53 protein-coding genes and 1 pseudogene (1 of these 54 cut by a window edge) are annotated in these 56,137 nt (G+C 62.3%); 15 read left to right on the top strand and 39 right to left on the bottom strand.

All coding sequences use genetic code 11. The annotated features are described in order from the left end of the window. On the bottom strand, positions 1–786 hold the 5' portion of the coding sequence (locus tag J1D76_RS08695; protein WP_421137905.1) for a muconate cycloisomerase family protein. Its footprint begins 363 nt before the window's first position; the window shows 786 of its 1,149 coding nt (coding positions 1–786); the start codon lies at positions 784–786; its stop codon lies beyond the left edge, outside the window. A 127-nt stretch (positions 787–913) separates the two neighbouring features. Between J1D76_RS08695 and J1D76_RS08690 the strand changes: the two genes are divergently transcribed. After that, on the top strand, positions 914–1,801 hold the full coding sequence (locus J1D76_RS08690) for a LysR family transcriptional regulator (RefSeq protein WP_421137904.1): 888 nt from the start codon (positions 914–916) through the stop codon (positions 1,799–1,801). A 60-nt stretch (positions 1,802–1,861) separates the two neighbouring features. On the opposite strand, the gene J1D76_RS08685 is transcribed toward J1D76_RS08690, so the two are convergent. Beyond that, entirely contained in the window at positions 1,862–2,101 is a 240-nt protein-coding gene (locus tag J1D76_RS08685; RefSeq protein WP_421137903.1) for a DUF1652 domain-containing protein, read from the bottom strand. Positions 2,102–2,220: 119 nt separating this feature from the next. Further along, the gene (locus tag J1D76_RS08680) at positions 2,221–3,120 is read right to left on the bottom strand and encodes a polysaccharide deacetylase family protein (RefSeq protein WP_421137902.1); all 900 of its coding nucleotides are present in this window, start codon (positions 3,118–3,120) and stop codon (positions 2,221–2,223) included. 197 nt (positions 3,121–3,317) lie between these two features. Between J1D76_RS08680 and J1D76_RS08675 the strand changes: the two genes are divergently transcribed. Together J1D76_RS08675 and J1D76_RS08670 are read left to right on the top strand one after the other, a co-directional pair. After that, positions 3,318–3,998 (top strand): SOS response-associated peptidase family protein, encoded by a 681-nt coding sequence (locus J1D76_RS08675; protein WP_421137901.1) that lies wholly within the window; start codon positions 3,318–3,320, stop codon positions 3,996–3,998. 260 nt (positions 3,999–4,258) lie between these two features. After that, positions 4,259–4,534 (top strand): hypothetical protein, encoded by a 276-nt coding sequence (locus tag J1D76_RS08670; protein WP_421137900.1) that lies wholly within the window; start codon positions 4,259–4,261, stop codon positions 4,532–4,534. 47 nt (positions 4,535–4,581) lie between these two features. Here J1D76_RS08670 and J1D76_RS08665 read toward each other — a convergent pair whose 3' ends face one another. The 3 genes from J1D76_RS08665 to J1D76_RS08655 all read right to left on the bottom strand — a co-directional run bounded on the left by J1D76_RS08665 (position 4,582) and on the right by J1D76_RS08655 (position 5,804). Then, positions 4,582–4,728, bottom strand: a complete 147-nt coding sequence (locus J1D76_RS08665; protein ID WP_421137899.1) for a hypothetical protein — start codon at positions 4,726–4,728, stop codon at positions 4,582–4,584. A gap of 66 nt (positions 4,729–4,794) precedes the next feature. Further along, positions 4,795–5,106: an AzlD domain-containing protein gene (locus J1D76_RS08660; RefSeq protein WP_421138094.1), complete on the bottom strand. Its 312-nt coding sequence runs from the start codon at positions 5,104–5,106 to the stop codon at positions 4,795–4,797. Beyond that, positions 5,106–5,804 (bottom strand): AzlC family ABC transporter permease, encoded by a 699-nt coding sequence (locus tag J1D76_RS08655; RefSeq protein ID WP_421137898.1) that lies wholly within the window; start codon positions 5,802–5,804, stop codon positions 5,106–5,108. The genes J1D76_RS08660 and J1D76_RS08655 overlap by 1 nt, the downstream gene beginning before the upstream one ends. A gap of 172 nt (positions 5,805–5,976) precedes the next feature. On the opposite strand from J1D76_RS08655, the gene J1D76_RS08650 reads away from it, so the two are divergent. The 3 genes from J1D76_RS08650 (at position 5,977) to J1D76_RS08640 (ending at position 8,339) form a co-directional block, all read left to right on the top strand. Beyond that, entirely contained in the window at positions 5,977–6,912 is a 936-nt protein-coding gene (locus tag J1D76_RS08650; RefSeq protein WP_421137897.1) for a diguanylate cyclase domain-containing protein, read from the top strand. A gap of 37 nt (positions 6,913–6,949) precedes the next feature. Next, positions 6,950–7,315, top strand: coding sequence for a DUF2784 domain-containing protein (locus J1D76_RS08645; protein WP_421137896.1), 366 nt, complete (start codon positions 6,950–6,952; stop codon positions 7,313–7,315). Between the two features lie 106 nt (positions 7,316–7,421). After that, positions 7,422–8,339, top strand: a complete 918-nt coding sequence (locus J1D76_RS08640; protein WP_421137895.1) for a LysR family transcriptional regulator — start codon at positions 7,422–7,424, stop codon at positions 8,337–8,339. 10 nt (positions 8,340–8,349) lie between these two features. On the opposite strand, the gene J1D76_RS08635 is transcribed toward J1D76_RS08640, so the two are convergent. Next, positions 8,350–9,861 (bottom strand): sensor domain-containing diguanylate cyclase, encoded by a 1,512-nt coding sequence (locus tag J1D76_RS08635; protein ID WP_421137894.1) that lies wholly within the window; start codon positions 9,859–9,861, stop codon positions 8,350–8,352. A gap of 93 nt (positions 9,862–9,954) precedes the next feature. After that, positions 9,955–10,482 carry a DUF3087 domain-containing protein gene (locus J1D76_RS08630; RefSeq protein ID WP_421137893.1) on the bottom strand — a complete coding sequence of 176 codons (528 nt, stop codon included), beginning with the start codon at positions 10,480–10,482 and terminating at the stop codon, positions 9,955–9,957. A gap of 216 nt (positions 10,483–10,698) precedes the next feature. Here J1D76_RS08630 and ppnN point away from each other — a divergent pair, with 216 nt between their 5' ends. Further along, positions 10,699–12,072: a nucleotide 5'-monophosphate nucleosidase PpnN gene (ppnN, locus tag J1D76_RS08625; RefSeq protein ID WP_421137892.1), complete on the top strand. Its 1,374-nt coding sequence runs from the start codon at positions 10,699–10,701 to the stop codon at positions 12,070–12,072. Here the strand turns inward: ppnN and J1D76_RS08620 are convergent. The 21 genes and pseudogenes from J1D76_RS08620 to J1D76_RS08520 form a co-directional block, all read right to left on the bottom strand. Then, a pseudogene (locus J1D76_RS08620) lies at positions 12,062–12,163 on the bottom strand (DUF6124 family protein); the annotation flags it as partial. The gene ppnN and the pseudogene J1D76_RS08620 sit on opposite strands and share 11 nt — an antisense overlap. Before the next feature lie 465 nt (positions 12,164–12,628). Then, positions 12,629–13,492, bottom strand: coding sequence for a CsgG/HfaB family protein (locus tag J1D76_RS08615; protein ID WP_421137891.1), 864 nt, complete (start codon positions 13,490–13,492; stop codon positions 12,629–12,631). 31 nt (positions 13,493–13,523) lie between these two features. Beyond that, complete coding sequence (locus tag J1D76_RS08610; protein ID WP_421137890.1) at positions 13,524–13,949, bottom strand: curli assembly protein CsgF; 426 nt, start codon at positions 13,947–13,949, stop codon at positions 13,524–13,526. Further along, on the bottom strand, positions 13,946–14,335 hold the full coding sequence (gene csgE / locus J1D76_RS08605; protein WP_421137889.1) for a curli production assembly/transport protein CsgE: 390 nt from the start codon (positions 14,333–14,335) through the stop codon (positions 13,946–13,948). Before csgE ends, J1D76_RS08610 begins: the two co-directional genes overlap by 4 nt. Further along, complete coding sequence (locus J1D76_RS08600; protein ID WP_421137888.1) at positions 14,332–14,871, bottom strand: type II secretion system protein; 540 nt, start codon at positions 14,869–14,871, stop codon at positions 14,332–14,334. The genes csgE and J1D76_RS08600 overlap by 4 nt, the downstream gene beginning before the upstream one ends. Further along, positions 14,846–15,220 carry a type II secretion system protein gene (locus tag J1D76_RS08595; protein WP_421137887.1) on the bottom strand — a complete coding sequence of 125 codons (375 nt, stop codon included), beginning with the start codon at positions 15,218–15,220 and terminating at the stop codon, positions 14,846–14,848. Before J1D76_RS08595 ends, J1D76_RS08600 begins: the two co-directional genes overlap by 26 nt. Before the next feature lie 4 nt (positions 15,221–15,224). Continuing rightward, complete coding sequence (locus tag J1D76_RS08590) at positions 15,225–15,698, bottom strand: type II secretion system protein (RefSeq protein ID WP_421137886.1); 474 nt, start codon at positions 15,696–15,698, stop codon at positions 15,225–15,227. Positions 15,699–15,700: 2 nt separating this feature from the next. Continuing rightward, positions 15,701–17,539: a secretin N-terminal domain-containing protein gene (locus J1D76_RS08585; RefSeq protein WP_421137885.1), complete on the bottom strand. Its 1,839-nt coding sequence runs from the start codon at positions 17,537–17,539 to the stop codon at positions 15,701–15,703. Continuing rightward, positions 17,536–18,054 carry a hypothetical protein gene (locus J1D76_RS08580; protein WP_421137884.1) on the bottom strand — a complete coding sequence of 173 codons (519 nt, stop codon included), beginning with the start codon at positions 18,052–18,054 and terminating at the stop codon, positions 17,536–17,538. Before J1D76_RS08580 ends, J1D76_RS08585 begins: the two co-directional genes overlap by 4 nt. Beyond that, on the bottom strand, positions 18,054–18,602 hold the full coding sequence (locus tag J1D76_RS08575) for a pilus assembly protein PilO (RefSeq protein WP_421137883.1): 549 nt from the start codon (positions 18,600–18,602) through the stop codon (positions 18,054–18,056). The genes J1D76_RS08580 and J1D76_RS08575 overlap by 1 nt, the downstream gene beginning before the upstream one ends. After that, positions 18,589–19,134 carry a PilN domain-containing protein gene (locus tag J1D76_RS08570; RefSeq protein WP_421137882.1) on the bottom strand — a complete coding sequence of 182 codons (546 nt, stop codon included), beginning with the start codon at positions 19,132–19,134 and terminating at the stop codon, positions 18,589–18,591. The genes J1D76_RS08575 and J1D76_RS08570 overlap by 14 nt, the downstream gene beginning before the upstream one ends. A gap of 1 nt (position 19,135) precedes the next feature. Further along, the gene (locus J1D76_RS08565; protein WP_421137881.1) at positions 19,136–19,939 is read right to left on the bottom strand and encodes a hypothetical protein; all 804 of its coding nucleotides are present in this window, start codon (positions 19,937–19,939) and stop codon (positions 19,136–19,138) included. Then, positions 19,920–21,626, bottom strand: coding sequence for a GspE/PulE family protein (locus J1D76_RS08560; RefSeq protein WP_421137880.1), 1,707 nt, complete (start codon positions 21,624–21,626; stop codon positions 19,920–19,922). Before J1D76_RS08560 ends, J1D76_RS08565 begins: the two co-directional genes overlap by 20 nt. A gap of 84 nt (positions 21,627–21,710) precedes the next feature. Then, positions 21,711–22,244 (bottom strand): response regulator, encoded by a 534-nt coding sequence (locus J1D76_RS08555; RefSeq protein WP_421137879.1) that lies wholly within the window; start codon positions 22,242–22,244, stop codon positions 21,711–21,713. A gap of 223 nt (positions 22,245–22,467) precedes the next feature. Beyond that, positions 22,468–23,421 (bottom strand): peptidylprolyl isomerase, encoded by a 954-nt coding sequence (locus J1D76_RS08550; protein ID WP_421137878.1) that lies wholly within the window; start codon positions 23,419–23,421, stop codon positions 22,468–22,470. Between the two features lie 13 nt (positions 23,422–23,434). Next, a complete protein-coding gene (locus J1D76_RS08545; protein ID WP_421137877.1) occupies positions 23,435–24,985 on the bottom strand; it encodes an ABC transporter substrate-binding protein in 1,551 nt (516 codons plus the stop codon). Between the two features lie 9 nt (positions 24,986–24,994). After that, positions 24,995–25,615, bottom strand: coding sequence for an SCO family protein (locus tag J1D76_RS08540; protein ID WP_421137876.1), 621 nt, complete (start codon positions 25,613–25,615; stop codon positions 24,995–24,997). After that, positions 25,612–26,268: an SCO family protein gene (locus J1D76_RS08535; protein WP_421137875.1), complete on the bottom strand. Its 657-nt coding sequence runs from the start codon at positions 26,266–26,268 to the stop codon at positions 25,612–25,614. Before J1D76_RS08535 ends, J1D76_RS08540 begins: the two co-directional genes overlap by 4 nt. 11 nt (positions 26,269–26,279) lie before the next feature. Further along, the gene (locus tag J1D76_RS08530; protein WP_421137874.1) at positions 26,280–28,232 is read right to left on the bottom strand and encodes a cytochrome D1 domain-containing protein; all 1,953 of its coding nucleotides are present in this window, start codon (positions 28,230–28,232) and stop codon (positions 26,280–26,282) included. Between the two features lie 169 nt (positions 28,233–28,401). Then, on the bottom strand, positions 28,402–34,212 hold the full coding sequence (gene mnxG / locus J1D76_RS08525) for a manganese-oxidizing multicopper oxidase MnxG (protein WP_421137873.1): 5,811 nt from the start codon (positions 34,210–34,212) through the stop codon (positions 28,402–28,404). Between the two features lie 201 nt (positions 34,213–34,413). Then, positions 34,414–35,022, bottom strand: coding sequence for a lytic transglycosylase domain-containing protein (locus J1D76_RS08520; RefSeq protein WP_421137872.1), 609 nt, complete (start codon positions 35,020–35,022; stop codon positions 34,414–34,416). Positions 35,023–35,220: 198 nt separating this feature from the next. Between J1D76_RS08520 and gspG the strand changes: the two genes are divergently transcribed. From gspG to J1D76_RS08505, 3 genes are all read left to right on the top strand, one after another. Then, positions 35,221–35,655, top strand: a complete 435-nt coding sequence (gene gspG, locus J1D76_RS08515; RefSeq protein WP_421137871.1) for a type II secretion system major pseudopilin GspG — start codon at positions 35,221–35,223, stop codon at positions 35,653–35,655. Between the two features lie 14 nt (positions 35,656–35,669). Next, positions 35,670–36,857, top strand: coding sequence for a type II secretion system F family protein (locus tag J1D76_RS08510; protein ID WP_421138093.1), 1,188 nt, complete (start codon positions 35,670–35,672; stop codon positions 36,855–36,857). A 158-nt stretch (positions 36,858–37,015) separates the two neighbouring features. After that, on the top strand, positions 37,016–37,669 hold the full coding sequence (locus J1D76_RS08505) for a hypothetical protein (protein WP_421137870.1): 654 nt from the start codon (positions 37,016–37,018) through the stop codon (positions 37,667–37,669). Positions 37,670–37,784: 115 nt separating this feature from the next. Here J1D76_RS08505 and J1D76_RS08500 read toward each other — a convergent pair whose 3' ends face one another. Continuing rightward, positions 37,785–38,675, bottom strand: coding sequence for a LysR family transcriptional regulator (locus J1D76_RS08500; RefSeq protein ID WP_421137869.1), 891 nt, complete (start codon positions 38,673–38,675; stop codon positions 37,785–37,787). Between the two features lie 158 nt (positions 38,676–38,833). On the opposite strand from J1D76_RS08500, the gene J1D76_RS08495 reads away from it, so the two are divergent. Then, complete coding sequence (locus J1D76_RS08495) at positions 38,834–39,853, top strand: alpha/beta hydrolase (RefSeq protein ID WP_421137868.1); 1,020 nt, start codon at positions 38,834–38,836, stop codon at positions 39,851–39,853. 240 nt (positions 39,854–40,093) lie between these two features. Next, positions 40,094–41,521: a mechanosensitive ion channel domain-containing protein gene (locus J1D76_RS08490; protein ID WP_421137867.1), complete on the top strand. Its 1,428-nt coding sequence runs from the start codon at positions 40,094–40,096 to the stop codon at positions 41,519–41,521. A gap of 122 nt (positions 41,522–41,643) precedes the next feature. Here J1D76_RS08490 and ycaC read toward each other — a convergent pair whose 3' ends face one another. The 5 genes from ycaC to J1D76_RS08465 form a co-directional block, all read right to left on the bottom strand. Further along, on the bottom strand, positions 41,644–42,270 hold the full coding sequence (ycaC, locus tag J1D76_RS08485; protein ID WP_421137866.1) for an isochorismate family cysteine hydrolase YcaC: 627 nt from the start codon (positions 42,268–42,270) through the stop codon (positions 41,644–41,646). 70 nt (positions 42,271–42,340) lie between these two features. Beyond that, positions 42,341–44,179, bottom strand: a complete 1,839-nt coding sequence (locus J1D76_RS08480) for an amidohydrolase (protein WP_421137865.1) — start codon at positions 44,177–44,179, stop codon at positions 42,341–42,343. Further along, complete coding sequence (locus tag J1D76_RS08475) at positions 44,179–44,787, bottom strand: antibiotic biosynthesis monooxygenase (protein WP_421137864.1); 609 nt, start codon at positions 44,785–44,787, stop codon at positions 44,179–44,181. The genes J1D76_RS08480 and J1D76_RS08475 overlap by 1 nt, the downstream gene beginning before the upstream one ends. After that, entirely contained in the window at positions 44,780–45,196 is a 417-nt protein-coding gene (locus J1D76_RS08470; RefSeq protein ID WP_421137863.1) for a DoxX family protein, read from the bottom strand. Before J1D76_RS08470 ends, J1D76_RS08475 begins: the two co-directional genes overlap by 8 nt. 1,006 nt (positions 45,197–46,202) lie before the next feature. Then, a complete protein-coding gene (locus J1D76_RS08465; protein WP_421137862.1) occupies positions 46,203–47,120 on the bottom strand; it encodes a LysR substrate-binding domain-containing protein in 918 nt (305 codons plus the stop codon). Between the two features lie 158 nt (positions 47,121–47,278). On the opposite strand from J1D76_RS08465, the gene J1D76_RS08460 reads away from it, so the two are divergent. After that, a complete protein-coding gene (locus J1D76_RS08460) occupies positions 47,279–47,728 on the top strand; it encodes a helix-turn-helix domain-containing protein (protein WP_421137861.1) in 450 nt (149 codons plus the stop codon). Between the two features lie 8 nt (positions 47,729–47,736). On the opposite strand, the gene J1D76_RS08455 is transcribed toward J1D76_RS08460, so the two are convergent. Both J1D76_RS08455 and J1D76_RS08450 read right to left on the bottom strand, forming a co-directional pair. Further along, complete coding sequence (locus tag J1D76_RS08455; protein ID WP_421137860.1) at positions 47,737–48,561, bottom strand: alpha/beta fold hydrolase; 825 nt, start codon at positions 48,559–48,561, stop codon at positions 47,737–47,739. Positions 48,562–48,596: 35 nt separating this feature from the next. Next, positions 48,597–49,172, bottom strand: a complete 576-nt coding sequence (locus tag J1D76_RS08450; RefSeq protein WP_421137859.1) for a flavodoxin family protein — start codon at positions 49,170–49,172, stop codon at positions 48,597–48,599. 405 nt (positions 49,173–49,577) lie between these two features. On the opposite strand from J1D76_RS08450, the gene J1D76_RS08445 reads away from it, so the two are divergent. Continuing rightward, positions 49,578–52,382, top strand: a complete 2,805-nt coding sequence (locus tag J1D76_RS08445; RefSeq protein ID WP_421137858.1) for an ATP-binding protein — start codon at positions 49,578–49,580, stop codon at positions 52,380–52,382. Here J1D76_RS08445 and J1D76_RS08440 read toward each other — a convergent pair. Continuing rightward, a complete protein-coding gene (locus J1D76_RS08440) occupies positions 52,347–53,831 on the bottom strand; it encodes an ATP-binding protein (RefSeq protein WP_421137857.1) in 1,485 nt (494 codons plus the stop codon). The genes J1D76_RS08445 and J1D76_RS08440 overlap by 36 nt on opposite strands. A gap of 162 nt (positions 53,832–53,993) precedes the next feature. Next, complete coding sequence (locus J1D76_RS08435) at positions 53,994–54,944, bottom strand: GlxA family transcriptional regulator (RefSeq protein WP_421137856.1); 951 nt, start codon at positions 54,942–54,944, stop codon at positions 53,994–53,996. A gap of 258 nt (positions 54,945–55,202) precedes the next feature. Here J1D76_RS08435 and J1D76_RS08430 point away from each other — a divergent pair, with 258 nt between their 5' ends. Beyond that, a complete protein-coding gene (locus J1D76_RS08430; protein WP_421137855.1) occupies positions 55,203–55,925 on the top strand; it encodes a pirin family protein in 723 nt (240 codons plus the stop codon). The last annotated feature ends 212 nt before the right edge of the window (positions 55,926–56,137 follow it).

Below are 56,137 nucleotides of genomic sequence, written 5' to 3'. Positions count from 1 at the left end.
GGCCAGGTTGAACGCATCTTCCACGCATTCGATGGATTCGTCGGCCATGATCGGCGCCGGGCTCATGGCGTTGAGGCGGGCCATGCCGGCGCGATTGTTGCGCGAGATCGGCTGTTCGATCAGGTCGATGCCATTGGTGCCAAGAATGCGGCAGGCACGAATCGCAACCGCTTCGTCCCACGCCTGATTGACGTCCACGCGCACACTGGCGCGGTCGCCCAGGGCTTTCTTGATGGCGATGACGTGGGCCAGGTCGCGGTTGACCTCGCCTGCACCGATCTTCAGCTTGAAGATGCGATGACGGCGCAGGTCGAGCATTTTTTCTGCTTCGGCGATGTCTTTATCGGTATCACCACTGGCCAGGGTCCAGGCAACGGGCAGCGCATCGCGAACACGGCCGCCGAGCAATTCGCTGACCGGCAGGCCGAGGCGTTTGCCCAAGGCGTCGAGCAGTGCGGTTTCGATGCCGGACTTGGCGAAAGTGTTACCGCGGATGCTGCGTTCCAGACGCAATATGGCGGCGTTGACGTTGCTGCTGTCCTGGCCGATCAGTAACGGTGTGAAATGCGCATCAATGTTGGTCTTGATGCTGTCCGGGCTTTCATTGCCATAGGCCAGGCCACCAATGGTGGTGGCTTCGCCGATGCCTTCGATGCCGTCGGCGCAACGCACGCGAATGATCACCAGGGTCTGGTTCTGCATGGTGTGCATGGCCAGCTTGTGCGGGCGGATGGTCGGCAGATCGACAATGATCGTCTCGATCGACTCAATGGCAGTTGCTAGCATTTCGATACCCGTCAGGTTCTTGAAGTTCTGATCCGGATTCTCATACGGCTTTTTCCGGGCGGCCAATATAGAATTGGTCTGGCTTGATACCTATTAGGTATTCTTCTGATTGACATCCGGAGGCTTCATGGAACTGCGTCACCTGCGTTACTTTCAGGTGCTGGCTCAAACCCTCAACTTCACCCGCGCGGCCGAACGCTTGCACATTGCCCAGCCGCCGCTGAGCCGGCAGATCCAGCAACTGGAAGAGGAACTGGGGGTGATGCTGCTCGAGCGTGGCCGACCGCTGAAACTGACCGACGCCGGACGGTTTTTCCATGAGCACTCCACTGCCCTGCTCGAACAACTGAGCAAAGTCTGCGACAACACGCGGCGCATCGGCCTGGGCGAGAAGACCTGGCTGGGCATCGGCTTTGCGCCTTCGACGTTGTATGGCGTGCTACCGGAGTTGATCCGCCGCTTGCGCAGCGGCGAGCCGCTGGAACTGGAGTTGGGTTTGTCGGAAATGACTACGTTGCAGCAGGTGCAGGCACTCAAGGCCGGGCGCATCGACATCGGTTTCGGGCGCATTCGTATCGACGACCCGGCCATCGTCCAGACCGTGCTCACCGAAGATCGCCTGGTCGCCGCCCTGCCCGCCGGCCACCCGTTACTCGCCGGACCCATCAGCCTGCGCGAACTGGCCAGGGAGCCTTTTGTGCTGTACCCCGGCAATCCACGCCCCAGCTACGCCGACCATGTGATCGCCCTGTTCGAGTCCTATGGCGTGAGTATCCACGTGGCGCAGTGGACCAACGAACTGCAAACGGCGATTGGACTGGTGGGGGCAGGCATCGGGGTGACACTGGTGCCGGCCTCGGTGCAGTTGCTGCACCGTGACGACATCGGCTTTACGCCATTGCTGGAGGACAACGCGACCTCGCCGATCATTCTCAGTCGACGGGTGGGTGATGTGTCACCGGGACTCAACCATTGCTTGCGGATGATTGATGAATTGCTGCCACCGGCCACATAAAACGATCGCCCAGACGACGTTCATCTGTGGCGAGTGGGCCAACCTCGGATCAACCAGGTATCAACCGGCAAACGCCCGGCGCCCGGCCTTCATCTCGGTGCGCAATTCGCCGACGAAATCGGAAATTGCCCGCACGCTGGTCAACTCGGCGGTCGACACACCGCTGATCAGCAGTTCAACCCGGCCGGTGGCCGGCTCGTAGACCTCGATGCGCAGCAGCCCGAGGCTTTCCGTGCATTCGCAAGACAGCGGTTCAAAACCGGACTCCACAATGTTGCAAATAACTGAGATAGGAACCATTGGCCGGTGCCTCGGCGATTGAATCAGCGGATTGGATCCGTCTCAGCATAGATACACATTGCTCATTTTGCGCCAGCAAATTGCCGTCAATTTTGCTATATCGCTCGCATCTCTGCATTTCAGTCGGAGTTGCCGCCCCAGATCCAGTTCCATAACCCCGGCAACGCCACCGGTTGCGTATCGTCCTGCACCGTGCGCGCCAGTGCCGCCCGCTGCAAGGCGGCATGATCGTCGTAGAACGGCTTGTCAGCGACCTTCACGCCGGTCTCCCGGGCACTGTCGAGCAGAATCTGCAGGTATTCGCGGGTATGCCGCGCGGTATAGCGATTGAGGTCGTGGAAGGTCACCACCACCGGAATCGCCCCATCGACCACCGGCAGTTCACCGCGGGCAATGCGTTCGCGAACCTCGGACATGGAGCGCAACATGTGCGAGCGACGCCGGGGGCTGGCGTTGAAGCCCCAGATCTTGCCGTCGTTGGCGCTCAGGTCGGTGAGCAAAACGTGCAAGCCATGTTGCTGATACGCGGCGAAGGTGCGCTTGTCATAGTTCCAGAATGGCGGGCGCAGCAGGATCGGCGGGGCGCCGGTGATCGCAGCGATATCGGCGCTGCCATCGGTCAGCGATTGCTCCAATACTTGCGGCTCCAGCGAGCGATGATTGGTGTGCCAGGGTGTGGCCGTGTGGAAACCGAGGATGTGACCTTCGGCCTGCTCGCGACGCATGATGTCGCGCCCCAACGCGCTGCCTCCGGCACGCGGCGCGCGGGTCTGGACGAAGAACACGGCCTTGATGCCAGGTTGCAGCGGGTTCTGCGCCAGGCTGTCCAGCACGGTCATGCTGGGGTTCCACCATCCCGAGGCACTGGGGCCGTCGTCGAAGGTCAGCAGGAAACGGATCGGCGGCTGTGCACTGAGACGCTGTGCCGTCTGCGGGGTCAATTCAATCGGCGCCGCGATGCAACCCGCGAGCCCCAATGCCAGGGCGCACACCGTTAAATACTTGAACAACTGTTTCATCTTCTGCCTTGGGCCAGACCGTCGCGGTCGCTACTTCAATTGGCAACAATCCTTCGCCCGTTCATCCGTCGCTGGCCCGCATTGAGACCACGAGCCGAGGTTGGATAGGGTACACAGAGTTTGGTTCCAGTGCTCGACATGCCCATTGTGTCGCCACCTACTAAACTCAAGGCAATGCGCAACCGGAGTGCCAGGCCATGTGCGGACGACTGTCGCAATACCGCGGGATTCACGATTTCGTGGCGGTGCTGAGCATGCCCGACGCGCTGATCAATCACGTCGGCGATGAACCGCTGGCCCGCTATAACGCCGCGCCCACCACGCAACTCGCCTTGCTGCACCTGGAAAATCAACGGCTACACGCCGACGCCGTGCGCTGGGGCTGGCGCCCGCACTGGGCCACCGATCGCGTGGCGCCGATCAATGCCCGGGTCGAGAAAGTCGCCCATGGCCCATACTTCCGGGCCATCTGGCCGCACCGCGCGATTTGTCCGATCGATAACTGGTTCGAATGGGTCGACGAAGGCGATGCCGGCAAACAACCGTGGCTGATCCGGCGGCGGGATCACGCACCGGTGTTCTGTGCGGCCATCGGCCAGTTCCCGATTGGCGGTGCACCCTCCAGGGAGCACGACGGTTTCGTCATCATCACCGCCGACAGTGCCGGTGGCCTGCTCGACGTGCACGACCGACGCCCGGTGGTGTTCTCGCCCGAACTGGCGCGGGAATGGCTCGACCCGGCCACACCCAAGGAACGGGCCGAAGAGATGGCGCTGTCCCAAGGCGAGGCCAGTGACAAATTTGAGTGGTACAGGGTCGACAAGGCGGTGGGCAATGTCAGGAATCAGAGCGCTGCGTTAATTACCGTAGTTTCGTGAACTTATCAATAACGACAGTAACCCTTTCATTAATAACAATGGCCTCTCCCACCGAAGGCTCTATATCGTTACAACTACTGTTTCAATCAAATAACAGTAGCATTTGAACACCTCTACCGCTTGTCAGACTCCATAGTCGAAATAGATACATTTTTTGTCACTGCGGCTAGCATTCGCGCCGAATTTCCAGCAACACCGACAGCTGACCAAAGAGTCAACAAAAAAGGAAATCTCATACACAAGCCTTGCAGAGAACTAAATTGCGCGACGACTACATAAACGATCAAGTCGTGAGTCTGGCGTGCATTCATCTTACAAAGACGGAGCACTACCAACTCGCTTGCTTTATCAAGCAATACATACAAACCCGCAACTTGCGATCCGTACCCGACATTCATGAAATCCTGAGTTCAACCCTGGAAGATTACCCCGGCAAACCGCCGGTGATGGTCAACGAGCTGAACGCCTGGATCGACAAGACATTGGGATATCGCGCAGCCCACCCTGAATTTCCAGAGGTCATGGAACAAGGGTGATACGACAAAGCCCCGCTCGGAAGACGGGGCTTTGTGGTTTTCGCAGTTCAGAACTTGCGGTCAGGCTCGGACAGCTCACTGCTGTCGTCATGCTTCCAGGTCTTTTCGGCACGCTTCTGGCGCTCAATCTCTTCTTCCGTGGGTTCGTCGTCCACGTCTTCATCCGGGTCCGGACGCTTGGGGTCATTGGCCATGCTCACCTCTCTTCCTGAAGGGATCGGTCATCCGTTTTAAGCGTAGAACAGATCCCCGGGCCGTGCTCAGAGCCACCAGCGCAGCAAAAAGAAGAAGCCCATGCTGAGCAACATGCTGAGCAAGGTGTTGCGGGTGTACAGCACCAACCCGACGGCCACCAATGAGCTGATCAGGTAGGGGTTGTCCCAGTGCAGGTTCAACTGCTTTTCCGGCATGAACACGATGGGGCCGCAGATCGCGGTCAACATGCCCGGGACGGCGAACCCGAGGAATTGCCGGGCATTGCTGCTCAGGCGCACCGGCAACCGCGGCTCCAGAAAGACGTAGCGGTTGAGGAACACCAGCATGCCCATGCCGAAAATCACTGCCCAGACCATCATATGCGTCCACCGTAGAATTTATTGCAGACAAACCCGGCGGTCATGCCCGCCAGCCCCGATAACACCAGCGCCGAGCCCCATTGCCAGTAACTGAATAACACCGAACAAAACAGCGACACCGCCACGCACACCACGGTCGGCACATTGCGCACCACCGGGGTGATCAGTGCGATGAAGGTGGCGGCGATGGAAAAATCCAGGCCCAGGTGTTCAAGGCCCGGAATGCTGCTGCCGAGCACGATGCCCGCCAAGGTGAACAGGTTCCAGGCGATGTAGAACGTCAGGCCCACGCCGAGGGCGTACCAGCGGTTGAACTGCTGTTTGTCGTGCTGGCTGGTGAGGGCGAACAACTCGTCGGTCAACAAGAACCCCAGCCCCACGCGCCAGCGCCCCGGCAACGGCGAAATCACCGAACGCAGGCTCATGCCATACAGCAAATGCTGGGAGGTGAGCAGCAAGGTGGTGAGCAGGATCGAAAAAATCCCGGCGCCGCCCTTGAGCATGCCGATCGCCACCAGTTGCGCCGCACCGGCAAACACGATGCTCGACAGGCCCTGGCCTTGCAGCGGGGTGAGATTGGCTTCAATGGCCATGGAACCGGCCAGCAAGCCCCACGGCGCAGTGGCCAGGGACAACGGCATGATCGCCGCCGCGCCGCGTAGAAAGGCACTGCGCGGCATGTTTGAGTTGGACATAACGCTCTACAGACAGGGAAAGACCCGGGACTTTGCCAGCTGTTCGCGCCCAAGGCTTGAACAATCTTGCGCACTTGCGTGAACCGGCTCCATTCATCGGCTGCCGGCTTGCTTCGCTAACGTGGTAGCAACATGATGGCGCTGCATTTTTTCCTTCGAGGCCAGGCCGTTCATGAGCTCAGTCGAAACCGATAACGACGTCTATAAAACCCTGCTGGAATCGACCCGGGCGATTCCCTGGCGCATCGACTGGAAAACCATGACGTTCAGCTACATTGGGCCGCAGATCGAAGCACTGTTGGGCTGGAAGCAGGACAGTTGGGCGTCGGTCAACGACTGGGTCGAGCGCATGCACCCGGATGACCGCGACTATGTGGTGGACTTCTGCGTCTCGCAGTCACGCGCCGGCGTCGATCACGAAGCCGACTACCGCGCCCTCACCGACAGTGGCGAGTACGTGTGGATTCGCGATGTGGTGCACGTGGTGCGCAAGGACGGGGAAGTCGAGGCGCTGGTGGGTTTCATGTTCGACATCAGCGAGCGCAAGAAAACCGAGGAACACCTGATCCGCTTGCAAAAGCAACTGGAGGAATTTTCCTTCCAGGACGGCCTGACCGGCATCGCCAACCGGCGCATGTTCGACACGGTGCTGGAACGCGAGTGGGCCAACGCCCAGCGCACCGGTTTGCCCTTGTCGGTGCTGGTGCTGGATATCGATTACTTCAAGCAGTACAACGACCATTACGGCCACATCAAGGGTGACGAATGCCTGCGCCGGGTGGCGCAAACCCTGTCGCTGGCGGCCAATCGGCCCCGGGATTTCATCGCCCGGATCGGCGGTGAAGAGTTCGTCTGGCTATTGCCGGAAACGGACGCCGAATCCGCCCGGCGGGTGGCACACAAATGCCTGCACCTGATTCGCCAGCAGCAGATTGTCCATGAGTTTTCCGCGGTGTCGAACCTGCTGAGCATCAGCCTGGGGGTCGGCACCACGGCGGCGTCGGTGCATGCCACGGCGCTGGAGTTCATCGAACAGGTCGACCAGTTGCTCTACAAGGCCAAGCACAACGGCCGGATGCGCGCCGAGTTCGCGGACTTTCGTGACTGACGGGCAGCGTGCTGGCAACTGAGGCAGGGACACCGACATGCTGTACCGAATCGCAGCTGACGGCTTGGTGCTGTTTCACCTGATGTTCATTGGGTTTGTGTTGTTCGGCGGGCTGCTGGTGCTCAAGTGGCGCGGGTTGATCGTGTGGCATCTGCCCGCTGCGTTGTGGGGGATGGCGGTGGAGTTCGTCCACCTGCCCTGCCCGCTGACCGAATGGGAAAACCGGATGCGCCATGGCGCCGGGCAAAGTGGCTATGGTGGCGGTTTCATCGAGCACTACGTTTGGCCAGTGATTTATCCGGCAGGCCTGACGCCCGGCATCCAACTGGGGTTGGGCGCGATGGTGTTGGCGATCAATCTATGGGGCTATCTTCGACTACTGCATCAACGCCGCCCTCTGTAGGCGCTGACTTGCCAGCGAAGGCGTCCGCAAAAACAACGCAACAGCCAAAATCCTCTTCGCCGGCATGCCGCCTCCTACACTGTGGTTTTCGTTCGGGGATCAATCCATGTTGTCGACAGAAGACCTGGCACTGCTTGAGGCCATCCGCGAGACCGGCAGCCTGTCGCGGGCAGCGGCGCACTTGGGCAAGGCGCCGTCCACCGTGTCCTATGCGGCGCGACAGTTGGAGGAGCGCTTCGATGCATTGCTGTTCGACCGTCGCCGCTACCGCTTGCAATTGACCCCGGCGGGCGAGTTGCTGGTCAACGAGGCGGCGCGGCTGATGCAGGACGTCTCGCGCCTGACGCAACGGGTGCAGCAAGTCGCCAACGGCTGGGAAAGCCGCCTGTGGATCGTCACCGACGAACTGCTGGAGTTTGAAACCCTGGTCCCGGTGATCCACGAATTCGATGCGCTGCAATCGGGCGTGCCGCTGCGCATCACCCAGGAAGTGCTCAAAGGCGTCTGGGAAGCCCTGCGCGAAGGCCGCGCGGACCTGATCATCGGCGCCACCAACGAACCGCCCGCCATCCCAACCTTGCGCTGGATGCAACTGGGGCAAATGGAATGGGTGTTCGCGGTGTCGCCCAAACACCCGCTGGCCAAGGCCAAAGGCCCGATCACCCGGGCCATGGTCGCGCAGCACCGGGCGATCGTGGTGGCCGACTCATCCAGAGCCACCGAAGGCAGCACCTACGGCGTCACCGGCGGGCAAACCGTATTGGCCGTGCCGACCATGCGCGCGAAAATCCTCGCCCAGTGCGATGCGCTGGGGGTGGGCTGGTTGCCGCGCCATCGCGTGGGCTCGCTGTTGAAAAATGGCACGCTGGTTGAAAAAACCATGGCCGACCCGCGCGAGCCGAACATCCTCTACGCCGGCTGGCGGGGCGACCATGACGGCCGCGCCCTCGGCTGGTGGCTGCAACAACTGGAAAAACCCCAGTTGGCCAACCGACTGGTACAAGGCATGGACCGCTTTGACTGAGGCCTGACGCTCAGTTGGCAATCACGCTCATGTTCCGCCCACTGGCCTTGGCCACGTACAACGCCTTGTCTGCTGCCCCAATCAGGTCCTCGGGACGGACCGGCGACGCGGCCTGGCTGGCGCACACGCCGACGCTGACGGTTACCCGGCCTTCAGGGCTGGCATTGTGGGCAATCTCGGCCTGAAGCACTGCACGACGGATTTTCTCCGCCACCAGAAATGCACCCACGTAGTCGGTGCCGGGAAGTACCACGGCGAACTCTTCACCCCCGTAACGGGCGGCGAGATCGCCGGGGCGCTTGATGTTGTCGAGGATGATCGCGCTGACCTTGCGCAAACACTCGTCACCGGCCAGGTGACCATAGCGGTCGTTATACGGCTTGAAGTGATCGACATCGATCATTAGCAGCGCCAGTTCGCTCTGGTTGCGCCGGGCCCGGCTCAGTTCGGCATCGATGAACGCGTCGAGCTGACGCCGGTTGGCGAGCCCGGTCAGCGCATCCTTGAGGGCCAGGCTTTCGAGGTTGCGATTGACTTCCAGCAGCTTGTCCTGGGTGTCCAGCAACTCGACCTGCACCAGGTTCTGCTGCCTCATCAGCTTGATCAGGCGCCCCCCCAGAACCCCGAGAATGCTCAACAACAGCGTGACGATGCAGGCACTGAGCAGGGTTTCGCGACGCCAGCTGGCCAGCACTTCGTCCTTGTTCACCGCGGCAAAGACGATCAGCGGATAGTCCTCGACCCGGCGATACCCCGTAACCCGTTCGACACCGTCGATGACCGAGCGGATCGTCGCGGTGCCGGCATCGCCCTTGGGCAGCAGCTCGGTGAACAGCGGGCTCTTGGACAGGCTGGTACCGATCTCCGACTCCTTGAATGGCCTGCGAATGACGATGGTGGCATTGTCGGCGATCAGGTTGATCACGCCGTTACTGCCCATGTCGATGCTGTCGTAGAGTTCGAGGAAATGGCTGAGGTAGATCGTCGCCAGCGCCACCCCGGCAAAACTGCCATCGGGATGATTGACCCGGCGCGATACGGTCATGATCCATTCACCGCTCGAACGGCTCTTGATCGCCGGCCCGATGTGCGGTCCACGGCTGGGGTTGTCGCGGTGGTAGATGAAGTATTCGCGGTCGGCATTGTTGACGCCGGTTTGCCCGGCGCCATTGGAATTGGCGAGCCACTGGCCGTGTTCGTCGAACACGAACAGGCCGTGGAGCTGGGTCAACTCTTTGCGCTGGGCGTTGAGCAATGGCGGCAGGCGGGATTGATCGACACCGTCGTGTTCCAGGCGATCGACCAGGGTGAACAGCAACGTGTCGGCCTGCTTGATCGACGCCTGGGCCTGCGACGCCAGGGTCTGCGCAAGGTTGGACATCGCCACTTCCTTGTCATGCAGGTGGTACTGGCGCGAACTCCAGGCTTCCCAGACCACAATGGCCGCCATCGACAGGCACACCGCGACCAGCAGGATCACCGCCGAACGGACTTTCAGCCGGGTCACGGCGGGCCGGAGCATTTCAATGTGATCGTTGATCGATGGATCTCCCCTGCGGTTTCCTGAGCGTCGATGGCAGGGCGACCGTCCCGGGTCGCCCTTGTTGCAAGGATCCTAGCGTGACGACGGTTTTACCGCCGCCAGCCACGCCGGATCCAGGCGCGTCTGCTCGGTGTCGATATTCAGCGCTTGCATCCGTTGCTTGTGCTGCTCCATTTCATGGCTCAACTGGGTGTGGTCGCTGGAGTTGCCATCGAGCTGATGCATCTGGTTCAACCCCAAATGATAGAAACGCAGCAGCTTCATCGCCACCGGATCGCCCTGCTCCACGGCTGCTGTCACATGATGCATGACATTGGTAACGCTCATCAGGCTGCGCTTGAGTTGCCAACTATAGACTGCCGGCCGCATCCATGGCTGGGTCCAGAACACTTTGCGCATCAGCGCCACCATCAGCAGCACGGCGACGAACACGCCGCCGACGTTGAACCGCAGATTGTCGCCGCCAGGCGTTCCGAAAAACGCCACTGCCAGCGTCGACAGGGCCATCGCCAGCGCCAGGAAAATCAGGGCAATCATCACCGTACTGCGCCGTGTCTTTTGCCGATAGGTGTCGGCGTTCATCGGCTGGATTTCGAACATTGCGTCGGGTTTCCTTCAATTCTGGGCAAAAAGACCGCGGGCCATTATCGCCTCTGCGAAGGATTTAGCTATGCTGGGGCTCCTTTTCATCTTTTCATCGTCAAGCGGGGGACATGGCGAGACCGCGCAGTTCGTGCCATCTTCTTTCATGAATACACATTATTCGGATGCCGTTCGTCGTTGCTGTGTGAATGGCATCGTTTTAAGGATCATTGAATGACCCAACGCCAAGTAATCAACGCCTCCGTCAGTCCAAAAGGCAGCCTGGAAACGCTCTCGCAACGCGAAGTCCAGCAATTGAGCGAAGCCGGTTCCGGCAGCACCTACACCCTCTTCCGCCAGTGCGCCCTGGCCATCCTCAACACCGGCGCGCATGTCGACAACGCCAAGACCATCCTTGAAGCCTACAAAGACTTTGAAATCCGTATTCACCAGCAGGACCGCGGCGTTCGCCTGGAACTGTTGAACGCCCCCGCCGACGCCTTCGTCGACGGCGAAATGATCGCCAGCACCCGGGAAATGCTGTTCAGCGCCCTGCGCGACATCGTCTACACCGAAAACGAACTCGACAGCCAGCGCATCGACCTGAGCAACTCCCAGGGCATCAGCGACTACGTCTTCCACCTGCTGCGCAACGCCCGCACCCTGCGCCCCGGCGTCGAGCCCAAGATCGTGGTGTGCTGGGGCGGCCACTCGATCAACACCGAAGAATACAAATACACCAAGAAAGTCGGCCACGAACTGGGCCTGCGCAGCCTGGACATCTGCACCGGTTGTGGCCCCGGCGTGATGAAAGGCCCGATGAAAGGCGCGACCATCGCCCACGCCAAGCAACGCATCCACGGCGGCCGCTACCTGGGCTTGACTGAACCGGGGATCATCGCCGCCGAAGCGCCGAACCCGATCGTCAACGAACTGGTGATCCTGCCGGACATCGAAAAACGCCTGGAAGCCTTCGTGCGCGTCGGTCACGGGATCATCATCTTCCCGGGCGGCGCCGGCACGGCCGAAGAGTTCCTGTACCTGCTGGGCATCCTGATGCACCCGGACAACGAAGGCCTGCCCTTCCCGGTCATCCTCACCGGGCCGAATCACGCTGCGCCGTATCTGGAACAACTCGACGCGTTCGTCGGCGCCACCCTGGGCGACGCCGCCAAGCAGCACTACCAGATCATCATCGATGACCCGGCCGAAGTGGCACGCCAGATGACTCAGGGACTCAAGGCGGTCAAGCAGTTCCGCCGCGAGCGCAACGATGCGTTCCACTTCAACTGGCTGCTGAAAATCGACGAAGGCTTCCAGCGTCCGTTCGATCCAACCCACGAAAACATGGCCAACCTCAAACTGAGCCTCGACCTGCCGCCCCACGAACTGGCGGCCAACCTGCGTCGTGCGTTTTCCGGCATCGTCGCCGGCAACGTCAAGGACAAGGGCATCCGCTTGATCGAGGAGCACGGGCCGTATCAGATCCGTGGCGACGCCGCGATCATGCAACCGCTGGAACAGCTGCTCAAAGCCTTCGTCGCCCAACACCGCATGAAGCTGCCGGGCGGCGCGGCGTATGTGCCGTGTTATCGGGTCGTGGCGTAACGCTGTCCAGCGCGCGGTTGATCGCCAGATCCGCCAGCATGATCACCTGCTGGATATCCAACAACATGCTGCGCTGCGGGCCGTCCAGAAAGAAGATTTTCGTCGGCTGGCAGGTCGCCTTCGCGGGCAAGCCGGCTCCGGGGATTTGCCAGGCGTCAGATTTGGATTCACCGCGAATTTGTAGGCGCTGGCTTGCCAGCGAAGAGGCCAGCAGCTCCCACATCACCATTGCCCGACAGGCCGCCTTCGCTGGCAAGCCAGCTCCTACAGTTGATCGGCGTACACCCACGCTCTTAACCACTCATCAGGCCGAGCGTTAGCTCGCCTGCAGCCCTTGACCTTGATCCACCCGCCCCCTCGGAACGAAGGAACGCTGAGCCCCAGCGAGGGGCCGGACGCTCGGGGCGAGACCTTTTGGTTCCTTTTGGGGCGTTTGCCAAAAGGGACTCGCCGCAAGGGCGAAACCGCCAGCCGCCGTGACCGCAGAAACGGATATGCACTCAATCAACCCACAGCCTGGTCGGCCCGAAGGCCGCCAAGGCCAAAAGCACCCAACTCACTGCGAACTCTCAGGGTCCACCTTGTTCTGCGTCAAATACCGATCCAGCGTCTCATTCTGCGCAGGCTCGGAATTATCCCCCGCCACCTGCCACAGGTGCCGCTCGATCCCCTGCGCCAGCAAATGCCCCACCGCCGATTCGATCGCCGACAGCACACACAACTGCGCCGGTTCGTTGGTGGTGTAGCCGACCTCAGCCTCGAGCAGCTTCTTGAACTCGATGAACTTGAACACACCGGCGTTGCGCCCGACCGAATAGATGGTCTTGCTAGTCATCACATTGGCCAGCACCTGCCCGCTGCGCACGTCAATCGCCCGCAGGTTCACGGTGACCTGGTCCACCCGGTACTCCCGGGAAATGTCGATGCCCAGGTAACGAGCCCCTTCCCCACCGCTGCGCACGTTGGTGTCGTAGGCGATGACCCCGCCTTCGAGCATCATGTTCGCCGCTTGCAGGGGCGGCAGTTCACCCTGGATGTTCACCGGCGTGTTCGGCTTTTTCTGCGAGGCGCGGATGATCTTGCGTTCGGTCAGCAGGTTCTGCAGCCCTTCGCGCTCCAGCACCACGAACCAGCCACTGGCCTGCAAGGCATCCATCAGCATGCTCGCCGCGCCCTGGGTCACGCTGGTGGAAAACGAACTGGCCGGCGTCGGCTTGTACTGCCCGGTCTGGTCACGGAAGCCATACACCACCGCCATCAATTTGCCCTTGGGCCGTGGCATGTTCAGCAAGTCGTAATAAGTCGAGGCCCTTGGGGTCAAGGTCGGGGTTTCAGTGTCCTGCTCGGCGGGCATCGGCTCGCGCAAACCGCAGCCGGACAGCGCCGCCAACAGCATCCCTAGCACAATTATTTTTTTCATGTCCGTAACTCCCCATCCGCCCAAATCCCCGTCAAGGGGTGGTGGTGACACCGTTTACCTGGATTTCCGACACTTCACCGGTGGCCCGGTCAGTGACATTGATCGTCAATGCCCCGGAGTCGTCGACGACGTTGACGATGAACGCGTCAGTCGACAGGCTCCCGGTGTTGCCGGTAGAGATGTTGTCCAGCAATTGCCCCAGCAACCGCGATTGCAACTGCGCGGTAAAACGCTCCAGGGCCGAAGTCCCGGTCGCGGCGGTTCGGTTTTTCAAGTCCGGGTCGTCGTAGTCGTTCTGCGCCTGGGCGTTGTTGAGCAGCCAGGTGCCATTCAGCGGATTGCCGCCGAATGACGGGTTGATGGGCGTGTAGACCAACTCGGTGGCATGGACCAGGCCGCAACTCCCCAGACCGAGCAACCACAATCCCGTACGTTGCGAGAAAGTTCTTGTTTTCATAGTTCGTCCCTCTCAAGGTCGGTGGTGTCCTGCAACAAGGCTTCCAGCTTGCGCCGCACGATTTCCAAGCGGACCAGGTCGGCCGCCTCATAGGCCTCGTCTTTCAACTCCACGGTGTTGGGCGGCAGGAAGCGCCGGTACACCAGTCGCTGCTGATACTCCACGCTCACCAGGCTGCCCCAGCGCGCCGAAGGTCTTTCACGAACCACCAGGTTGAAATTCATCGGGCTGGTGGCCCGCAACCGTTCACTGAACGAGTAATAGAAGTCATGGCCGATGTGCGAAATCGTGTCGTCGATGATGAACCCGAGCATCTCGTCGTCCTCGGCCCAGGCGACGTTCGCGATCAGCATCAGCAGCAGGGCCGCCAGCCAGTGCCGGTTCATGGCTGCAACGCCTGGGGCGCGCCGGACTGTGCCTTGGGTGGTCCGTTGGTGCCGTCGAGGAAGGCTTTCTCGGCCACGAATTGCCAGTCCTTGTAGCTGGCCATGCCGGTGAAGTCGGACCACTGGCTGGGAAAGTTCACCTGCTTGAGCGGCTTCTCCGTGGACGGGCAGTACACACCGCTGATGCGCCCGTCGATGCCGCGCATCAGCGACCATTCGCCACCGCTCATGGGCTCCGGGTACAACTGGCGGAGATGGTGCTTGGCCGACGGAAAACGCTCGTCCTGCAACAGGTCCGCGAGTTCCTTGGGGTACTGCGCCAAGCCTGGCGAACTGCGGTAGTAGCTGCGCAGCGCCTGGGCATATTGCGTGCCGGCCCAGAGCAATTGTTTTTCGCGATCGCGGCGAGCAGCCGTGGCCCACAATTCGCCGGCACTGGCCAGGCCCATGCCCATCACGATGATCAGGAACAGCACACCCAGGTAGGTGAAGCCGTCCTGGCCCGAAGGCCTACCACTCGGAATAAAGGCTGCCATCACGCGCCCTCCCGGTGGCTCCACTCTTGATATCGGCGACCCCGCCCGCCACGCCTTCCGGTGGCGCGACCATGACCCAGGTGTCCTTGCGCGCGGCAATCGGGTCGGTCGGCTGGATGCGCAGGTAACGCAATTCGACCAGTTGATCGATGGAATCGGGATAACGCCCGGTGTCGCCGTAGTAGTGATCCAACGCCTCGCGCATGGCCGACAGGCTCTGGCGCAGGGTGGTCTCCTTGGACGCCTCCAGGCTGTTGAAGTAGCGTGGCAAGGCAATGGTCATCAGGGTTGCGATGATTGCCATGACCACCATCAGTTCCAGCAAGGTAAAACCCTTTTGCCGACGCATATGCTCACCACTCCCGGTAGGCGATGCCGTTGAGACCCTTGCCGCGGGCCTTGGAGTAAACGTCAAAGACGTCCTCGCCATCGCGCGGGTTCTCGGCTGAACTGTCATAGGAACGCAGGCCCCAGCCGCCCTCGTCGTCGCGCTTGGCGGTGGCCAGCGGGTCACGGGGAATGCGCCGCAGGAAGTAGAACTTGGCGCCCTTGGCACTGCGCACATCACGCACCCCATCGACCAGCACTTTCAGGTTCGGCGGATAGCCGCTGCTGTCGAGCGTCTTCTCGATATAGCCGGCATCGAAGGCGCGTTTATAGGCGTCGATGGCATCGCGGATCTGATACAGCGCGGTACGCAGGTCCTGCTCTTTGCCCCGGCGCACCACGGTCTCGGTCAGCGGTGCGGCCATGCCGGCCAGCAGGCCGACCAGGGCCAGCGTCACCACGACTTCGATCAGGGTAAAACCGCGTTGCGAGGCGTTCATGATCAAGGCTTCCCGACGGTAACGGTGGTCGCGACCGGCGCACTCATGGGGTCGCCCATGGGCGCCGCCTGAACCGTGGTGCTCATCGAACGGTCCGGCGCCTGGATGTGCATGCTGGTTTCGGTGCCGGTCGAGAATTCCATGTCCGACGGACTCTGGTACGGCAGGTTGCGCACGATCCGCGGGGTGATCGACAGCACCAGTTCGGACTTGGAGATGTCATCGTGGTTGCTGCCGAACAGGCGGCCCAGGCCAGGAATGTCGCCAAGGCCCGGGATCTTGTTACCGGCGGCGCCATGGTCGTTGCGCACCAGGCCGGCGAGGATCTGGGTTTCGCCATCGTGCAGGCGCAAGGTGGTCTGGGCGTTGCGGGTATCGACCTGGACCGGAATGGTGCCCTGGGCGGTCGGTGTCAGCGGCGTGGCGTTACTGACTTCCAGCGCGATCTTGATCGCCACTTCGTTGTTCAGGTGCACGATCGGTTGCACTTCCAGTTTAAGACCGACGTCGAGGTAGGTAACGCTTTCGGTGATCACCGGGCCCTGGGTCGAAGGCACCGAGGTGGCACTGATGATCGGCACGCGCTGACCGATGTGGATACGCGCCTGTTCGCGGTTGCTCACGCGGATCACCGGGCTGGCCAGAGTGTTGATGTCCTTGTCCTGGGCGTTGATCTTGGCCTGCGGCGATGGGTTGATGGAGATGCGGCTGGCGTCGATGCCTTTGAGCTGGTCAAGAATCGACACCGGCGAGCCATCGCCGTTGATCACGCCGAAGGTGTTCGGCCATTGCAGGCCGAGGTCGAGGATGCGCTGACGGGCGACTTCCATCACTTCCACTTCCAGCACCACTTCGGGGTTGGACTGGTCTTGCGATTGCAAGAGTTTTTCCGCCATGCGGATCGCGTCGCCGGTGTCGCGCATGGTCAGGGTGTTGAGGCGCTCATCGACGAACACGTCGCGCGTCTTGAGCATGGTCTTGATCATGTTCAGCGCGGTGTTGGCATCGATGCTGGTCAGGTAGAAAGTGCGCATCACCAGTTCCTGGTAATCCTTGAGTTTCTGCGGCGAGTCCGGGTAGATCAGCAAGGTGTTTTCGTTCACCACTTTCTGGTGCAACTGGTTCTGTTGCAGCAGCAGTTCCACGGCGTCTTCGATGCGCACGTCACGTACGAAAATCGTGGCTTTCATGTCCGGGCGCAGGTCCTTGTCGAAGATGAAGTTGAGGCCGGCCACCTGCGACAGCACTTCGAAGATGGTTTTCAGGTTGGCGTCGCGAAATTCCAGGGTCACTGGCCGGTCGAGGCGCGTACGCAGTTGGGGGTACTGCACCACGTTGCGGCTTTGCACCAGGCGGATGTTGTCTTGCAGTTCCAGGGCGCCCTCGTTCTTCGGGTCCAATTCGAGGATCTGCTTGACCTGGCGGTCGGCACCGTAGATGTCACCGCGACGCAGGTCGCCACGGGCCAGTTCGAGTTTCTCGTCCATGCTGCGCAGATAGTCGAGTTGGTGCAGGGCATCCTGGGCACGACGGTTGTTCGGCTCGATGTTCAGCACCCGGCTGTAGGTCATGCGGGCCCCGGCGAAATTGCGCTGGGCGCGGTCCATGTCGGCCTGGGTCAATAGTGCCGTCACGGCGCGGGCCCGTCCGCTGTTGAGGGCCATGTGCAGATCGGTATCGCGCGGGTTTTCTCGCAACCCTTGTTCGATACGCGCCAGACCGGCCTCGTACTGGCCTGACTCCATCAGGGCAGAGGCTTCGTCCCTGGCAACCTCTGCCGAACTGCATGCGGCCAACCCTGCACAGAGACAAAGGCTCATCAGCAACCGGGATCTGTTCATTGCGTGCTCCCCACAGACAAGGTCTGCGCTAAATGCAGAGGCAGATAGACCAGGCTCAGTTCCACATCGGAAATCCGCTCGATCTTCCATGTTTCGTCGATCACATCCCCTTTGCGTACGACGTAGATTTTTTCGCCGTTCTGCAAGAACACCTGCAGATCGGAACGGTCATCCAGCCTCCCGATGAACTGGAAAGGCAGCGGCGGTGCAGTGGGGACTTGCACCACCGGTGCGACATTGACCGCGGCTTGCTCGGTGACGGTGCCCAGGGCCGGCGCCACTTTCCAGCTGCGGGCGGCGAACAGGTCGCCCGCCGGGCTCAGGTCCTTGATCGGTGCCATCGCAGCGGTCGATGCCACCGCCGCTGCGCCAGGTTTTTTTCCTTTGCCCGGTGCTGCCACGGCAGCCACCGCCGGGTCACTGTCGTCCGCCTGCTTGAAGTAATCCGGAGCCCAGGCCAGCGCAGCGGCCACGCCGAAGAACGCCACCCAACTCACCACGCGTTTGGTATTCATCATGACCTCGACAGGTAAAGGGTCATGCGGATCCGCCCGGTCAGGTCGGTGTCGGCGATTTTCTTGCGCTGGAACTCCACGTCCTCCAACACCACCGCCGGCAACTGGCCGAGCAAGGCGTGCAGGAAGCGCCGCAGTTGCGGATAGCTGCCGCGCACCGGCAGCAGAATCTGATAGCGGGCAAGATGGGTCTTGGGGTCCACGCCCAGCGAGTATTCGCCCCGGGACAAGGTGATGCGTTCCTGGGCAGCCAGGGCATAGATCTTGTCGATGGCCACGGTGGCCTGGGGCTGGGACGGCAACTTGCTGCGGAAGTCGTCGAGCTGACGCTGCGGCACCACTGGTGCAGCGACGCTGCCGTCCTCGACCTTGGCCAGGTACTCGGTGGCTTCGCGGGTCTGCTGGTTGAGGTTTTGCAGCGATTCCCAGTCCGGCAACAACCCGACCAGCCCGTAGCCCAGCGCCAGCACCAGCATCGCCATGCCTGCCAGCCCCGGTACGCCGAGGCCTTGCAGGTATTCGTGGACGATCAATTTAGGGATTTGCATCGCCGATCTCCCAGGTAGCCGACAGGTTGAATTGCACCGGGTGCTCCGGCACGTTGGCGACAATTTCGTGGCTCAGCAGCGACACGTCGGACAGCTCGCCGCTGGCTTCGAGGCGGCGGTGGAAGTCGAGCATCGCGTCCAGGTCCCGTGCCTCGGCGCTGATCCGCACCTGGCCTTTGCGCGCGTCCGGGGTCAGGGTCAGCAGCGCCACGTTGTCCCGCGGCATGGCTTCGAGGGTGGCGAACAGGCGCTCCCAGGGCCGGCGCAATTGTTGCGAGACCTTGCGCATTTCGGCCAGGTTCTGTGCCTGTTCGCGGGTCTCCGCCGGGCTCAGGCTGAGCTTGCCGCCGTTGTCGCCAGTGAGTACCCGTTGCGTGGTTTGCAGGTGGCCTTGCTGTTGTTCGGCTTCGTTGCTCAGGTGTTGTTGCACCAGCAGGCACGTCAGCGTCAGCACCACGCCACCGGCCAGCAGGCTCCAGCCCAGGGGACCTGAGCGGCGGCGCGGCTGGAAGTCCAGCATCAGGGCGCGCATGTCAGGCCACCGCCCGAGACATCACGTACAGGCAATCGCGTACGGCTGTCCGGTCTTCTTCGAGGGTGCGCAGGTGCACACCGGGTACCTCGGGGTGCGAATCGATGCGCGCCGGGGCGTGCAGGTAGACATTCAGCGGCCGCTCACTGCTGGACGCCTGCAACTGGTTTTCGCGCCCGATCAGCGCGGTCAGCGCCGCGTCGCTGTCGCTGCTGCCCACCGAGCGCACTGAATTCCAGCGCCCTTCGCGAGCCAGCAGCAACACGCTGCGCACAGGCTCCGCAACCACGAACAGGAAGTCGCCGGCCTCGAAGCTCTTGTCGAAGTGATTGAACGCGGCCATCAGGTACGGCTGCACCGATTTCAGGCGCAAACCGCGCGCGCTGACCCGTGTGCGCAGGTGTTCGAGCAGGCTTTGCGGGAGCGCGGTGGCGATGCGGTCGTAGCCGGCCGGTTCGGCCGAGAGCACTAGGCTCCAGGGTTGCGCCGGGGCACCGTAGAGGTCCTCGAAACACAGCTGGGCGAAGCCGAGCAACTCTGTCGGGCTGGCGATCTGCTCGCTCCAGGGCACCAGGCAATACCGGCTGAAGTGCCCGGAGATCACCACGGTCAGTTCTGCCCGCGCCGGGGTGTGTTCGGCCAGCAAACGGTCGAGGGTGTCGAGGGCCACCGTCCAGGCCTGGAAGCCTTCGTCGATGTAGCCGACGCTGCCCAGCCAGTGGGTTGCATTGCCGTGCCGTCTGCCCAGGCCAACACCGCTGGCACCGAGCACGGCGACAAATTGCTCACGAGATAAAAGTGACACGATTGATCTCCTCGAGAGTGGTACGGCCTTGTTCCACCAGCTCCAGCGCCGACTCGCGCAACAGGCGCAAGCCACGTTTGCAGGCATGGGCCTTGATTTTCGAAATCGGTTGGCGCTCGACGATCATCTGCCGCAGTTCATCGTCCAGGTGCAACAGCTCGGCAATCGCGCTGCGCCCGCGGTAGCCGGTGCCGCGGCAATGCCCGCAGCCCTTGCCGTGGACGAACTGGTAATGCGCGACCTTTTGCGGATCGAGCCCCGACACTTCCAGCTCTTCATTGGTCGGGCTGTAGGGGCTGCTGCAACTGGTGCAGACCAGGCGAATCAGGCGCTGGGCGAGCACCGCGTTGAGCGCCGAGACCAGGCTGTAGGGATCGATTTCCATCTGGGTGAAACGGCCGATCACGTCGAACACGTTGTTGGCGTGGATAGTGGTGAACACCAGGTGACCGGTGAGTGCCGATTGCACGGCGATTTGTGCGGTGTCCGGGTCGCGGATTTCGCCGACCATGATCTTGTCCGGGTCATGGCGCAGGATCGAGCGCAGGCCCCGGGCGAAGGTCAGGCCTTTCTTCTCGTTGACGGGAATTTGCAGCACCCCCGGCAGTTGATACTCCACCGGGTCTTCAATGGTGATGATCTTGTCCACACCGTGGTTGATCTCGGTGATCATCGCGTACAGGGTGGTGGTCTTGCCGCTACCGGTCGGGCCGGTCACCAGCACCATGCCGTAGGGTTCGGCGGCGAGCCGGCGCAGTTGGCGCAGGGTGTCTTCTTCAAAGCCCAGGGCCTGCAATTGCACGCCGCTGACCTTGTCGGCCAGGTCCTGTTTGTCGAGCACCCGCAGTACCGCATCTTCGCCGAAGATACTCGGCATGATCGACACCCGGAAGTCGATTTGCCGGCCGCTGATGCCGACTTTGAAACGACCGTCCTGCGGCACGCGTTTTTCGCCGATGTCCAGTTCGGCCATCACCTTGACCCGGGAAATCACCTGTTCGGCGAACTCGCTGCCCTGGATCTTGCTGATGTTGTTGAGCACGCCGTCGATCCGGTACTTGATCACCAGCCCGCTGCCGGTGGTGCCCAGGTGGATGTCGCTGGCGTGCATCTTCAGCGCGTCGTAGAGGGTCGAGTTGACCAGCTTGACCACCACACTGGAGTCTTCGCTGATGCTGGTCAGGGACAGGCTTTGCAGGGTATCGATTTCGGTGCCGCCCTCGGCCTGGGCGTTGAGCGATTCCACCGCGTGAAAGCTCTCTTCGTGCCGCGCCAGATAGGCCTTCAGGTCGTCGGCATGCACCAGGTACAGCGGCGCGCCGTGCAGGCATTCGTCGATCCAGGCCAGACGTGCGCTGTCGAAGGGGTCGGCGAACACGCCAATCACCGCCTCGTCGTGACGCAGCAGGATGAATTCGCGCTTGAGGCATTGGGCCAGGGTGACCCGGTCGAACACGGGGGTGGAGTTGAACAGGCTGTCGGTGTCGAGCACCGGATAATGCAGGGTGACGCCCAGGCACTGGATGAAGGGCATGGGTGCCAGTTCGCTCAACTCGCCGAGGGCATCCAGCATCCGTTCGCCGGAGGTGGTGGCCAGGGCTCGGGCCTGGGTCAGTTGTTCACTGCTGAAGCGAGTCGGTACACATTCCAGTTGCGCCGGTTCTACGGCAAGGGATAGACGGTCCATGGCTTGCTCTCCAACGCCCGGGGCTTTGAGCCCTGTCGGCGCGGCGAGCTGGTTCGGCGGGGGCCGGAACGTCTTGTCGCGCCACTACTCCCCGGTGAGCAATTGTTCGTCGTCTGGCGCCATGGATTCCGATGTACCTCTTCGGCGATCTGCAAGCACCCAACTACCGTCGTACAACTGCAGCGGGAAACTCTCGGTCCTGCTCTGGCGTCGTTCGACGAATCCTTCAGACGTGCTCACTCCCGTTCTGGGTTCGCGCTGCCTGCCTAGAAGATCCAGGACTGCCCGGGCCAATTCCGCCAATGGAAACGGTTTGAACAGGATATGGCTGACTCCTCGAATCCGGGCCTGCTCGCAAACCTCTGCGGTGGGATGCCCTGTGATCAGCACAAAATGACACTTCCTGTTCTGGCGGACGGCATCGAGCACCTCAAAGCCTTCCATATCGGGCAAGCGGTAATCGAACACCATCACATCGGGTGCGAAATCGTCAGCTTCGGCGATTCCATGTGCACCGTCGTGAGCAATCCGGACGTCCAACTCTTGCGCCTGCAGGTACCCCTGGAGGTTTTCTGCAAGCAGTTGTTCGTCATCGACAACCAGTACTTTGTTTAACAAGGTGGACTCCTTGAAACCGCAGGTCCGGGTTTCGAACCTGGCGGAGTGCACGCCTTGATAGGGCTAACGCACACTTCATGCCAGGCTGGGCGCCGGTAATTTTAGGTCTTCATGTCCTTGAATTTAAAAACAATGCCTTCTCGTACAGCGATTCCATCCCCCAAACACGGGGAAAGCGATCGGATTGGCATTGACGTTTTCCCCCCAACTCTGGGGAAACCCCCTATTCATCGTCAATCCGTTCGATTCGATTGCGCGACCGCAGTTGCGCCAATGCCTGTAGACGAGCTTGAACCTGTTGTTGTCGGGCAAGGTAAGCCCGAACCCTGTCAAGTCCTTGCTCCTGTGTGACATCGGCTGCCTCCATGTGGTTCTCTAAATAAATCAGGTGCCAGCCCACCGCCGTGCGCACCGGTTCGCTCACAGCCCCAGGTGCCAGGACAAACGCGACAGCTTCGAACTCAGGCTGCATGCGCCCCCGGGGGAAGTAGCCCAGCTCGCCACCTTCACTGGCGCAGGCGTCTTCGGAGCCGCCGCGGGCCACGCTGGCGAAGTCGGCCCCGGCCACGATAGACGCGTGCATCTGCATTAAGCGTAGCCGTGCGGCTTCGACTGTGGAAGCGTCTGCGTCGGGCTTAACCTTGATCAGGATATGTCGGGCCTGCACTTCTTCAGGCCGGCTCATCTCGGCGCGATGTTCCTGGTAAAACGCCTGGACCTGTTTTTCATCCGGCTCGCTGGCCTGGGTGATTTCATTGAACACTTGCCGCGCCGCCAGCTCGCGCCGGGTGTATTCGGTGTAGGCGGCCTCATCGAAACCGGCGTCTTCGAGGCGCCGGGCAAACACCTCGGCACCGCCCATGGCCTGGCGGGTCTGGTCGATTTGCTCGTTGACCGTGGCATCGCTGATCACCACGCCGCGCTTGCGCGCTTCCTGCCACAGCAGTTCACGGTCGATCAAGGCATCCAGTGCAGCCTTGCGCAGTTGTTTGTAGGCTTTTGGATTGCGGATGCTGCCCACCGCCCGGCCCTGATCCTCCAGGTATTCGGCGAAGTATCGCTCGAGGCGCAGCTGGGAAATCTCCTCGCCATTGACCCGCGCCGCGGCCGGGCCATTGCTGCACCAGGCCATGGGTACCCACAACGTCAACAGCACCAGCAAAGTGTCGAGTCTCATGATCGGCCTCCGGTCAGGGCATGGCAGCAATGGGTTTATAGGGGGCAACCAGGTAGAAACGCTGGTCGGGCAAATCCACCGTGACCACGTGCGCACCGCTCAAGCCCAGGCGCCGGCCCGGGCCAAAGCTGATCAGCGGCGTCAGCCCGGTATCAAAATCACGCAGGCCCTCCAGGGCACTGACCAGTTTCTCGCGGCTGGCGTCCCGTCCGGCCTGCTTCATGCCTTCGCTGAGCAGCATCATCGAACTGAACGCCCCCACCTGCAGGACCGCGTGCTGGCCACCGAGCCCCTGGTTTTGACGCAATTGGGTCAGCGCCAGCCGACCGGCCAGCGTCCAGTCGCTGGGCACGAACGGATAGGCGAGGAACACTCGCCGGGAAAACCCGCTGGGGACCTGCAACAGATCGCCCGCCACCTGATTCGACGCGGCAAACAGGTAAGGCACCTGCCCCGCCGTTTGCAAACGCTCTGCCAGGCGACTGAAGCCGCTGCTGCTGCCCAGGTAAAACACCGAGCGCGAGCCCAGTGGCAAGTCTTTCTGCGCCGGGTCGTAGGCTTGCAGCTGGACCTTTTGCCAAGCGTGGTCCTGCAAGTACTGGCTCAGTTGTTGCGCTGCCTGGCGCTGGCCGGGTTCGTCGGGGTAGGCGATCAGCGTCGGTCCCTCCAGCACTTTCAGGCTGGCACTGGCGTATTCGGCCAGGGCGATCATTTGCTCGCGCAACCCCGGCAGCGGTTCGAAAATCTGCGGGCTGGCGTGCAGCGTGCCTTGCATCGACAGCGGCCCGATCAGCGGAATGCCGGCGTGCTCCAGGCGTGCGGCCAGGTCCGAGTCCAATGCCGGTACGAGCGGGGCGATCAGGGCAAACACTTGCTCGTCATTGATCAACCGGTCCAGGGCCTTTTCGGCACTGACGCGGTCGATGCCGGGGTCGAGGATCGTCAGGCGCAACTGTCGCCCATGGATCCCGCCCGCCGCGTTGATCCGCGCCACGGCGCCGTTGAGCACCGCCGCCACCGTGGCGCCCTCCTCGCCCAGCGGCCCGGAGCCCGGCAATAACGTGCCCAGGTGCAGGCTGTCGGAGGTCAGGCCCGGGTCGCGCTCGTCGGCCAAGCGCTTGAGGTACGCGGTGAGGTTGCGTTGATCGTTCGTCGACAAGACGAAACGGGGCATGCTCGGATCGAGCCGGTTGCCGCCGGGGTCACGCCCCTCCTGCACCGCCCGCGCCAGCAGGCTGTCGTTGTAGGCCGGGTAGCTGCGACCGTTGACGTGCCGCTGACCATGGCGGCTGGCCAGCCGTGTCCAACTCAGGGCTGGCGGCCGCACGCCGCCTTCCGGGCGCCCGAGGCCGTCTTCGCCGTGACAATTGGCGCACGGCAGGCTGGTGGCCGGCAGCACCATGTCCGAGGCGCCAACCCTGGCCATGATCGGCTCACCGCTGGCCGACACACCTTCGCGGTACAGCTGCTTGCCGGCACTTTCGCTGGGGTTGAGCGTCAGTGCCTGGGCATTCAGCGCTGTACAGCCGAGGAGCAACAGGCCAAGGACGAGGGCAGTTTTCATCGCACGGACTCAGCGTTCGGCCACGGGCATTGCCAGCAACTGCAAGCGCTGGGCAATGGCGGCGGCCGGGGCATCAGGGCGGATTTTGCTCCAGCGCTTGTTCGCCACGTCACCGACGATCAACTGGGTGGAGTGCTGCTCGGGGGTTGGCACAATCTGGCCGATTCGGCCCAATACAAGGTCCATTTGCGCCTTGTCGCCGGTGAGAAAAAGCCAGTGGGGGCCATCGACGCCCTGCTTCAAGGTGTAAGCCTTGAGTACCGCCGGGGTATCCCGCAGCGGATCACTGGTAAGGGAGATAAAGGTGATGCCGTCGGCCTTGTCGCCGAGCACTTCACGCACTTCCTTGAGCTTGCGGGTAATCAGTGGGCAAGCGTCGTTGCAGCGGGTGAAAATCACATTGAGCAGCACCACGCGGTCCTTCAAGGCATCGCTGTAGAAGCGCAACGTGTTGCCGTTCTGGTCCTGCAACGGGGTGTCGGTGAACCAGGTTCTGGCGTCGTGGGTGCCGCTGGCGGGTTGCGCAGCGGCCACGGCCGGCGCGGCCTGTTCATGGCCTTCGTGGGCAAACGCCATTGAGCTGAAGATCCAGAAGCAAAGGCTCAGGGCAAACCCGTCGATGACTCTCATGGCTGTTTCTCCATGGCGATGGCGGTGTGCTTGGCGTGGGCGTTGCGTTCACCGCTGAGTTTCTCCACGGCGCGGGCCAGCTCTGTCGGGTCGGTGAAGCCGTAGTAACGGGTCCAGAAACGGCTGTTGCCGTCGCCCACCAGAATCAGCGGCGAGTGGTTTTTGAAATCGCCGCTGTAGGCGCCCAGGCCCTTGAGGGTGGCGGTGACTGACTGCGGCGAACCGGTCAGCCAGCTCCAGCCCGGCCCTTTCTGGAAGGTGCGGGCGTAGTCGTTCAGGCGCTTGGGGTCGTCGCGCTGCGGGTCGATGCTGATTGACACCAGTTGCACCTCGGTGCCGACCCGCGCCCCCAGTTGTTTCTGCACCTTGCCCATGATCGAGGACACCACCGGGCACACCGTGGTGCAACTGGTGTAGATGAAACCCATGACCACGATCTTGTTGCTCACCAGGTCTTTTTCCAGGCTCACGACCTTGCCGTTCTGGTCCAGGAGCGCCACGTCGGCCAGCTTGATCTGGGCAGTTTGCGGGCTGGCCTTTTTGCCCGCCATGTCGTGCCCGGCGTGTTCGTCTGCCGAGTGGGCCAGCGCTTGGCCGATACCGATGGCCAGCAGGCAAAACGTCAGCAGGCCGCGATGTGCAAATCGGTTCATGTCAGTGTCCTCTAGTGGGTATCGCCGGGCAGGACCCGAACGCTGGCAAAAGTCTGGTCATCGAAACGCGAGCCGAGGGACGCCGCCCGCACGTGCAGGTACCAGGCGCCGTCCCGGTCAAGGGTCACCGGGGCTTCGTAAACGCCAGCGGCGACTTCCAGGGCGGCAACCTCCTGGGGCCGCGACGTCGGTGCGCGGAAGTAACGCACCTGAACGTCCTTGACCCCGCTTCGCTGTGTTTTGTGCTTGCCCTCGACGATGCGAAAACGCACCACGTATGGGCTGCCCAGGGCAGCAGTGGACGTGTCGAGCATGAACTCCACCTTCAGCACCCCGCGGTGCTGATCGAGGTTGTTGTCGGCCTGCACCACGGTGCTGAAGCAATGGACGATGTTCGGCTGGTTGAGCAGGAACGCCACGTCGAAACGCCCCGCCGCCGGCAGCCTGACCCGCGAGCTGTACAGCCCCGGCTCGATTTCCCGCAGGCTGCGGTCAATCACCAGCGCCGCCCGCGCCACTTGTCCGCGATTGGGGTAGCCGGACATCGGCGCGTTCATGCCTTCGGCGTAGAAGTAGGTGGTGTTGTCGACCGGGTTGACCACGAACACCGCGTTGTCGTCCCGCGACACCGCCAGGCTCGACGCCAGCGGCAGGTCACCGGCCATTCGCGGTGCCTGCGGCCCGGCCTCGAAACCCTGGGTGATCGGCGTGCGCCCCTCGCCGAGGGACGCGAGGTTGATCATCGTGACCTTCGGTGACGCCAGCCCGCGCACATAGGCATAGGCCTTGGTGAACACCACTTGATAGGGTTCGGCGGCGACGCTCAGTTCATGGATCACCGAATCGGTGGCGGTGTCGATCACCGTCGCCTGGTTTTCCAGGGTGTTGAGCACGATGCCAAAGCGGCCGTTGGCGCTGAAGCCCATCGGGCCCAGGCCTTCCTTGAGCTTGATCACCCGACGCACCGACTGGCGCTCGCCGTCAACCACGGTCACGGTGCCGTCCTTGCCATCGGCCACATAAGCGGCGTCGGACAACGGCGAATACATCACTGACAGCGGGTGCGAACCGGTCTTGAGCTGCTTGCTGATGCTCAGGCGGGCGATGTCGACGATGCTAAGGGTGCCATCGTCGCGGTTGGTGACGAAGGCAAAGCGGCTGTCCTGGCTGAAGGCGATTTCGTGGTGCCCGGCCCCCGTCGCCAGGTGAGTCAAAGGCTTGAGGCTGGCGGCGTCGATCACCGTGACCCCGGATTGCCCGGCGGTTTTAGCGTTGTTGCCGACCCACAGCAAACGTTCGTCCGGTTGCAGCGCGACGCGAACCGGGTTGCGGCCAGCGGCCACCGAGTCGATCAGCTTGAACTGTTCGCTGTCGATCACCGCCACCTCGCCGGCGCCGGGCATCGACACGAATACCCGTTTGTTGTCCTTGGGCGTCACCCAGTCCATCGGTGGCTGCTTGAGTTCAATCCTCGCCAGGGTGCTGGTGATCCCGCCCACGGACACCGAAGGGTCAACCACGGAGATACTGGCATCGCGGCTCATCACCAACAGGAAATAACTGTTGAGGTCGAGCAAGGGCCGCGCGCCGATGTTCGATTTGAGAAAGGTGCCGACCCGCGACTTGCAGCTCCTGTCGCGGCCCTGGGCCTGGTCGGCGGCAACCGCCTCGGGGTCGAGCCAGGCCCCCGGTGCAACGCCCGACAGGGGTTGGCCCGAGGCTTTGTCGGTGACACGAAATTGCACGTCGGCAAAACCGCCTTCGCGCAGCACGCCGTCCTCGGCCAACGGTTTGACATTGAGGACCACCGAAATCCCGTCACGCTCCAGCGTCTGGTCGCTCCAGGTGTCGGGCAGCGCGACCTCGGCCAGGGCGGTCGGCGGCGTGATCCGCCAGACGCCGAGCCAGATCAGCGCCAGCCCAAGCACCAGCGCACTGCCCGTGATTTTGATGGTCCTGTCCATGTCTCCTCTCCTCTTTACAGATCAGTGCCTGCCTTGCCTGGCACCCATGCCATGAGGTGCGTTTGTGGGAGCGGGCTTGCCCGCGAAGAGGTCGGCACATTCAATACTCCTGCGCCTGACACTGCGCCTTCGCGGGCAAGCCCGCTCCTACAGGTGTTTCGTTCCTGCCCTAAGGGGCCGGTGGCGGCTCCGGTTCGTTGGTCACCCGCAACAAGCCCCACAGCCCGGCCGTATTGCCGAAGGAGGCGTTGTCACGGAACAGGTAATCCCCGGCGATCGCATTGCTGCCACCAGCGCTCGGGTGCATCGCGCTGAAGTGCGCCGCCGGCAGCACGCTTTCGCGGGCGCCGATGTACATCGACATCGGGTTCAGGCCGAACCGCACCGAACCCACGCCAGGCGCACCCATCGGGTAGCCGTCGACATCGTTTTTCTCCGACAGGTACGGGTTGACCGACCACACGTGACCGTCGAGCTGGAAGGTCGAGCCGCGACTGCCGCCGGTCGGCATCAGCACATGGGTGCGGAACGGTTGCCCAGGTTTGACGTAGAACACCGGGGTTTGCGGATCGCCGCCCACCAGCGCATTGCTGTAGGCCATGTGTGCGTTGGGCACGTCGCCGTAGCCGGCACCGTCGGCACGGCCGAACGGTGCGTCCGGGGCGAGGCCGAAGCGGTACCACAGTGGCTCGGTCTTGTAGTTGATGGCCATGCCGGCGTTGTCCTTTGGATCGTTCGGCACGCCCATGCCTTCCGAGGCGATGCCCTCCACCGGCCGCCCACCGGCCCAGCGCAGGTTCAAGGCACGCTGCCAGACCATCGCGAAGTCGCGGTAAGGCACCTGTCCCGTCGCCGTCACCGTGGCCGATGCACGCTTGGCATCCTCGACCCAGGTGGCGCCGACCGGCAGCACACTCATCGCCCCGCCCAGGCCTTTTTGCGGCTGCTTGATCACATCCGCCGGGGTGAAATTCAACCCGCCGAACTCCACCGCCGTGGCGTTGATGTTGTCGACGCTGCGGCCCAATTGGGTGATCGGTTTGCCTTCCCGCTCCAGGTGCCCGGCGTAGTACTGGTAGCTCTTGGTCGGGTACGCGCCGGTGTTGCCGACCCGTGGTGGCACGGTCTGGATCGGGTTGGCGCCGACGTTGGTGCCGTCGGACTTGGTGATGTCGTAGGCCAGCAGTTGCGCGTGCAGGCCGACGTGGCTGGACGGGCGCAGCAAGTTGTTGTTGAAGGTGGTCGAGCCATCGCCACCGTTGCGATCACGCTTGACCAGGCCTTGCAGGATCGCCGTCTGGGCCAGGTCCGGCATGACGCTCGGCAGTCGGTTTTCCAGGGTGATGTTGATGCAATCCCCGGCCGCGGCGCGCAGCACCAGCGGTTCGACCGGAACACCCGGTTTGAGCTTGCCGGTGGTTGGGTCCAGGTCGGTCTTGCGCACGTACAGGATCGCGGTCGGGTCATGGATCGGCCCGCTCTGCCCGCCAATGGTGACGGTTTCTCCGTCCTCGGGATCGGTCACGGTGACCTGTGGAATGCTCACCGTGCGCGCGTTGAACACCAGGGTGCCGCCCGCCGGGTTGAGCGGCCCGCCGACATGTTGGCCGAGGCCAGCCGGATCACCAATCGACAGCCCCAGTGGATTGCCCAGGATGTCGTTGGCCAGTGCCGCCACTACTTCATAATTGCGCTGCACAGTCGGCCGTGTGCCGATGCCGTTGGGGTTGGCGCTGATCCGTGGGCAGGTGCCGTCGAACGCCACGGTGTTGCGCATGCCGGCCGGTTTCGGGTTGTTCGGCAGCGCGAACAGGTCGTTGCGTTGCGCGGTGTAGTTGCGCATCACGCCCCAGATGCCGTTCCAGTAGCCTTCGATCGAAGCGTCCATCGAGTACAGGTAATCACCGGTGCTCGCCGCGGAACTGGAGAGCATCGACACCGGCGCAATGAAGCCCATCTGCTCGGAGATCCCGACCATTTGCGAGGCGCGCCAGCCCGAGTTGGAGCTGTTGCCATAGCCGGTGCCGCTTTGCAGCCACTTCACGCCGTGCAGGGTGACGTTGTGCTCTTCTTCATGGCCGCCGGCATGCACCCGCAACCTCACGTTGTCACCGGTGTAGGTACGCAGCATCGGCGTGAAGGGGTCACCCGGCTCTGCGCCGCCACGGTTGATGTGCGGCGGGAACAGCGTGGTGCCGCCGGTAGGGCCGGTGGCCGAGGTCACCAGGTTCGGTGCCAGGTTCATCGCCGCAATTGCACGGTCGGTGCGGCTTTGCATGGCGAATGACAGGTCGCCGCCCATGCCGTCGGCCTGCATCCCGCGCTTGCCGTCCGGGCCGACCTTGTAAGGGTCGAACACCCGCAGGCCCAGCGGCTCATTGCGGTAATTGACCACGAACATGCCCGGGTCATCGACCGAGATCGCTTGTGGACATGGCCGGCTCGGGCAGCCCGGCTTGATCCCGCCGCGAGCCTCGACCACTGCCTCCAGCAAGTTGCCGGCGTTGTTGCGCACCGGTGGGTTGATCGCGTAGCGGAAGCTGTCGGCCGTGGCCGGGAACGCCTGCGGATTGGGCACGCCATTGGGACCGGCGCCGACGTACACACCGGCTTCATAGGCGTGCTGGAAGTCGCTGTACTCCAGGAAGAACTCGCGGAAGCTGTCGTTCTTGCCGTCGCTGTCCAGGTCGCCGGTGGAGATCACCGCCTGCCAGGAGGTCGGCCCACCGTCCGAGCGCGCGCCGCTGTACAACGGCTCGCCGGTCTCGGCGTGGAACCAGGTGGAACCGGCCGGTTCCGCCAATACGGTGGCGTACAGGCCGATCTGCTGGTGCGTCGATGGGCCGAGATGGTCGTGGGTAAAAATGGTCCCCAGGCCACGGTCGACGCCCTTGGTGTTGATCACCGGGTCGACGAACCAGCGCTGCATCGCCGTGCGTGCGCCCATCCAGTCGGCCCGGCCATATTGACCGAAGAACGGGTGCGCCTTGGCCACCGGGCAGGCCGGTGTGCCGTCCCGCGGATCGCTGCCTTCGCACTGGTTGAAGGCTCGGATGGCCTGGATGCGCTCGACCACGGCGCCCGGGGAAAGCACGCCGTCCTCGTAGTTCCAGCCGTTGGACGAACCATCGGCGGACGTCAGGTCCCACTTCGGCAAGTGGATGTGCTGGCCGATCACGTCGGTCGGCGTGCGCACCTGATAGTCGTCCATCTCATAGGTGGCCGGCACCAGGTTGGTTTGCTGGTACTGCACGCAGTCGAAGGTGTTCATGCGCATCACCAGCGGTTCTGGCGGCCGCTGTTTGCTGATCACCGGCCAGGCGTCTTCCCACAGCGCCAGGATGCGCGCCTGCGGAAAGTGATAGCCGACCTTGTTGTAGACCGCGTCGAACTGAATGTTGGCCGCTTTATAGATGCGCGGGCGGTCGGCGGTGAAGGTCGACGAGCCGATGAAGGACATGCCGTCGATGCGCTCGCCGCTATTGAATTCACCGCTACCGGCACGGGTGGTCAGGCGTTTGGCCCGATCGTCCATACACGGTTCGTAGAACGGCGCGCCGGCAATCGGCAAGGCACCGTTGGTGCGGAAGTTGCGCGCCACCACCTGGTTGCCCGGCAGCACGGCGAAGCTGGGGTGGTCCTTTTTCGCGTGGAAGGCCATCGCAGCTTGTTCGACTTCAGTGCCCTCTTCAGGCAGGTAGATCGGTTTGGCCCGCTTCACTTCCTTGGAAAAATCCAGGGACGTGGTCACCGTGTGCGCCTCGCCACCGGCTGACACACCGTCCAGCGCATGGCGGCCCAGACCACCGTCCCAGCCACCGGACTGGTTCGGATCGAGGTTGGCCCACAACCCATTGCCGCTGGTTTTCAGGGCCTGGGCCTTAGCGGCATCGAGCATGTCCAGCGGTGGCGTCGGTGGGCGTTGGCCGACCGAACTTTCCATGCCGCCGATCCAGAAGGGATAACCGGGGTTCTTCAGGCTGCCGTCAGCGTTGCGGTTGGCTTCGCTACGATCAACCAGCGCCAGCGAGCCGATGGCTTGCACGGCGCCGGAACCACCGTGGTGCTCGCCGTCATCATCGTCGCCAGCGGCGACCACGGTCTGGCCGATTTTCGGTACCACGGCAACCTTGCCCGGCATCGGTGCCATGGCTTTGCCGGGCAGTGGCACGACCGCCGGAATCGGCGTGCCGGCGATGATTTCGCCATCGGGCAAGGCCCGCGCACCCGCCGCCGGTTTGCCGCTACGCAGCGCATACGGTTCGTTGTGGAAGCCGTCGGCGCCCTGCTGAGAGACTTCAAGCCGGGTGCCCTCTTCAAACACATCGTGCACCCGCCACATGCTCCACATGCCTTGGGCGAAGTGCGGGTAGAAATGGCAATGATAGATCGCATCACCGGCGACCCGGTTACGGTTGCCCGAACCGCCGTTGGCGATTTCATAGGTGTAGCCGGCGCCCGGGCCGATGCCCTGGGCGTCCAGGTAATCGGTGTTGTCGTCGTTCGGGTTGTACAGCCACTGATGCCCGTGCAGGTGGAAGATGTGGTGTTCGTAGCCGTTGTGGGTGTTGCGGAATTTGACGAAGTCACCGATGTAGCTGTGGTTGACGTTGGACGGCTCCGACGGATACAGCGCCATGGTCGCCTTGACTCCGACCTGATCGGCCCGCGGCACTTCACCGGGGCGAATGTTTTCCAGGCCGGTGTTGGCCGGTACGTCCACCAGCATCGCCACGTCGCCCACGGTGTGCGAGCTGAGGAAGAACTCCTCATAGGCGCAGGACAGGCAATCGTGCATCGGCCCCACGCCCAGACGGTTGGCCACCACCTCGGCCCCCATGCCACCGGAGCCGTAGTTGATCATGAACGAGTCGCGGGTCGGCTCCAGCACATGGCCCATCACCGGGTCGGCAAAGTACGCCGGGAACGCCTGGGTGACGGCGGTTTCATCCTGGAACTGCGCGGCGAAATCGCGGAACGGCTCCAGCCGGTTCGGCAATGCCGGGTTGCGTTTGCCCAAGGCCTCCAGCGGATAGGTCGAGGGCGGGAAACTGCCGTCGGCGTTGCTGCCCATGACGATGGCATCGCTTTCGCTGGAAATGATTTCACTGCCCTCGACCATGTTGATGATCGGCGCACCGGCCTTGCCTTCGCGAAGCCACGGCTCGCGTTGCGGGTAGCGTGCCTGGTAATCGACGATGGGCTGGCCGGCCGGCGTGCGCCCGGTACTGGCCAGGCGCATTTCTTCTTCGGTGACGGTGTTGCGGTAAGTACGACCGCCCTTGGGCACGACCACCACCTGGGCGAACAGCCCATTGGCATTGTTGCCCGCAGCCCCCTCTCCGCCGAAGGTTGCGCCGCGGCTGCTGACATCGAAGGCGCCTTCACGCTCGGCGAACAAGGTATAGGAACGACTGCCGCCAGGCGGCACCAGGCTGTTGGCGTTGCGCCCGGTAAACGAGGCGATGTCATCGATGCTGTTGACGGCTTGCAGGCCGTTGACCTGGAAACCGACATGCCGGTCTGCCACTTGCTCGTCGGCCTTGAAGGCTTCGGCATTGCCGGTCTCCACGCCCTCTACTTCGCCCTCTTGCTCAAAGGCTTCGTGGCTGCCCGGGTTAGCCTGGTAGGCCAGCAGGTTCTGCAAATGGATGGTCAGGCAATCGCCGGCCGCGACGCGCAATACCAGCGGACGCGGACGCTTGTCGGGACGCAGCGAGACTTTGCCCGGCACCGCGGCGCCCCCTAGGGCGATTGACCGGTCATGGTCATCGATCACGTCGCGACGCAGGGCGAACATCATGCCGTTGACGTTCTGTGCACCGAGGCGGTTGAACATCAGCGGCTGATCGAGCGCCACGACGTTGGCCACCAGGTTGCGTTCACAACGGGCTGCCGCGCTGGCAATCTCGATGCCGAGCATCGAGCTCACCAACAACAGTAAATTGATCAGGGACGGAGCGTGGGATAAGCCGATCATGGTCTCGGGCCTCGCTACGGGTTTCAGGAACGTTTCTCGACAAGTGGTCCAGAGCAATCCGCATGCCATAAAAACTAACGTTATTTATCAGTGAGTTATGTTCACGACTTGATAAGTCGGGGGATATTCCCCACCCAATCCCCACTTTCTCGCCGGGGCCACTATTCCCCACTGTTGGGGAAAACCGGCGCAGGGTTTCAATCACAGCGGGGCATCTGCGGAAAGCCCTTGCAAACGCCGATACTGGTTCAACACATTGGGCACATAACGCTGGGTTTCGGCGAACGGCGGGACCACGTTGCCGCGGCTGAGTACCGCCTGCGGGCCCGCGTTGTAGGCGGCCACGGCGAGGCGGATATCGTTGTCGAACAGGGTCATCAACCGCTTGAGATAGCGGGCGCCGCCCTGGATGTTGGCCTTGGGGTCGTAGACGTTGGTCACGCCCATCTCACGGGCGGTCTCGGGCATCAACTGCATCAAGCCACCTGCGCCCTTGGCTGAGGTGGCACTGGCGTTGTAGCTCGATTCGGTCTTGATCACCGCGTGCAGTAATGCCGCCGGCAATTGATTGGCCGTGGCCGCCGCCGCCACCAGCTCGGCGTAGGGTTGCGCGGCGATCATTTGCGGTTGCTGGTCAAGGCTGACTACCGCCGCAGCAGGCTCGTGAACGACCCGTTCATAGTGGCGTCCGGGGCGGTGGACATTGGACAGGACATAGCCGCCCTTGGCGTCCACGGAGACGAACACATCGGCCTGTGCAGCACCGGCCAGCGCGAGCATTGCGAGCAATCCTGCGGTGATGGTTTTCATGGTTATGCCTCCCCTGCCCGGCCCCGAAAAATGGGGCTAATGCCCCAATGGCCGGTAGTAAGACAGGCATACGCAAGCACTGTGCCGTATCGGCAAAGGCCCGTGGTACGGGGGGGTGCAGAAGGATGACCAGACATGAGCATGGCAATTGCATGCGCCTGCACAGCAACTCTGCTGCCGACTGTGTGAGGGGTCATCATGAATCAGCGTCTGTGTTATGCCCGGCGAACCCAAGGCGGGTTCACCTTGCTCGAACTGCTGGTGGTGCTGGTGGTGCTGGGCTTGTTGGCCGGCATTGTCGCGCCCAAATATTTCGCGCAACTGGGCCGTTCCGAAGTAAAAGTGGCCAAGGCGCAAATAGAAGGCCTGAGCAAGGCGCTGGACCTCTACCGGCTGGAGGTCGGCCATTACCCGTCGACCGAACAGGGCTTGCAGGCGTTGGTCACCGCCCCGGCGGACGAACCGCACTGGACCGGCCCGTACTTGCAGAAAAAACTGCCGCAGGACCCGTGGGGCCGCAATTACACCTATCGCTATCCCGGTGAAAACAGCGAGTTCGACCTGCTCTCCCTGGGCAAGGACGGGCAACCCGGCGGCGAAGGCGAAAACGCCGAAGTCACCAACTGGAACTGACGGACATGGCGACCATGCGCTTCCATCTCAAAGCCGTCGGCAAGGCCGGCGTCGTTTCAATGACCGTCGAGGCCCCCGGGCACAGCGAAGCCCGGCGCATCGCCGAAGACCAGGGCCTGCGGGTGGTCAGCCTGCACGCCGAGCGGCATTGGCGGGCCTTGCGCCTGCAACAGCGCGAGACGTTCAACCTGGTGTTGTTCAGCCAGGAACTGACCACCTTGCTCAATGCCGGCCTGCCGTTGATCGATGCGCTGGAAAGCCTGGCGGAAAAGGAATCCGCACCGCAGGCCCGCAAGACCCTGAGTGAGCTGGTGCGCTTGCTGTACGAGGGAAAATCGTTCTCCCAGGCGCTGGGACAGATGTCGTCAGTGTTCCCGCCGCTGTACGTGGCACTGGTGCAGTCCAGCGAGAAAACCGGTGCCGTGGGCGATGCCCTGGGCCGCTATGTCAGCTATCGCCAACGCATGGACGAGGTTCGCCAGAAGATCATCAGTGCCTCGATCTACCCCATGCTGTTGCTGGTGGTCGGCGGTGGCGTGGTGTTATTTTTGATGGGCTACGTCGTGCCGCGTTTCAGCCTGGTATTTGAAGGGTTGGGCTCGAACCTGCCGTGGTTGTCGCAGATCCTGATGAGCAGCGGCATGTTCCTGCACGCCCACCAGGGCGAGTTCTTTGGTAGTTTGCTAGTCATAGTCGTCAGCCTCTACCTGCTCAAGCGCCATCCGGCCTTTCGTCGGGGGCTGGACCGTTTGATCGAAAAACTCCCGGCGGTCCATCAACGTATTTTCATGTACGAACTCGCGCGCTTTTACCGCTCCCTGGGGATCCTCCTGCAAGGCGGCATTCCGCTGGTCACCGCCATGGGCATGGTGCGCAACCTGCTCACCGTGGCTTCCCGCGTGCGCCTGGACCAGGCCTGTGACCGGGTACGCGAGGGGCAATCGCTGTCCATCGCACTGGAACTCAATCATCTGGTAACACCCGTGTCCCTGCGCCTGCTACGGGCGGGCGAACAGTCGGGCAACCTCGGGCAGATGATGGAGCGCAGCGCCGACTTCTACGACGAAGAAATCAGCCGCTGGATCGAATGGTTCGTACGCTTGTTCGAACCCTTGCTCATGACTTTCATTGGCTTGTTGATCGGGGTCATCGTGATCCTGATGTACATCCCGATTTTCGAGCTGGCCTCCAGCATTCATTGACCTTTGACCAACTTTGCGCCGCTCGCGCCGCTTGGATTTCAACATTCGATCGAATAAATCGCGGCGTCGAGGTGTTTACCGGGTTCCAACAGGAAAAAAAAGCAGCACGTTGCAATGTTCATCAACGTTCCAACCTGAACAAGTACACGGAGAACGACATGCACATCAATAAGCTTGTACTTGCAGTAGCTATTGGCGCAGTTCTGTCGGCGTCTACCGTATTGATTCCGGACAGCCTGTCCGGGGTTTCCAGTGCTCAAGCCAAGGACGGTGGCAGTGGTGGTGGCGGTGGTGGCGGTGGTGGCGGGGGTAGTGGCGGGGGTAGTGGCGGGGGTAGTGGCGGGGGTAGTGGCGGCGGCGGTGGTGGTGGTAATGGAGGCGGTGGCGGCGGCCATGGTGGCAATGGCGGTGGGGGCGGCGGTGGTGGTAATGGCGGTGGCGGTGGTGGTAATGGCGGTGGCGGTGGCGGCAATGGCGGCAGTCACGGTGGCAGCGGCAGTGGTGGCAACAGTGGTAGCGGCGGCAACAGCGGCAGCAGCCACAGTGGCGACCATGGCAGCAACAGCGGACCGGGCAGCGCCAACAGCGGTTCGAGCCACGACGGCGCGGTATCGTCCTCAGGTCGCAACGGCACCCACAATGAACCTGGCGACGACCGTGGCGTGCATCGGGCCGGTGAAATCGGCGATGACCACGGCGTGCATCGCGCGGGCGAAGTCGGCGATGACCACGGCGTGCATCGTGCCGGTGAAGTCGGCGATGATCGTGGTGTCCATGTCGGCGGCGAACCCGGCGATGACAAGAGGACCTGATTCACACTGATCCCCCTACAACACACATCCTTGTAGGAGCGGGCTTGCCCGCGAAGGCGGTTTGTCTGTCACATCAATGCCAGATCGGCCGACGCTTTCGCTGGCAAGCCAGCTCCTACATAGGGCAACGATCCAGCCGCTCACGCAAAAACTCAACTAACGCCTGCACCGGCCGCGAACTCTGTCGATGCTGCGGGTACACCGCCGACAACGTCAGCGGCTCCGGGCGACAATCCTCCAGCACTTCCACCAGCCGCCCCTCCCTGAGGGCCGCACCGACAATAAACGTCGGCAAATAGGTAACGCCCAACCCGGCGATGGCCGCATCCTTGAGCACTTCCCCATTGTTGACCCGCATCCGCCCGGTGACATTGACGATCAGCGGCTTGCCCTGCCCTGCAAAACGCCATTGCACTTGTCGACCATGGCCGTAGGGCAGGCAGTCATGGCCGTGCAAATCTTCTGGTTTAAGCGGTGTGCCGCGCTCGGCGAGGTACGCCGGGCTGGCGCAGTACACCCGTTCAATGGACGCAATGCGCCGGGCAATCAGCGTCGAGTCCTCCAGCGTGCCGATACGCAACGCCAGGTCGTAGCCCTCACCGAGCAAATCCACTGGACGGTCGCTTAAATCCATCTCCACCGTCACGTCGCGATAGCGCTGCAAGAACACCGGCAGCAGGCAGCCCAGATGTGCCAGCGCAAACGACAGTGGCGCACTCACCCGAAGCGTGCCGCGTGGCTCGGTGGTCTGGCCGGCAATGCCCTGCTCCACTTGCTCGACTTCGCCGAGCAGGCGCAAGGCGGACTCGTAATAGCTCTGACCCAGCGGCGTAACGTCCAGGCGGCGGGTCGAGCGATTAAGCAAACGCACCCCGAGGCGCTCTTCGAGCTGCATCAAACGGCGGCTGACAAATTGCTTGGACAGCCCCAGTTGATCGGCGGCTGCCGTGAAGCTGCCGGAGTCCATCACCTGGCAAAAAATACGCATATCTTCAAAGGGGTTCATTGTCACATCCGGGTTGACAGTCAAACACTTTATAGCCGCTTTTTCCCTTTCTGACACCCTATTAATCTGTGTCCACGGTGTTGCTGAGGCCTGAAACCACAGCGCCAGCAACGGCCGGACCCAGACACTCAAATCAATTGGCTAAAAAGGATTTACCGATGAACCTCGTCCACAAAACCCTGACCGCGTCCCTCCTCGCCCTGTCCATCGGCAACGCTTTTGCCGCGGGCAGTCCGGGTGTCGAACACACCACCCAGGCCTTCCTCGAAGCCCTGGCGGCCGGTGGCGGCAAACCGCTGGAACAACTGAGCCCGAAAGACGCCCGTGCGGTGCTGACCGGCGCCCAGTCCTCGGTGAAGGTTGACCTTTCCGGTGTGGACGTCAGCGACAAGGCGATCACGGTCGACGGCCAGACGATCAACCTCAAAGTGGTGCGCCCGGCCAAGGCCAAAGGCGAGTTGCCGGTGTTCATGTTCTTCCACGGTGGCGGCTGGGTGCTGGGCGATTTCCCGACGCACCAGCGCCTGATTCGTGACCTGGTGGTGGGCTCCGGCGCAGTCGCGGTGTACGTCGACTACACGCCGTCGCCGGAAGCGCATTACCCGACCGCGATCAACCAGGCCTACGCCGCGACCCGCTGGGTGGCCGAACATGGCAAGGACATCAACGTCGACGGCAAGCGCCTGGCGGTGGCCGGCAACAGCGTCGGCGGCAACATGGCGGCGGTCGTGGCGCTGATGGCCAAGGAACAGAAAACCCCGGCATTGCGCTTCCAACTGCTGATGTGGCCGGTGACCAACGCACAGTTCGACAGCGCGTCGTACCAGCAATTTGCCGAGGGGCATTTCTTGACGCAAAACATGATGAAGTGGTTCTGGGACAACTACACCACCGATGCCGGCGAGCGCGCGCAGATCCATGCCTCGCCGCTCAACGCCAGTCCCGAGCAGCTCAAAGGCCTGCCGGCCGCCTTGGTGCAGACCGCCGAATTCGACGTGCTGCGCGACGAAGGCGAAGGCTATGCCCGCCACCTCGACGCGGCCGGCGTGCCGGTGACCTCGGTGCGCTACAACGGCATGATCCACGACTTCGGCCTGCTCAATCCGCTGAGCCAGATTCCGGAAGTGAAGTCCGCGGTGCGCCAGGCGGCCCTTGAGCTCAAGACGCACTTGAACTGAGGCCAATTAAAATCACCACGCAGCCATGTGTGGTGATTTTTTTTGAGCACTGAAGCACTACTTGTGGCGAGGGGGCTTGCCCCCGTTGGGTCGCGAAGCGCCCCCAAAACCATCACCGGCGATGCTCCAGTTAAATCGCGCTGGTCGGCTTTACGGCTGCTTCGCAGCCGAACGGGGGCAAGCCCCCTCGCCACAAAGTGCCCCTGTATTCTTCAAGTATTTTCACGACGGAGCATCCCCATGTCCTTTCTCCTCGCACACCTGCTCTCCCTCAGCACCCTGCTGCTGGCCCTCGACACCCTGCTCTGGCACCTGGCGCCGTTCAAGCATCGGGTGAGCCGGGTCGGCGTGCGCCTAGCGTTGTTCCTGTTGTTCAGCGTCGTGCTGATCAACGCTGGGGTCAGCCCGTTGCTGGCGCCGATGTTTAGCGATGATCGGGTGGCGCAACTGGGGGCCACGGCATTGGGGATCCTGTGGTGGCTGTTTGCAGCGCGGGTGCTGACCGAAGTCATCGGCCTGGTGCTGGTGCGGCGCATCGGCCACAGCGGCCGGCTGTTGCAAGATGTCATTGGCGCCTTGGTGTTTCTCGCGGCGGTCGTGGCCGCCGCCGGCTACGTGCTGGAATTACCGGTGAAAGGTTTGCTGGCGACTTCCGGCGTCGTCGCCATCGTGGTCGGCCTGGCCTTGCAGAGCACCTTGAGCGATGTGTTTTCCGGGATCGTGCTCAACACCACCAAGCCCTATCAGGTGGACGATTGGGTCTCCATCGACGGCGTTGAAGGCAAGGTGCTGGACATCGACTGGCGTGCCACTCACCTGCTGACCAACGCCGGCAGCACGGCGGTGGTGCCGAACTCGGTGGCGGCCAAGGCGAAGATCGTCAACCTCAGCCGCCCGACCAACCTGCACGGCGTGTCGATCAGCATCCAGGTGCCCAACCACATCCGCCCGCGCCGGGTGCTCGACGCCCTGGACCGCACCCTTCAGGGCAGCAGCAGCTTGCTCCTCGATCCAGCGCCGAAAGCGGTGCTCAAGGACACTGGCGAAACCATGTCCGAATACGTGGCTAGCGGTTTCATTGCCGAGTTAAGCAAAAAGGGTGAAGTGCGTAATCAACTGTTCGACCTCGCCCATCGGCATCTCGAAGCGGCCGGCATTTCTCGCCAGCCCGATGGCGTGATTGAACCGTCGAGCCGCGCACGAGCCTTGCTGGATGAAGTGAAAATCTTCCGTTCCCTGAGCGCTGAGGAACGCGATCGCCTGGCGCAGAACATGGTGGCGCAGCAGTATTCGGCTGGTGAAGTGGTGCTGGATCTGGAAGAAGTCCCGGACAGCCTGTTCGTCATCGCCACTGGCGTGGTCAGCGCCACCGTGCCTGACGGCACCGCGCAGGTCGAAGCCGGGCGCATGGGGCCGAGCGAAGTCATGGGCGAACAGAGCATCCTGGCCGACACCCCGTCTCAGGCACGCTTCACCGCCATGACCTCAAGCATCATCTACCGCCTCGACAAAACCCTCACCCGCCACTGCATGGAGCAGCGTCGCGAGGTCGACCGGGCGTTGAACAAGTTGCAAGCGGTGCGCCAGCAGAACAGCCGGATGGCGCTGATGATTAAACCGGTGGCGGTCAAGAAGGCAGGGTTTTTGAGCTGGTTGCAAAACCGCTGAACAACGGTTCATACAAAAAAACCGTAGGAGCTGGCTTGCCAGTGAAGGCGGCGTGTCAGACGACATCAATGTCACTGGCACGGCCTCTTCGCTGGCAAGCCAGCTCCTACAGGTGATGGAGCTTACTTGGCGGTGAACTTCATGTAGCTGTTGATCAGGTTGCGGTAGTTCGGCAGGCGTTCCGACAGCAGGTTGGCCAGGCCTTCCATGTCGTTGCGCCAGTCAACTTGCAGCTCGCACGCCACAGCAAACCAGTTCATCAAGTGGGCGCCGGCCGCCGACATGCGTGCCCACGCCGCTTGTTGCACGGTGGTGTTGAAGGTGCCGGAAGAGTCGGTCACTACAAACACTTCAAAGCCTTCGGCAATGGCCGAGAGGGTCGGGAACGCTACGCAAACGTCGGTCACCACACCGGCGATGATCAGTTGCTTGCGACCAGTGGCCTTCACCGCCTTGACGAAGTCTTCGTTGTCCCAGGCGTTGATCTGGCCCGGACGAGCAATGAACGGTGCGTCCGGAAACTGCGCCTTGAGTTCCGGCACGATCGGGCCGTTCGGGCCGCTGTCGAAACTGGTGGTGAGGATGGTCGGCAGCTTGAAGAACTTGGCGATGTCACCCAGCGCCAGCACGTTGTTCTTGAACTCGTTCGGCGAGAAATCCTGTACCAGCGAGATCAGGCCGGTCTGGTGGTCGACCAGCAATACCACGGCATCGTCTTTGTTCAGGCGGCTGTAGGGAACGTTGCTCATTGGAAACTCCTTGATGGATGGTTGTCGCAGTCAACGCCGACCGGGTAAGCCGGCGTTTTTTTAAAAGGGTTCAGAAGGCAAAACACGAACAGCCAAAGGCGCCCCAGAAACCGGCGAAATCGCTGACCGGTGCGTTCGACAGGCGCGCCCGTTCATGGCTGTGGGAGTGCACCGCGCACGGGCCGCTGCAATGGTGAACCTGAGCCTGCATCGGCGCCGTCGGGCGCCAGTGGCCCGGAACCTTCGCCACCGGCGACCAGTCCGGCAGCACCGGCACACTGGCCGGGCCGAGCTTCTCGAAGTCGCCGGCGCCGTACACCACCTTGCCGCCGACCACGGTCAACACCGACACGATCCACTTGATCGCTTCTTCATCGACGCTGAAGAAGTCGGCACTGAGGGCGGCGACGTCGGCCAGTTGCCCGACTTTGATCTGGCCTTTCTTGCCCTGCTCCGACGAGAACCAGGCGCTGCCGTGGGTGAACAATTCCAGCGCGGTGAGTCGCGACAGGCCTTCGGCATGCAGCTCCAGGCCGCCGACAGTGCGGCCACTGACCATCCAGTACAGCGAGGTCCACGGGTTGTAACTCGACACCCGCGTGGCGTCGGTACCGGCACCGACCGGCACCCCTTCGGCCAGCATGCGCTTGATTGGCGGCGTGGCTTCAGCGGCTTTGGCGCCGTAACGCTCGACGAAATATTCACCCTGGAACGCCATGCGATCCTGGATCGCAATGCCGCCACCCAGCGCCCTCACCCGCTCGATGTTCTGCGGGGTGATGGTTTCGGCGTGGTCGAAGAACCACGGCAAGCCATTGAACGGGATATCGCGATTGACCTTCTCGAACACGTCGAGCATGCGGCTGATGGATTCGTTGTAGGTGGCGTGCAAACGGAACGGCCAGCGTTGCTCGACGAGATGGCGTACCACCGGCTCCAGCTCGGCTTCCATGGTTTGCGGCAGGTCCGGGCGCGGTTCGAGGAAGTCTTCGAAATCCGCCGCCGAGAACACCAGCATTTCCCCGGCGCCGTTGTGCCGCAGGTAGTCGTCGCCCTGGTGCAGGGTCACGCTGCTGGTCCAGTGCTTGAAGTCGGTCAGCTCTTCCTTGGGCTTCTGGGTGAACAGGTTGTAGGCGATGCGCACCGTCAATTGCTCATCCTTGGCCAACTGTTCGATCACCTGGTAATCGTCCGGATAGTTCTGGAAACCACCGCCGGCATCGATGGCGCTGGTCAGGCCCAGGCGATTGAGTTCGCGCATGAACTGGCGAGTCGAGTTGACCTGATACTCCAGTGGCAGCTTCGGCCCCTTGGCCAGGGTCGAGTACAAAATCATCGCGTTCGGGCGTGCGACCAGCATGCCGGTCGGCTCGCCGTTGGCATCACGCACGATCTCGCCACCCGGCGGGTTCGGCGTGTCGCGGGTGTAGCCGGCGACGCGCAACGCGGCGCGGTTGAGCAACGCACGGTCATACAGGTGCAAGACGAACACCGGGGTGTCCGGCGCTGCCTGGTTGAGTTCGGCCAGGGTCGGCATGCGCTTTTCGGCGAACTGGAATTCGTTCCAGCCACCCACCACCCGCACCCACTGCGGCGTTGGCGTGCGGTCGGCCTGGTCCTTGAGCATGCGCAAGGCATCGGCCAGGGACGGCACGCCTTCCCAGCGCAGTTCAAGGTTGTAGTTCAGGCCGCCACGGATCAAGTGCAGGTGCGAGTCATTGAGCCCGGGAATAACACAACGGCCCTTGAGGTCGATCACTTGCGTGCCCGAACCGCGCAGGGCCATGGCCTCGGCATCGCTGCCGACCGCGACAAAACGTCCGTCGCTGATCGCCACGGCGCTGGCGAGTGGGTTGGCGCGGTCGACGGTATGGAATTGACCATTGAACAGAATCAGATCGGCGTTCATCACGGTTCCTCGTGCAATGTTGAAGGAGACAGCCAGGGCGCGAACAGGCGCGTCGCCATGGGCATGAACAGGTAAACCACCGACAGCACGATGGTCAGGGTGATCAGGAACGTGGCCACCACGTAGTTGGAGAGCAGCGCATTGAGCCGCAACAACGGCCCCCAGAGCAGCGGCACCAGCAAGGTATGCGGCAGGATCACCAGCAGCGTCACCACGGCCTGTTTCCAGCGCGGCGGTGGCTTGCCGGCTTCGACCTGGGGCGAGAACCAAAACTCATTGACCGGGTTGATCTCGGTCAGGTCGCCATCGGCGAGCATCGGCGCGGCTTCCTCGACCAGCACCTGGCGTTGCGGTGAGTCGAGCCAGTTCTGCATCGCCTCGGTCGAGCAAAAACGCAGCACGCAGGTGTAGGTGTCGAGGCCGGCGTTCTTGCCGCGCACCACATCCACGCCCAGGTGGCCGACGTTCTGCGCCGCGACCTTGACGATGTTGCGCAGCCAGGCTTCATAAGGCACTTCGAAACCGGCCTTGACCCGGTGCTTGACGATCAGGGTCACCACCTCGTCAGGCCCTGGATTGGCCGCTTCACGGCGATTGAGTTCAGACATAACGCAGGGCTCCGGCAAAACGGACATTGAGCGCCAGCCGTCCCGGCCCGGCGATGAAAATGCAGGAAAAGATGATCAGCAGCAGCCAGCCGAACTGGCCTTCGAAGAGAGACCACTCTGGATGCACGATCAACATCGCCACCCACAGCACAAAGAGAATAGGCAAACATGCCAGACGCACCAGTAACCCGGTGATGATCAACAGCGGGCACAGCACCTCGGCGAAAATCGCCAGCAGCAGCGTCAGGTTCGCGCCCAGGTGGAAAGGATCCTCGATGTTCTGCAATTCGGCGCTGTAGTGCAGCAGCTTGGGCAAGCCATGCACCCACAACAAGAACAACGCGCCGCTGACCCGCAGGAACAGCAACCCCCAGTCTTGCGCCCGATTATCGTGTCGCGAAGCATCCATGGCCTACCCGTACCCCTGACAAACCACCGGCGTCGTCGCGCCGGAACTGGAATTGATAGTGCCGGCACGGAGGGAGGAAAAATTGAATGTACGTGCTCTGTTGCGGTGTGGGCCGATAGCAGCCAAACGGCCCAGATCCCTGTAGGCGTGAGCCTGCTCGCGAAGACTTCAACCTTGATGTCGACTGATCCACCGCTATCGCGAGCAGGCTCGCACACAGTTGGGCCGGGTATGCCTGGAAGAATTTGGTTGGCTGGCAGGCCGCCTTCGCTGGCAAGCCAGCTCCTACAAAAGGATCGGGGGTTAACCGGTTTTTGCGTCCGGCAACGATCAGGAGCCGGCTTGCCGGCGAAGGCTGTCGTGAGGGCAACGCTGCATTTGAGGCCGCCTTCGCTGGCAAGCCAGCGCCTACAAAAGGATCGGGGGTTACCCGGTTTTTGCGTCCGGCAACGATCAACTGTAGGAGCCGGCTTGCCGGCGAAGGCTGTCGTGAGGGCAACGCTGCATTTGAGGCCGCCTTCGCTGGCAAGCCAGCTCCTACAAGGGTTGGGGGCATCCGTAAAAGACAGGCTCGCTCCTACAGAAGAGCAAAGCAAAGCACAGCAGGCCATCACACCGCGTCGCTCCTCACCACTCATCAGGCCGAGCGTTAGCTCGCCTGCAGCCCTTGATCTTGATTCACCCGCCCCCTCGGAAGGCTGAGTGCAGGTGTTCATCCGGGGACTGGCGCGCAGCGCCGTTCGACGCCGTCGAACACCTTGCATGGAGGTCGAAGCGAAGCCGACCGCAGGGCAATGCCCCCGGATGAATACCGGAGCGAAGGAACGCCGAGCCCCAGCGAGGGGCCGGACGCTCGGGGCGAGACCTTTTGGTTCCTTTTGGGGCGTTTGCCAAAAGGGACTCGCCGTAAAGGCGAAACCGCCAGCCGCCGTGACCGCAAAAACGGATATGTACTCAATCAACCCAAAGCCTGGTCGGCCCACAGGCCGCCAAGGTCAAAGAGAACCTAAGAAACATCCAAAGCCAAGGACATGAACTGACTGATCCGCGACCGCAACCATCGCTCCGCCGGATCATTGTCATGCACCCCACTCCAGGCCATCGACAACTGCGCCGCCTCAATCTCAAACGGCGGATCCTCAGCCCGCAACCCACAGCCCTCGACCAACGCACACGCCGCATAATCCGGCACAGTGGCAATCATCTCGGTCCCGGCGAGCAACGCCCGCAACCCACTGAACTGCGGCACCCCCAACACCACCCGCCGACTGCGCCCGACCTTCGCCAGGTCCAGGTCGATATTGCCGCTCAAATCCCCCGAGAACGACACCATCGCATGGGGCCGTTCGCAATACTCGTCCAGCGTCAGCACCCCCGGCCGGGTATCGCCGCGCAACACCTTGCACGGAATATCGCGCAGCTTCTTGCGCTTGGCATTGGCCGGCAAATCCGTGGTATAGCTCACCCCCACCGAGATTTCCCCCGACGCCAACAACGCCGGCATCAACAAATAATTGGCCCGCCGCACGACCACGACGATGCGCGGTGCTTCCTCCTGCAACTGACGCAGCAACGGTGGAAACAAACCGAACTCGGCATCGTCCGACAGCCCGATGCGAAAGACATCGCAACTGGTCGCCGGATCAAATTCCTTGGCCCGGCTGACCGCGCCGGAAATGGTGTCCATCGCCGGTTGCAATTCCTTGAGAATCGCCAGCGCCCGCGCCGTCGGTTCCATGCCTCGACCGTTGCGCAACAGCAACGGGTCGTCGAACAGATCGCGCAGACGCCCCAGCGCGGCGCTCACCGCCGGTTGGCCCATGAACAGTTTTTCCGCGACGCGGGTCAGGTTCTTTTCGAACATCAGGGCTTCGAATATCACCAGCAGGTTCATGTCGACGCGACGCAGATCGTTACGGTTCATAGGCTCGGGTTCCTTGTGTGGTCGGCCAGGCGCGAGGATGAGAATTGTGTCTGACTTTACCCAAGACTTCCCGCGGTGAGCGATAAATTAACAACGATTAACTCGTAAGCCAGAGCCTTGCGGCCCAAGAATGGAACCTACCGACACGGACATTCACTATGGCTCACGTTCAGCAAAATGCCGCCCCGGTTTCATTCACGCCTGTGCCAAAGAAAAGCACCGGCGGCCTCAGCCCGCAGCGCGAACGACTGGTCAAGCAACTGATCCTCGAACGCCTCGACGACAGCCTGGAAGTCACTGAACTGGCCGAGGCCTGCGCGTTGTCGCGCAGCCACTTCTCTCGCGCCTTCAAATGCAGCACCGGGTTTTCGCCGCAGGACTGGATTCGCCAACAACGCATTGCCCGGGCCAAGCAACTGATCCAGCACACCGACCTGAGCCTCACGCAGATCAGCCTCGAATGCGGCTTCTGCGATCAGGCGCACTTCTGCCACATCTTCACTCGCAGCGAAGGTATCAACCCGTTTGCCTGGCGCTGTCAGTTTGTCCGCGGCACCTCGTTGAACAGCAAAAGATCGCAGGCCACGCCAGCACCTGCGATCTTTTGACCCTGCCTTTAACCTTTCAAGAACGCCAACAGGTCAGCGTTGAGCTGATCCTTGTGGGTGTCCGTCAAACCGTGAGGGGCGCCCGGGTAAATCTTCAGGGTCGAGCCCTTTACCAATTTGGCGGACGAGACGCCTGCCGCTTCGTACGGCACCACCTGATCGGCGTCGCCATGCACCACCAGAGTCGGCACGTCGAACTTCTTCAGGTCTTCGGTGAAGTCGGTTTCCGAGAACGCCTTGATGCAGTCATAGGCGCTCTTGTGGCCGGCCATCATGCCCTGCATCCAGAACCAGTCGATCATGCCTTGGGACGGTTTCGCATCGGGCTTGTTGAAGCCGAAGAACGGGCCGCTGGCGAGGTCGATGTACAGTTGCGAACGATCGACCAGCGAGGCCTGGCGAATGCCGTCGAACACCTCCAGCGGCAGGCCGCCCGGGTTGACTTCGGTCTTGAGCATCAACGGCGGCACCGCGGAAATCAGCCCGGCCTTGGCCACGCGCCCGGTGCCATGGCGACCGATGTACCGCGCCACTTCGCCACCGCCGGTGGAAAAGCCGAACAGCACCGCGTTTTGCAGGTCGAGCAGCTCGATCAACTGTGCCAGGTCATCGGCGTAATGATCCATGTCGTTGCCCGACCACGGCTGGCTGGAGCGCCCATGACCACGGCGGTCGTGGGCGATGACCCGATAGCCCTTGGAGGCCAGGAAGATCATCTGTGATTCCCAGCTGTCGGCGTTCAGTGGCCAGCCGTGGCTGAAGACAATCGGCTGACCGGTGCCCCAGTCCTTGTAGTAAATCTCGACGCCGTCGCGGGTAGTGAAGGTGCTCATGGGTGATGTCTCCTTAACGAGGGTTGTGGGGTGAATCAAACCGGTAATGGCTTCAGGCGATCAGCCAGGCGCGCCACCCGCTCGCCCAGGTGCGCGGCGGTGCAGCGATCCTCGGGGGGTGGCGCGTCTTCGGGGGATTGCTCGACGTTCGATTGGGCCATCGCGCCCAGCGAGCTGCCCAGGCGATTGAGCTGGCCATTGAACGCGCCGGAGCTTGAACGCGCCGGTAGCAGGTCGAGGCCGACCCAGATCATCGAGTGCTGCGCGGCGAACACCGCCATCTGCAGCAGGGTGTTGAGCTTGTCGCCGCACAGGCATCCGGAATTAGTGAAGCCCGCCGCCAGTTTGTCGCGCCAGGGCTGGGCCAGGTAGAAAGCTGCGGTGGTCTCCATGAACGCCTTGAAGGCCGCCGAGGCGCTGCCCATGTAGGTCGGCGCGCCGAAAATGATGGCGTCGGCGTTGTGCAGTTGCTCCCAGTGATCGTCCACGTCCTCGACCGGGATCAACTGGCAACGGCTGCCGGGGTGGCGTTCCACGCCGGCGGCCACGGCTTCGGCCATGACCCGGGTGTGCCCGTAGCCGCTGTGATAGACCACCACCACGTTGCTCATTGCTCTGTCCTTTGCAGGAGCGAGCTTGCTCGCGAAAGCGCTGTGTCAGTCACCGCACAGGCTGAATGTGACACCGCCTTCGCGGGCAGGCTCGCTCCCACAATGAGCTGCTCGCGGCTGTCTGACATTTCATCCCTGCCTTCGGTGCAATCAAAGAACAGAGTTTTGGCACAGACCAGGCGCAGGACGAGTTAAACGTTGTTAATTTTCCCTGGCGCACAAAAAGCCCCGGCAACCGCTGTCCATCTGTCGCGCCCAATGATTTCGGGACCGACAGCCACGGACCGATACGCTACAGTCAATGCCTGCCCCATCGGTCATCCGGGCGGTGCATTGCGCTCGGTAACAAACCTGAGGAATATGCTCGGAAACCGCGAACTAGACGGATGCAGCAGGAGCGACTCGTTGACCCTTTCCCCCGAACAGGCTATCCATTTCGGCCCCTACCGGGTCTACCCCGGACAACGATTGGTGATGGAGGCCGGCCAACCGCTGCGCCTGAGTCGACGCGCCCTGGCCATCCTGTTAATCCTGCTGGAACACGCCGGCAACGTGGTCAGCAAGCAACAGTTGATTGCCCGGGTCTGGCCCAACAGCGTGGTCGAAGACATCAACCTGCGGGTGCACATGGCCGCATTGCGCAAAGCACTCGGCGACGGCCAGGCCGGTCAGCGCTACATCGTCACCGTGGCCCAGCGCGGCTACAGCTTCGTCGCCCCACATTCACTGGAACTGGCCGCGCAAGCACCCTCGCCCGTGGCCGCGACACCGAGCGGGCATAACCTGCCGGTACGCCGCACACGCATGATCGGCCGGCAAACCCTGGTCGACAACCTCATGGAGCAGTTGCCCCGCCAGCGCTTTATCACCCTTGTCGGTCCAGGCGGCATCGGCAAGACCACCGTGGCCCTGCGGGTCGCCGAACAAATGATCGGTCGCTACCGGGACGGCATTCGCCTGCTGGACCTGGCCCCGATCAACTGCCCGTTGATGATCAACGGCCACCTGGCCACGTTGCTGGAACTGGCCCTGCACGACGACGAGCCCCTGGACGGGTTGGCGGACTGCCTGCGCGAACGCCATATGCTGTTGGTCATCGACAACTGCGAACACCTGGTCGACGCCATCGCCCAGCTCAGCGAACATATTCTGCGCAGCGCACCGCACGTGCACATTCTCGCCACCAGCCGCGAGAGCCTGCGGGCCGAAGGCGAATTCGTGCAGCGCCTGGAATCACTCGACTGCCCACCGCCCATCGCCGTACTCGACCGCGCGCAGGCCATGACCTTTTCCGCCCTGCAACTGTTTGTCGAACGGGCCATGGCCAGCCATGATGGCTTTGAACTGACTGACGCTGAGCTGCCGCTGTTAATCGACATCTGCCACCGGCTGGACGGCATTCCACTGGCCATCGAACTGGCGGCCGCGCAGGTCGGCAACCTTGGCCTGCGCGGCTTGCTGGCGCAGTTGCACAGTAGCTTCCGGGTGCAGACCCAGCCCGCTCAGGCCCCGCTGGCTCGCCATCAGACCCTGCGCGCCACGCTGGACTGGAGCTTCGAACTGCTCAATGCCTGCGAGAAGACCTGCCTGCGCCGATTGAGCATTTTTCGCGGCGGCTTCACCCTTGAGTCCGCCGCTGCGGTGATTGTCGGCGAGCACATCGAACCTCGCGAAGTGTTCGGCTCGATCACCCAACTGGTGGCCAAGTCGTTGCTGAACGTGGAGGTGGGCGACGAAGAGGTCTACTACCGTTTGCTCGATACCACCCGCCACTACGCACAGGAACAACTCGCGCAAACCCCCGACCTGCCCGGCACTCGGGAGCGCCATGCCGAGCGCTGCCTGGCGCTGATGCAACAGGCACAGGGCGCCTGGGAGAACACCTCGACCTCCCTGTGGCTCGAGCGCTATGGTCGGGCCCTGGAGGATATCCGTGCGGCGCTCGACTGGGGCTTGCATGGGCAAGGGCCGCAGGCACTGGCAATACGTCTGGCCGCGACCTCCACGCCGCTGTGGCAGGAACTGTCCCTGCTCAAGGAACACGGCGGTTATGTGCGTAAGGCCCTGGCCCTGCTCGATCAGTCGCCTGAACCTTCCCCCCATTTGAAGATGGCCCTGAAGCTGGCACTCGGCAGCGCCTGTTATCACGCCCAAGGCGCCAGCGCCGAAACCATTGGCGCCTTCGTCAGCGCCCGCGCCCTGGCCAGGCAACTCAACGATGTGGGCGGTCAGTTGCGGGCGATCTCCGGTCACCTGGCGGTCAATTTGAGCTGCGGTCATTATCAGATGGCCCTGGAGCAGAGCCGCCAATTCGATCAACTGGGGTTACATGACGATGCGCTGATGTCCCTGAGTACGCATCGACTGCGGGTGTTGGCCCTGCACTTTTCCGGCGACCAGCAACAGGCCGGCGAGCATGCCGAACACGTGCTGCAACGCATGGCCCACAGCGGTTATCTCAATCGGTTCACCCACGGCTTTGGCGTGCAGTACGACCAGAGCGTCGCGGCGCTGACTATCCATGCGCGCATCCTCTGGCTGCAAGGCCAACCGGAACAGGCCTGGCGTGCAGCCCGGCAGGCGCTGGACATCGCCTTGCAGATCAACCACGGCACGTCGATCTGCTACACCCTGGCGCTCGCCGGCTGCCTGATCGCCTACTACAACGGCGACACCCGCAACGCCCGAGAACTTCTGCGCTTGCTGATACAACAGGCGCAGAAACACTCGGTCCCGCTGTTCTACAACTGGGCGCAACACTACGCACAGGTCATCGGTGGCACCGATGTGCAGCTTACCGGACGGCAAAGCACCGGTTTGATCAGGGACATCATGGTCACGCTGGACGCGTCGTACCTCGACGAGGCTTTGCTCGAACGCGCGCAACACGGGGCGTCGGGCTGGAGCACGGCGGAGATTCTGCGTGCCCGGGCCAAGACCTTGCTGGCGACGGATTGCCCGGTCACGACTGCGACGGCCGAAACCGTGTTGCTCAAGGCGCTCGACGTGGCAAAAGCCCAGGGTGCACTTGCGTGGGAATTGCGCAGTGCGACCTCACTGGCGCAGTTGTGGCAGCGTCAGGGTCAGCCCCAACGGGCGCATCAATTACTCGCCGCAGTCTACCAGCGCTTCACCGAAGGTTTTGCCACGCCAGACCTGATGACCGTGCGCCGGTTACTCGACGAGTTGCAATGCCACCTGCCCGCCTGAAGGCGCACGCATCTGACTGAGGTAACCGGCATAACGCGTTTCGAGGGCGCACAACTCATCACTGTGTTCGAGTTTTTCCAGTGCGTAGCTGCGCGTGGTGTTGAGGAAACGGTAACGGGGACCACTGCTGCCCTGCTCCAGCGACAACAACGATTTGAGAGCGAGATTGTCCAGCACCTCGATCAGCTCGGCGACCGGCAGCGCGTCGCCGCTGATCACGCTTATCGCGGCGTCCTGGGTGAATGCCATCTTGAACACGGCCAGGCGCTGCAACACCGACTGTTCCCGTGAGCTCAACCGTTCGTAGCTCCAGTCCAGCGCAGCTTTGAGCGTCTGGTGCCGGGGAATGGCGGTGCGGCGACCGCGGGTCAGCAATTGAAAACAGTTGTCCAGTTGTGCCTGCAAGCCCACCAGCGCCAACGCATCGATGTGCGCCGCGGCCAACTCGATCGCCAATGGCAGGCCGTCGAGGCGCCGGCAGATTTCGCGCACCCCCTTCAGGTCTTGCTCGCGCAGGGTGAAACCTTGCTGGCGGGCCCGGGCACGACTGACGAACAACTGCACCGCTGAATAGCCCATGACCTCGGCAACGCTGCGCAGCCCCGAAAGCGGGGGCACCGCCAGCGGTGGCAGGCGCGACACGGTTTCGCCCGCCGCCCTGAGCGGCTCGCGGCTGGTGGCGAGGATCGACAACCGGGGCATCGACTGCAGCAATGTCTCGACCAGCGTCCGGCAGCGTTCGAGCAGGTGCTCGCAATTGTCCAGGACCAACAAGGCGTGCCGATTCGCCAGCGATTCCAGCGTGGTGCCGACCTTCAGTTGAAGGGTTCGCTTGAGGTGATCAACCACTTGCGCCGGATCATCGATCTCCGCCAGGTCCACCATCCACGCACCGTGCCGATAGTGCTGCAACAACAGTTCGGCGACCCGCACGGCCACGGTGGTCTTGCCGATTCCGCAGGGACCAACCAGAGTCATGAACCGGCGTACCGGCAATTGCCGCACCAGGCTGCCGACCAGGGCATCGCGCCCGGTAATCGGCGTGAGACGCGCCGGCAGGTTGTGCAGGGGCTTGTGAACAGTCTCGCTGGGAAACGCTACGGGCTCCGGCGAATGCTGTACCGGGGCGACAAAACTGTAGCCACGCTGGGGAATGTTGACGATGTAGCACTGGCCGTTCTGGCCGTCGCCCAGGGCTCGACGCAGGGCGGCGATGTGCACACGCAAGTTGATCTCCTCGACCACGGATCGCGGCCAGACCTGTGCGATCAATTGCTCCTTGCTGACCACCGAGCCTGCGTGCTCGACCAGCACCTGCAAAACGTCGAGGGCGCGGCCGCCCAGACGCAGCGGTCGGTCTCCCTCCAACACCAGTCGCTGAGCGAGGTGCAAAGCATAAGGGCCAAAGCGCAACACCGCTTCGCTGTTCAAATCTCTGAGGCTGTTCATGCGCTGTCACCCGCGGGAAGCCTGAATTGGCACGTGAGTCCATCCCGGCTCCGTACCTTCCTTGCAATGAGTTCAGCGGTATCTTGGCAGGCCTCGGTGACGGTACAACGGCGCTGGGGGGAGCGTCACGGCCATTGCGGTGCGCGCAACGGACACCGGGCGTCAGCTGAACTGCTCACGGTATTGGCTGGGGGTCAAACCGAGTTTTTCACTGAACAAAAAACGCATGTGCCGCACGCTGCCGAAGCCGCTTTTGAAGGCCACGGTCTTGAGCGGCAATTCGGTGGTTTCCAACAGGTTTCTGGCGCAATCGATGCGCGCGCTTTGCAGAAACTCCATCGGCGTCATGTTCACTTCCCGCGCAAAAACCCTGGCGAAATGCCGCGGACTCATGTTGGCCAGGCCCGACATGCGGTCGATGCTGTAGGCCTCGCCAAGGTGTTCCAGCACGTGATTCTGCACCCGGGTAATTGCCGTTTCGTGGGGCGCCACCGCCGCCATCAATGGGCTGAACTGCGCTTGCCCGCCCTGACGTTTCATCACCACCAGCAGCACCTTGGCCACGTCCTGGGCGACTTTCTTGCCGTGATCCTGGGCCACCACCGACAAGGCCAGGTCGATCCCGGCAGTGACGCCGCCGGAGGTGATCAGATTGCGGTCCTGGACAAATATCTGGTCGGTCTCGACGCTCGCCTTCGCAAAGCCCTTGATCAGCCGCTCGGTGTAGTGCCAATGAGTGGTAACCCGATAGCCATCGAGCAAACCGGCATGCCCCAGCACGAATGCGCCGGTGCAGATCGAACCGTAGCTGGCGCAGCGGCTGACGGTGTGCCTGAGCCAGTCGAGCAACAGCGGGTGTTTTTCGTTATAGGCACCAGGCCCACCGGGTACCAGAAGCAGATCGAAGCCTTCACAGGCCTGGTCGATGTGCCGGTCGGCATGCACGTTCACACCATTGGAGGCGCGCAACGCACCGGGCTCGGTGCCAAGGGTGGACAACACGTAGTGATCGTCGGGTTTCAGATAACGATTGGCGATGGAAAACACCTCCATGGGCCCGGCCATGTCGAGCAGGAGGAAGTCGGGAAACAGCACCATTGCCACGGTTTTCATGGATTGGAATTCACTGGGATCAAGATAGGTCGTCCGACGGGCGCTTGCAGGAGCGAGCAGGCTCGCTCCCACAGAAATCGTGCCGTGCAGTATGGCTAATTGTGGCGCCCACATCGGAAAAAAATACGTGATACAACCCACACAACTGTCAACTTCATTGCGACAGTATTTCAATTCCCACCTACTTATTGCATCAGCGAGTAACCATTAACCTTCTCCTCACTCGGACGAATTAACGTCCCACTAGGAGATTTCATCATGCTGACTCTTCGCAAAGCCTCGGATCGTGGCCTGGCCAATCACGGCTGGTTGAAGTCGTTCCATACCTTTTCCTTCGCCAACTATCGCAACCCGAAAGAGCAGGGTTTCTCCGACCTGTTGGTGATCAACGATGACCGCGTCGCGGCCGGCAAAGGCTTCGGCCAGCACCCGCACCGCGACATGGAGATTTTCTCCTACGTGCTTGAGGGTGCGCTGGAACACAAGGACACCCTGGGCACCGGTTCGGTGATCCGCCCCGGCGACGTGCAATTAATGAGCGCAGGCAGTGGCGTGGCCCACAGTGAGTTCAACCACTCCGGCACCCGCCCGGTGCACTTCCTGCAGATCTGGATCGTGCCCGACACCAGCGGCGCCAAACCGCGTTATCAGCAGGAGCACTTCAGCACCCAGAAAAAACGCGGGCGCCTGCAACTGATCATTTCGCCGGACGGCGCCAAGGGTTCGCTGAAGGTGCGTCAGGATGCGCGGGTGTATGCCGGGCTGATCGACGGAAAGGAAAGCGCCACTGTGGAACTGGCTGCCAACCGTTATGCCTACGTCCACGTGGCTCGAGGCAGCGTCGAACTCAACGGTGTGTTGTTGCAGGAAGGCGACGGCGTGCGGGTGCGTGACGAACAGGCGCTGACCTTGAGCAATGGCGTGGACGCAGAGGTATTGATCTTCGACCTGCGCCCACAGGAACTGCCAGAAATGCCTTAAATCCCTTGTAGGAGCGAGCCTGCTCGCGATGCGTTGTGTCATTCAACAGTAATGTCGTCTGACACTCCGCATCGCGAGCAGGCTCGCTCCTTGTATGTTGGCCCTGACTCCAAGGGGAAAGGTTACGCTCAAGGCGTCATACAACAGCAAGTGCGTTTCTGGGGGAGGCCGATCGCTCCTGAAGGCAGGATTTGCTCCTGACCTTGTCTGTA

The organism is Pseudomonas sp. NFX15, assembly GCF_049132105.1.
Classification (GTDB): domain Bacteria; phylum Pseudomonadota; class Gammaproteobacteria; order Pseudomonadales; family Pseudomonadaceae; genus Aquipseudomonas.
The sequence above is the reverse complement of the archived record's forward strand: the minus strand, read 5'-3'. Positions and strand labels throughout refer to the sequence as shown.

Bases quoted from the DNA above. Each gene is read 5' to 3' on its own strand.
- J1D76_RS08690 (WP_421137904.1), top strand. From the start codon at position 914: ATGGAACTGCGTCACCTGCGTTACTTTCAGGTGCTGGCTCAAACCCTC.
- J1D76_RS08685 (WP_421137903.1), bottom strand. From the start codon at position 2,101: ATGGTTCCTATCTCAGTTATTTGCAACATTGTGGAGTCCGGTTTTGAA.
- J1D76_RS08680 (WP_421137902.1), bottom strand. From the start codon at position 3,120: ATGAAACAGTTGTTCAAGTATTTAACGGTGTGCGCCCTGGCATTGGGG.
- J1D76_RS08675 (WP_421137901.1), top strand. From the start codon at position 3,318: ATGTGCGGACGACTGTCGCAATACCGCGGGATTCACGATTTCGTGGCG.
- J1D76_RS08665 (WP_421137899.1), bottom strand. From the start codon at position 4,728: ATGGCCAATGACCCCAAGCGTCCGGACCCGGATGAAGACGTGGACGAC.
- J1D76_RS08660 (WP_421138094.1), bottom strand. From the start codon at position 5,106: ATGGTCTGGGCAGTGATTTTCGGCATGGGCATGCTGGTGTTCCTCAAC.
- J1D76_RS08655 (WP_421137898.1), bottom strand. From the start codon at position 5,804: ATGTCCAACTCAAACATGCCGCGCAGTGCCTTTCTACGCGGCGCGGCG.
- J1D76_RS08650 (WP_421137897.1), top strand. From the start codon at position 5,977: ATGAGCTCAGTCGAAACCGATAACGACGTCTATAAAACCCTGCTGGAA.
- J1D76_RS08645 (WP_421137896.1), top strand. From the start codon at position 6,950: ATGCTGTACCGAATCGCAGCTGACGGCTTGGTGCTGTTTCACCTGATG.
- J1D76_RS08640 (WP_421137895.1), top strand. From the start codon at position 7,422: ATGTTGTCGACAGAAGACCTGGCACTGCTTGAGGCCATCCGCGAGACC.
- J1D76_RS08635 (WP_421137894.1), bottom strand. From the start codon at position 9,861: ATGCTCCGGCCCGCCGTGACCCGGCTGAAAGTCCGTTCGGCGGTGATC.
- J1D76_RS08630 (WP_421137893.1), bottom strand. From the start codon at position 10,482: ATGTTCGAAATCCAGCCGATGAACGCCGACACCTATCGGCAAAAGACA.
- ppnN (WP_421137892.1), top strand. From the start codon at position 10,699: ATGACCCAACGCCAAGTAATCAACGCCTCCGTCAGTCCAAAAGGCAGC.
- J1D76_RS08615 (WP_421137891.1), bottom strand. From the start codon at position 13,492: ATGAAAAAAATAATTGTGCTAGGGATGCTGTTGGCGGCGCTGTCCGGC.
- J1D76_RS08610 (WP_421137890.1), bottom strand. From the start codon at position 13,949: ATGAAAACAAGAACTTTCTCGCAACGTACGGGATTGTGGTTGCTCGGT.
- csgE (WP_421137889.1), bottom strand. From the start codon at position 14,335: ATGAACCGGCACTGGCTGGCGGCCCTGCTGCTGATGCTGATCGCGAAC.
- J1D76_RS08600 (WP_421137888.1), bottom strand. From the start codon at position 14,871: ATGGCAGCCTTTATTCCGAGTGGTAGGCCTTCGGGCCAGGACGGCTTC.
- J1D76_RS08595 (WP_421137887.1), bottom strand. From the start codon at position 15,220: ATGCGTCGGCAAAAGGGTTTTACCTTGCTGGAACTGATGGTGGTCATG.
- J1D76_RS08590 (WP_421137886.1), bottom strand. From the start codon at position 15,698: ATGAACGCCTCGCAACGCGGTTTTACCCTGATCGAAGTCGTGGTGACG.
- J1D76_RS08585 (WP_421137885.1), bottom strand. From the start codon at position 17,539: ATGAACAGATCCCGGTTGCTGATGAGCCTTTGTCTCTGTGCAGGGTTG.
- J1D76_RS08580 (WP_421137884.1), bottom strand. From the start codon at position 18,054: ATGAATACCAAACGCGTGGTGAGTTGGGTGGCGTTCTTCGGCGTGGCC.
- J1D76_RS08575 (WP_421137883.1), bottom strand. From the start codon at position 18,602: ATGCAAATCCCTAAATTGATCGTCCACGAATACCTGCAAGGCCTCGGC.
- J1D76_RS08570 (WP_421137882.1), bottom strand. From the start codon at position 19,134: ATGCGCGCCCTGATGCTGGACTTCCAGCCGCGCCGCCGCTCAGGTCCC.
- J1D76_RS08560 (WP_421137880.1), bottom strand. From the start codon at position 21,626: ATGGACCGTCTATCCCTTGCCGTAGAACCGGCGCAACTGGAATGTGTA.
- J1D76_RS08550 (WP_421137878.1), bottom strand. From the start codon at position 23,421: ATGAGACTCGACACTTTGCTGGTGCTGTTGACGTTGTGGGTACCCATG.
- J1D76_RS08545 (WP_421137877.1), bottom strand. From the start codon at position 24,985: ATGAAAACTGCCCTCGTCCTTGGCCTGTTGCTCCTCGGCTGTACAGCG.
- J1D76_RS08540 (WP_421137876.1), bottom strand. From the start codon at position 25,615: ATGAGAGTCATCGACGGGTTTGCCCTGAGCCTTTGCTTCTGGATCTTC.
- J1D76_RS08535 (WP_421137875.1), bottom strand. From the start codon at position 26,268: ATGAACCGATTTGCACATCGCGGCCTGCTGACGTTTTGCCTGCTGGCC.
- J1D76_RS08530 (WP_421137874.1), bottom strand. From the start codon at position 28,232: ATGGACAGGACCATCAAAATCACGGGCAGTGCGCTGGTGCTTGGGCTG.
- mnxG (WP_421137873.1), bottom strand. From the start codon at position 34,212: ATGATCGGCTTATCCCACGCTCCGTCCCTGATCAATTTACTGTTGTTG.
- J1D76_RS08520 (WP_421137872.1), bottom strand. From the start codon at position 35,022: ATGAAAACCATCACCGCAGGATTGCTCGCAATGCTCGCGCTGGCCGGT.
- gspG (WP_421137871.1), top strand. From the start codon at position 35,221: ATGAATCAGCGTCTGTGTTATGCCCGGCGAACCCAAGGCGGGTTCACC.
- J1D76_RS08510 (WP_421138093.1), top strand. From the start codon at position 35,670: ATGCGCTTCCATCTCAAAGCCGTCGGCAAGGCCGGCGTCGTTTCAATG.
- J1D76_RS08505 (WP_421137870.1), top strand. From the start codon at position 37,016: ATGCACATCAATAAGCTTGTACTTGCAGTAGCTATTGGCGCAGTTCTG.
- J1D76_RS08500 (WP_421137869.1), bottom strand. From the start codon at position 38,675: ATGAACCCCTTTGAAGATATGCGTATTTTTTGCCAGGTGATGGACTCC.
- J1D76_RS08495 (WP_421137868.1), top strand. From the start codon at position 38,834: ATGAACCTCGTCCACAAAACCCTGACCGCGTCCCTCCTCGCCCTGTCC.
- J1D76_RS08490 (WP_421137867.1), top strand. From the start codon at position 40,094: ATGTCCTTTCTCCTCGCACACCTGCTCTCCCTCAGCACCCTGCTGCTG.
- ycaC (WP_421137866.1), bottom strand. From the start codon at position 42,270: ATGAGCAACGTTCCCTACAGCCGCCTGAACAAAGACGATGCCGTGGTA.
- J1D76_RS08480 (WP_421137865.1), bottom strand. From the start codon at position 44,179: ATGAACGCCGATCTGATTCTGTTCAATGGTCAATTCCATACCGTCGAC.
- J1D76_RS08475 (WP_421137864.1), bottom strand. From the start codon at position 44,787: ATGTCTGAACTCAATCGCCGTGAAGCGGCCAATCCAGGGCCTGACGAG.
- J1D76_RS08470 (WP_421137863.1), bottom strand. From the start codon at position 45,196: ATGGATGCTTCGCGACACGATAATCGGGCGCAAGACTGGGGGTTGCTG.
- J1D76_RS08465 (WP_421137862.1), bottom strand. From the start codon at position 47,120: ATGAACCGTAACGATCTGCGTCGCGTCGACATGAACCTGCTGGTGATA.
- J1D76_RS08460 (WP_421137861.1), top strand. From the start codon at position 47,279: ATGGCTCACGTTCAGCAAAATGCCGCCCCGGTTTCATTCACGCCTGTG.
- J1D76_RS08455 (WP_421137860.1), bottom strand. From the start codon at position 48,561: ATGAGCACCTTCACTACCCGCGACGGCGTCGAGATTTACTACAAGGAC.
- J1D76_RS08450 (WP_421137859.1), bottom strand. From the start codon at position 49,172: ATGAGCAACGTGGTGGTGGTCTATCACAGCGGCTACGGGCACACCCGG.
- J1D76_RS08440 (WP_421137857.1), bottom strand. From the start codon at position 53,831: ATGAACAGCCTCAGAGATTTGAACAGCGAAGCGGTGTTGCGCTTTGGC.
- J1D76_RS08435 (WP_421137856.1), bottom strand. From the start codon at position 54,944: ATGAAAACCGTGGCAATGGTGCTGTTTCCCGACTTCCTCCTGCTCGAC.
- J1D76_RS08430 (WP_421137855.1), top strand. From the start codon at position 55,203: ATGCTGACTCTTCGCAAAGCCTCGGATCGTGGCCTGGCCAATCACGGC.